This is a genomic window from Thiofractor thiocamini, assembly GCF_055384375.1.
In genome coordinates, this window is record NZ_AP042389.1 from 173,014 (window position 1) to 230,684 (window position 57,671).

Annotated in this window: 51 protein-coding genes (2 of these 51 only partly in view); 44 read left to right on the forward strand and 7 right to left on the reverse strand. The window is 34.9% G+C overall.

The window, feature by feature from the left end:
* The 21 genes from ACZ47B_RS00900 to ACZ47B_RS01000 all read left to right on the forward strand — a co-directional run.
* Positions 1-1,153, forward strand: the 3' portion of a protein-coding gene (locus tag ACZ47B_RS00900) for a glucose-6-phosphate isomerase (protein WP_464894799.1). It extends 116 nt beyond the left edge of the window; the window shows 1,153 of its 1,269 coding nt (coding positions 117-1,269); its start codon lies beyond the left edge, outside the window; it ends in the stop codon at positions 1,151-1,153.
* A gap of 2 nt (positions 1,154-1,155) precedes the next feature.
* Positions 1,156-2,805, forward strand: coding sequence for an alpha-glucan family phosphorylase (gene glgP, locus ACZ47B_RS00905; protein WP_464894800.1), 1,650 nt, complete (start codon positions 1,156-1,158; stop codon positions 2,803-2,805).
* Positions 2,805-3,092 carry an early set domain-containing protein gene (locus ACZ47B_RS00910; RefSeq protein ID WP_464894801.1) on the forward strand — a complete coding sequence of 96 codons (288 nt, stop codon included), beginning with the start codon at positions 2,805-2,807 and terminating at the stop codon, positions 3,090-3,092. Before glgP ends, ACZ47B_RS00910 begins: the two co-directional genes overlap by 1 nt.
* A 169-nt stretch (positions 3,093-3,261) precedes the next feature.
* On the forward strand, positions 3,262-5,787 hold the full coding sequence (locus ACZ47B_RS00915) for a sugar phosphate nucleotidyltransferase (protein ID WP_464894802.1): 2,526 nt from the start codon (positions 3,262-3,264) through the stop codon (positions 5,785-5,787).
* Positions 5,769-7,790 carry a glycoside hydrolase family 57 protein gene (locus ACZ47B_RS00920; protein WP_464894803.1) on the forward strand — a complete coding sequence of 674 codons (2,022 nt, stop codon included), beginning with the start codon at positions 5,769-5,771 and terminating at the stop codon, positions 7,788-7,790. The genes ACZ47B_RS00915 and ACZ47B_RS00920 overlap by 19 nt, the downstream gene beginning before the upstream one ends.
* Before the next feature lie 153 nt (positions 7,791-7,943).
* Positions 7,944-9,974, forward strand: a complete 2,031-nt coding sequence (locus ACZ47B_RS00925) for an alpha-amylase/4-alpha-glucanotransferase domain-containing protein (protein ID WP_464894804.1) — start codon at positions 7,944-7,946, stop codon at positions 9,972-9,974.
* A complete protein-coding gene (gene galT, locus ACZ47B_RS00930; protein WP_464894805.1) occupies positions 9,967-10,977 on the forward strand; it encodes a galactose-1-phosphate uridylyltransferase in 1,011 nt (336 codons plus the stop codon). The genes ACZ47B_RS00925 and galT overlap by 8 nt, the downstream gene beginning before the upstream one ends.
* On the forward strand, positions 10,974-12,320 hold the full coding sequence (locus tag ACZ47B_RS00935) for a glycogen synthase (protein WP_464894806.1): 1,347 nt from the start codon (positions 10,974-10,976) through the stop codon (positions 12,318-12,320). The genes galT and ACZ47B_RS00935 overlap by 4 nt, the downstream gene beginning before the upstream one ends.
* The gene (locus tag ACZ47B_RS00940) at positions 12,313-13,125 is read left to right on the forward strand and encodes an ROK family protein (RefSeq protein WP_464894807.1); all 813 of its coding nucleotides are present in this window, start codon (positions 12,313-12,315) and stop codon (positions 13,123-13,125) included. Before ACZ47B_RS00935 ends, ACZ47B_RS00940 begins: the two co-directional genes overlap by 8 nt.
* The gene (glgA, locus tag ACZ47B_RS00945; protein WP_464894808.1) at positions 13,122-14,576 is read left to right on the forward strand and encodes a glycogen synthase GlgA; all 1,455 of its coding nucleotides are present in this window, start codon (positions 13,122-13,124) and stop codon (positions 14,574-14,576) included. Before ACZ47B_RS00940 ends, glgA begins: the two co-directional genes overlap by 4 nt.
* Before the next feature lie 70 nt (positions 14,577-14,646).
* Positions 14,647-16,560 (forward strand): 1,4-alpha-glucan branching protein GlgB, encoded by a 1,914-nt coding sequence (gene glgB / locus ACZ47B_RS00950; RefSeq protein ID WP_464894809.1) that lies wholly within the window; start codon positions 14,647-14,649, stop codon positions 16,558-16,560.
* Positions 16,551-17,639, forward strand: coding sequence for a BaiN/RdsA family NAD(P)/FAD-dependent oxidoreductase (locus tag ACZ47B_RS00955; protein WP_464894810.1), 1,089 nt, complete (start codon positions 16,551-16,553; stop codon positions 17,637-17,639). The genes glgB and ACZ47B_RS00955 overlap by 10 nt, the downstream gene beginning before the upstream one ends.
* Positions 17,640-17,711: 72 nt before the next feature.
* A complete protein-coding gene (locus ACZ47B_RS00960; protein ID WP_464894811.1) occupies positions 17,712-19,562 on the forward strand; it encodes an EAL domain-containing protein in 1,851 nt (616 codons plus the stop codon).
* A 160-nt stretch (positions 19,563-19,722) separates the two neighbouring features.
* On the forward strand, positions 19,723-20,070 hold the full coding sequence (locus ACZ47B_RS00965) for a carboxymuconolactone decarboxylase family protein (RefSeq protein WP_464894812.1): 348 nt from the start codon (positions 19,723-19,725) through the stop codon (positions 20,068-20,070).
* 177 nt (positions 20,071-20,247) lie between these two features.
* Positions 20,248-21,219, forward strand: a complete 972-nt coding sequence (locus ACZ47B_RS00970) for a thiamine pyrophosphate-dependent dehydrogenase E1 component subunit alpha (protein WP_464894813.1) — start codon at positions 20,248-20,250, stop codon at positions 21,217-21,219.
* A complete protein-coding gene (locus ACZ47B_RS00975) occupies positions 21,206-22,183 on the forward strand; it encodes an alpha-ketoacid dehydrogenase subunit beta (RefSeq protein WP_464894814.1) in 978 nt (325 codons plus the stop codon). The genes ACZ47B_RS00970 and ACZ47B_RS00975 overlap by 14 nt, the downstream gene beginning before the upstream one ends.
* Positions 22,173-23,420 carry a 2-oxo acid dehydrogenase subunit E2 gene (locus ACZ47B_RS00980; protein WP_464894815.1) on the forward strand — a complete coding sequence of 416 codons (1,248 nt, stop codon included), beginning with the start codon at positions 22,173-22,175 and terminating at the stop codon, positions 23,418-23,420. Before ACZ47B_RS00975 ends, ACZ47B_RS00980 begins: the two co-directional genes overlap by 11 nt.
* A gap of 9 nt (positions 23,421-23,429) precedes the next feature.
* Entirely contained in the window at positions 23,430-24,725 is a 1,296-nt protein-coding gene (locus ACZ47B_RS00985; RefSeq protein ID WP_464894816.1) for a dihydrolipoyl dehydrogenase family protein, read from the forward strand.
* On the forward strand, positions 24,722-25,669 hold the full coding sequence (locus ACZ47B_RS00990; protein ID WP_464894817.1) for a ribonuclease Z: 948 nt from the start codon (positions 24,722-24,724) through the stop codon (positions 25,667-25,669). The genes ACZ47B_RS00985 and ACZ47B_RS00990 overlap by 4 nt, the downstream gene beginning before the upstream one ends.
* Before the next feature lie 133 nt (positions 25,670-25,802).
* Positions 25,803-26,159, forward strand: a complete 357-nt coding sequence (locus tag ACZ47B_RS00995) for a hypothetical protein (RefSeq protein ID WP_464894818.1) — start codon at positions 25,803-25,805, stop codon at positions 26,157-26,159.
* Between the two features lie 245 nt (positions 26,160-26,404).
* Entirely contained in the window at positions 26,405-27,649 is a 1,245-nt protein-coding gene (locus ACZ47B_RS01000) for an NRAMP family divalent metal transporter (RefSeq protein WP_464894819.1), read from the forward strand.
* On the opposite strand, the gene ACZ47B_RS01005 is transcribed toward ACZ47B_RS01000, so the two are convergent.
* A complete protein-coding gene (locus tag ACZ47B_RS01005) occupies positions 27,627-29,378 on the reverse strand; it encodes a mechanosensitive ion channel family protein (RefSeq protein WP_464894820.1) in 1,752 nt (583 codons plus the stop codon). The two genes, ACZ47B_RS01000 and ACZ47B_RS01005, sit on opposite strands and share 23 nt — an antisense overlap.
* Before the next feature lie 7 nt (positions 29,379-29,385).
* Entirely contained in the window at positions 29,386-30,639 is a 1,254-nt protein-coding gene (locus ACZ47B_RS01010; protein ID WP_464894821.1) for a trans-sulfuration enzyme family protein, read from the reverse strand.
* Positions 30,640-30,778: 139 nt separating this feature from the next.
* Here ACZ47B_RS01010 and ACZ47B_RS01015 point away from each other — a divergent pair, with 139 nt between their 5' ends.
* From ACZ47B_RS01015 to ACZ47B_RS01045, 7 genes are all read left to right on the forward strand, one after another.
* Positions 30,779-31,441 carry a lipid-binding SYLF domain-containing protein gene (locus ACZ47B_RS01015; RefSeq protein ID WP_464894822.1) on the forward strand — a complete coding sequence of 221 codons (663 nt, stop codon included), beginning with the start codon at positions 30,779-30,781 and terminating at the stop codon, positions 31,439-31,441.
* 88 nt (positions 31,442-31,529) lie between these two features.
* Positions 31,530-32,492, forward strand: a complete 963-nt coding sequence (gene trpS / locus ACZ47B_RS01020; protein ID WP_464894823.1) for a tryptophan--tRNA ligase — start codon at positions 31,530-31,532, stop codon at positions 32,490-32,492.
* A complete protein-coding gene (gene serS, locus ACZ47B_RS01025; RefSeq protein ID WP_464894824.1) occupies positions 32,492-33,736 on the forward strand; it encodes a serine--tRNA ligase in 1,245 nt (414 codons plus the stop codon). Before trpS ends, serS begins: the two co-directional genes overlap by 1 nt.
* Positions 33,737-33,743: 7 nt before the next feature.
* Positions 33,744-36,044: a tetratricopeptide repeat protein gene (locus tag ACZ47B_RS01030; RefSeq protein ID WP_464894825.1), complete on the forward strand. Its 2,301-nt coding sequence runs from the start codon at positions 33,744-33,746 to the stop codon at positions 36,042-36,044.
* A gap of 2 nt (positions 36,045-36,046) precedes the next feature.
* A complete protein-coding gene (locus tag ACZ47B_RS01035; RefSeq protein WP_464894826.1) occupies positions 36,047-37,285 on the forward strand; it encodes a BaiN/RdsA family NAD(P)/FAD-dependent oxidoreductase in 1,239 nt (412 codons plus the stop codon).
* Positions 37,286-37,288: 3 nt separating this feature from the next.
* On the forward strand, positions 37,289-37,792 hold the full coding sequence (locus ACZ47B_RS01040; RefSeq protein WP_464894827.1) for a SixA phosphatase family protein: 504 nt from the start codon (positions 37,289-37,291) through the stop codon (positions 37,790-37,792).
* Positions 37,789-39,495, forward strand: coding sequence for an ABC transporter ATP-binding protein (locus ACZ47B_RS01045; protein ID WP_464894828.1), 1,707 nt, complete (start codon positions 37,789-37,791; stop codon positions 39,493-39,495). The genes ACZ47B_RS01040 and ACZ47B_RS01045 overlap by 4 nt, the downstream gene beginning before the upstream one ends.
* Here the strand turns inward: ACZ47B_RS01045 and ACZ47B_RS01050 are convergent.
* The 4 genes from ACZ47B_RS01050 to ACZ47B_RS01065 all read right to left on the reverse strand — a co-directional run bounded on the left by ACZ47B_RS01050 (position 39,467) and on the right by ACZ47B_RS01065 (position 43,331).
* Positions 39,467-39,943: a phosphatidylglycerophosphatase A family protein gene (locus ACZ47B_RS01050; protein ID WP_464894829.1), complete on the reverse strand. Its 477-nt coding sequence runs from the start codon at positions 39,941-39,943 to the stop codon at positions 39,467-39,469. The two genes, ACZ47B_RS01045 and ACZ47B_RS01050, sit on opposite strands and share 29 nt — an antisense overlap.
* Before the next feature lie 8 nt (positions 39,944-39,951).
* Positions 39,952-41,151 (reverse strand): sulfate adenylyltransferase, encoded by a 1,200-nt coding sequence (locus ACZ47B_RS01055; RefSeq protein WP_464894830.1) that lies wholly within the window; start codon positions 41,149-41,151, stop codon positions 39,952-39,954.
* A complete protein-coding gene (locus ACZ47B_RS01060) occupies positions 41,129-42,025 on the reverse strand; it encodes a response regulator (protein ID WP_464894831.1) in 897 nt (298 codons plus the stop codon). Before ACZ47B_RS01060 ends, ACZ47B_RS01055 begins: the two co-directional genes overlap by 23 nt.
* A gap of 166 nt (positions 42,026-42,191) precedes the next feature.
* Positions 42,192-43,331, reverse strand: coding sequence for a bifunctional 2-C-methyl-D-erythritol 4-phosphate cytidylyltransferase/2-C-methyl-D-erythritol 2,4-cyclodiphosphate synthase (locus ACZ47B_RS01065; protein WP_464894832.1), 1,140 nt, complete (start codon positions 43,329-43,331; stop codon positions 42,192-42,194).
* Between the two features lie 107 nt (positions 43,332-43,438).
* Here ACZ47B_RS01065 and ACZ47B_RS01070 point away from each other — a divergent pair, with 107 nt between their 5' ends.
* Complete coding sequence (locus tag ACZ47B_RS01070; protein WP_464894833.1) at positions 43,439-44,566, forward strand: Mrp/NBP35 family ATP-binding protein; 1,128 nt, start codon at positions 43,439-43,441, stop codon at positions 44,564-44,566.
* Between the two features lie 53 nt (positions 44,567-44,619).
* On the opposite strand, the gene ACZ47B_RS01075 is transcribed toward ACZ47B_RS01070, so the two are convergent.
* Positions 44,620-45,312, reverse strand: coding sequence for a nitrous oxide reductase accessory protein NosL (locus ACZ47B_RS01075; protein ID WP_464894834.1), 693 nt, complete (start codon positions 45,310-45,312; stop codon positions 44,620-44,622).
* Positions 45,313-45,411: 99 nt separating this feature from the next.
* On the opposite strand from ACZ47B_RS01075, the gene ACZ47B_RS01080 reads away from it, so the two are divergent.
* From ACZ47B_RS01080 to ACZ47B_RS01150, 15 genes are all read left to right on the forward strand, one after another.
* A complete protein-coding gene (locus tag ACZ47B_RS01080; RefSeq protein WP_464894835.1) occupies positions 45,412-46,047 on the forward strand; it encodes a response regulator transcription factor in 636 nt (211 codons plus the stop codon).
* Positions 46,034-47,071, forward strand: coding sequence for a sensor histidine kinase (locus ACZ47B_RS01085; RefSeq protein ID WP_464894836.1), 1,038 nt, complete (start codon positions 46,034-46,036; stop codon positions 47,069-47,071). Before ACZ47B_RS01080 ends, ACZ47B_RS01085 begins: the two co-directional genes overlap by 14 nt.
* A gap of 47 nt (positions 47,072-47,118) precedes the next feature.
* Positions 47,119-47,712 (forward strand): hypothetical protein, encoded by a 594-nt coding sequence (locus ACZ47B_RS01090; RefSeq protein WP_464894837.1) that lies wholly within the window; start codon positions 47,119-47,121, stop codon positions 47,710-47,712.
* A gap of 20 nt (positions 47,713-47,732) precedes the next feature.
* Positions 47,733-48,014 carry a thrombospondin type 3 repeat-containing protein gene (locus tag ACZ47B_RS01095; RefSeq protein WP_464894838.1) on the forward strand — a complete coding sequence of 94 codons (282 nt, stop codon included), beginning with the start codon at positions 47,733-47,735 and terminating at the stop codon, positions 48,012-48,014.
* 60 nt (positions 48,015-48,074) lie between these two features.
* Complete coding sequence (locus tag ACZ47B_RS01100) at positions 48,075-48,713, forward strand: Hsp20/alpha crystallin family protein (protein WP_464894839.1); 639 nt, start codon at positions 48,075-48,077, stop codon at positions 48,711-48,713.
* A 108-nt stretch (positions 48,714-48,821) separates the two neighbouring features.
* Positions 48,822-49,775, forward strand: a complete 954-nt coding sequence (locus ACZ47B_RS01105; protein WP_464894840.1) for a magnesium transporter CorA family protein — start codon at positions 48,822-48,824, stop codon at positions 49,773-49,775.
* Positions 49,776-49,787: 12 nt separating this feature from the next.
* Positions 49,788-49,973 (forward strand): hypothetical protein, encoded by a 186-nt coding sequence (locus tag ACZ47B_RS01110; RefSeq protein ID WP_464894841.1) that lies wholly within the window; start codon positions 49,788-49,790, stop codon positions 49,971-49,973.
* Positions 49,974-50,045: 72 nt separating this feature from the next.
* Positions 50,046-51,230 carry an NAD(P)/FAD-dependent oxidoreductase gene (locus tag ACZ47B_RS01115; RefSeq protein ID WP_464894842.1) on the forward strand — a complete coding sequence of 395 codons (1,185 nt, stop codon included), beginning with the start codon at positions 50,046-50,048 and terminating at the stop codon, positions 51,228-51,230.
* Positions 51,231-51,299: 69 nt separating this feature from the next.
* Complete coding sequence (locus ACZ47B_RS01120) at positions 51,300-52,502, forward strand: tetrahydrodipicolinate N-succinyltransferase N-terminal domain-containing protein (protein ID WP_464894843.1); 1,203 nt, start codon at positions 51,300-51,302, stop codon at positions 52,500-52,502.
* Positions 52,502-54,094: an ABC-F family ATP-binding cassette domain-containing protein gene (locus ACZ47B_RS01125; protein ID WP_464894844.1), complete on the forward strand. Its 1,593-nt coding sequence runs from the start codon at positions 52,502-52,504 to the stop codon at positions 54,092-54,094. The genes ACZ47B_RS01120 and ACZ47B_RS01125 overlap by 1 nt, the downstream gene beginning before the upstream one ends.
* A complete protein-coding gene (locus tag ACZ47B_RS01130; protein WP_464894845.1) occupies positions 54,094-54,759 on the forward strand; it encodes a Crp/Fnr family transcriptional regulator in 666 nt (221 codons plus the stop codon). Before ACZ47B_RS01125 ends, ACZ47B_RS01130 begins: the two co-directional genes overlap by 1 nt.
* Positions 54,760-54,774: 15 nt before the next feature.
* Complete coding sequence (locus tag ACZ47B_RS01135; RefSeq protein ID WP_464894846.1) at positions 54,775-55,662, forward strand: patatin-like phospholipase family protein; 888 nt, start codon at positions 54,775-54,777, stop codon at positions 55,660-55,662.
* 86 nt (positions 55,663-55,748) lie between these two features.
* Positions 55,749-56,324, forward strand: a complete 576-nt coding sequence (locus ACZ47B_RS01140; RefSeq protein WP_464894847.1) for an HdeD family acid-resistance protein — start codon at positions 55,749-55,751, stop codon at positions 56,322-56,324.
* 355 nt (positions 56,325-56,679) lie between these two features.
* Positions 56,680-57,045: a DUF1931 family protein gene (locus ACZ47B_RS01145; RefSeq protein ID WP_464894848.1), complete on the forward strand. Its 366-nt coding sequence runs from the start codon at positions 56,680-56,682 to the stop codon at positions 57,043-57,045.
* A gap of 111 nt (positions 57,046-57,156) precedes the next feature.
* Positions 57,157-57,671: the 5' portion of a thioredoxin domain-containing protein gene (locus ACZ47B_RS01150; RefSeq protein WP_464894849.1), read on the forward strand. 304 nt of this gene lie beyond the right edge of the window; the window shows 515 of its 819 coding nt (coding positions 1-515); its start codon is at positions 57,157-57,159; the stop codon falls past the right edge of the window.

Below are 57,671 nucleotides of genomic sequence, written 5' to 3' on the forward strand. Positions count from 1 at the left end.
CAATCTTCCTTATGATTCTATCAATCTTTTAAAAGAAGTCGAGAATTTCATGGTCAACGAAGACGGGGTCTATAAAAGTGCAAAAAATATAGTGGTTATAGGTATAGGTGGCTCATCCTTGGGAACAAAAGCGATCCACTCAATGCTAAGACACAAATACAAAAATATAAAAAATATGCTATTTTTAGAAAATCCTGACCCCATTACCATATCAAATGGTTTATCAGGTATAAAAAAGGAAGATTCGATATTTGTTGTCGTTTCAAAATCAGGTGGAACGGTTGAGACTATGTCTATATTTAAAACCGTGATATCTTTTTTTGATATTGATTTGATGACAGTAGATAAAAAAAGAGTTATAGCCATAAGTGATGAAGGCTCCCCTCTTTGCAGGTTTGCAGACAGCTATGAACTAAAGGCTTTTACGATTCCAAGTAATGTCGGAGGGAGATTTTCCGTATTGAGTGCCGTTGGCGTCGTTCCTTTGGCATTGGCAGGATATGATGTAAAAGATATACTTGAAGGTGCAAAAAAATTTATGGAGAGTTTTTTTGATACAAATGAAGAGCATATAGCCTTAAAAGCTTTTTTTCAAGTTGAAAATTACAAAAGATATCCTATAAATATACTTTTTTCATATGCTGATTTTATGGAGGATTTTACCAAATGGTTTGTGCAGCTTTGGGCTGAATCACTTGGAAAGATAGATAAGAGCGGCAAACATGTCGGACTTACACCCGTAGGACATATAGGCTCGGTCGATCAGCACTCTTTTTTGCAACTTATCATGCAAGGTCCCAAAGACAAGACAGTCACTTTTATAAAGATAAAGGATTTTGAAAATGATTTGATGATACCTAATATATCGCTTGGTAATTTGGAGAAAACAGACTTCGTCAACGCTCACAGTTTCAATGAGTTGATCAATGCAGAATGTGATGCTACAAAAGAGAGTATAATCGCCCAGAATATCCCGGTTGATTTGATAACTCTTGATAAGTTAAGCGAAACAAATATCGGTGCACTTATAATGTACTTTGAACTTTTAACTTCATATGCCGGCGCACTTTTTGATATAAACACTTACGATCAGCCCGGAGTGGAGTTTGGTAAAAAGATACTTGTAAAAAAATTTGAAGGAAATGATAAATAAACATGAAGTTGGTAACATACAATATAAACGAAAAATATCAAACAAAAGTAGCATACTTTTCTATGGAATTCGCCATAGATCAGGCATTTAAAAATTATAGCGGCGGTTTGGGATTTTTGGCGGGATCTCATCTAAGAAGTGCCAATGACTTGGGACAAAATACCATAGGTGTAGGAATTTTGTGGAGCTATGGATATTATGATCAGCACAGGCATGAGGATAGAACTTTAAAGGTTGATTTTTTAAGGAAGTTTTACTACTTTATAGAGGATTTGGATATCAAGGTTACTGTTCATATAAATTCAGTACCTATAACCGTAAAAGCTTATTTACTGCCGGCTAAATGCTTTGATACAGCCCCTTTGATACTTCTTTCTACGGATGTTTTTGAAAATGATTATCTTGCAAGGACAATAACCCACAAACTATATGATGCAAATGAAAAGACAAGGATAGCTCAAGAGATAGTACTTGGAATCGGTGGAGTAAAAGTACTTGAAGCCTTGGGCAAGAAGATAGATGTATATCATTTAAATGAAGGACATGCCCTGCCTTTGGCTTTTGAACTTTTGAAGAAGTACCAAAGTTTAGAGGAAGTTAAAAAAAGAGTTGTCTTTACCACCCATACCCCGGAGATGGCAGGGAATGAGGAGCATGATGTAAAGCTACTACAGGAGATGGGATTTTTCAATGGGTTTGGTGTCGATGAGGTTAAAGAGACACTTGATTATCATGATGATAGTTTTTCACTTACCGTTGGAGCGTTAAAAGTTTCAAAAAGAGCGAATGCCGTATCGAAGATACATGAAAAAGTTGCCAATGATATGTGGAAAGATGTCAAAGGAAAATGTGAGATAATCGGCATAACAAATGCACAAAATATGATATATTGGGCTGATAAGCAGTTGGTTAGCTGGTTTCAAGAGCATGAGGATTACCAGCTCACAGGAAGAAAAAAACACTTAAAAAGGATACTTTTTGAAGAAGTTGCCGACCAAACGGGAAAACTTTTTGATCCGGATATATTGACTATCGTTTGGGCAAGGAGATTTGCCGAGTATAAAAGGCCATGGCTTTTGACTTATGATCTAGACAGATTTAGAAAATTGATAAACGATACAAAAAGACCCGTTCAAATCATATGGGCAGGAAAACCTTATCCGCTTGATTACAGGGCGGTCAATATGTTTAACGATTTGGTGAATATTTCAAAAGAGTTTAAAAATGTTGCAGTTCTTATAGGGTATGAATTGAGACTGTCAAAGCTTTTGAAACAGGGTAGTGATATATGGCTAAATACTCCAAGATACTCAAGAGAAGCAAGTGGGACAAGCGGGATGAGCGCAGTTGCAAATGCAAGTGTTCATTTTTCCGTTGATGACGGGTGGCACGATGAATTTTACAAAGACGGAGTAAATTCATTTACCATACATCATGCAGATCCAAGCTTGAGTATAGAGGAGCAAGACAGGCAAGATTATGAAAATATGATGAAAATCTTAGAAAATGAGATACTACCGACTTACTATGAAAACCCTAAAAAGTGGATAGAGATAGTAAAGAACGGTATGAGTGACATAAGGTACTTTGACTCATCTAGGATGGTGAGAGAGTATTATGAAAAACTATATAATTACAAAGGAGAGGAATAATGATAAAGATCAAGAAAAATAACAACAAAGCATGGGTTACATTTACCTATGTGCCAAATGGTGGGGAAGATAGTGTGTCTTTAGTAGGTTCTTGGAACGAGTGGAAAGAAGAGAAGATGAAAAAGAAAAAAAACGGTGATTTTTATCTGACCAAAATCCTGCCCGTTGGTGTGATTTATGAGTTTAGATATTTTGTGGACGGAAAAAAATGGGTAAACGATGAAGATGCCATAGAAGTTCATAACAATTTTGGAGGAACAAATTCGGCGATAGATTTGAGTGTATGATATTGGATTTTAAATTTCATTTCAGCATTTACCTCATTCTCAATATTGCATCCGTGCAATATTTCCGAGGCTTCGGGCTATTTGTGCATCATGCACAAATGGACGCCCTCAGAATCGGTAAAAGCCGAAATGAAACTTAAAACCGGCTTTATATAAAAAAGGATGGAAAATGAGCAAAAAGATAAAAGCGGTTATGATGGCCGGTGGTTTTGGTACAAGGATACAGCCCCTTACCAACTCTATGCCAAAGCCTATGCTTCCGATATTTAACCTTCCCATGATGGAGCATACATTAAGAAAATTAGTAGAAATTGGCATAAAAGATATAGTGATTTTACTCTACTTCAAACCTGATATCATCAAAAACCATTTTGGTGACGGAAGTTGTATCGGTGCAAACATAGAGTATGTGCTTCCTGATGAGGACTATGGAACAGCCGGAGCGGTAGGAGTCGCAAGAGAGTTCCTCGATACCACTTTTATCATAGTCAGTGGGGATTTGGTAAGTGACTTTGACTTTAAAAAGATCATAGATCATCACAACTCGATTGATTCAAGATTGACCATCACTTTGACTTCTGTTGAAAATCCTTTGCAATTTGGTGTTGTTATAGCAAATGAAGAGGGTAAGATAGAGAAATTTTTGGAAAAACCAAGCTGGGGCGAAGTTTTCAGCGATACTATAAATACAGGCATATATGTGATAGAGCCTGAGATACTGGAATATATCCCTAAAGAAGGTAGTTTTGATTTTGCCAAAGATTTGTTTCCTCTTTTGATGAAAGAGGGAGTGGATCTGATGTCTTATACTGCACATGGTTATTGGAGAGATGTTGGAAACCCTGAGAGTTACCGCGAAGTATATGATGATATTTTCAAACAAAAAGTCAACTTTCAAATACCAGGCGAGAAGATAGAGTATCCAAACGGAGTGCTGTATCTAACAGGGAACAGCCATATAGATAAAACAGTGGAGATCATCGATACTGTTGTCATAGGTGACAATGTAAAGATAGGAAAAAACGGCAGGCTGCAAAATATCGTCGTAGGCAACAATGTAGAGATAGACAAAGATGCGAATATAAGAAACAGTGTATTTTGGAGTGATATAAAAGTCGGTAAAAAATTTATACTGGATAACGGAGTCATATGCAATGACAATATGATAGATGACAATGTCAGTGCAAAAGCGGGGCTTATACTTGCTGAGGGTTGTGAAGTGGGTAAATTTGCCGTATTTGACCAGGATGTAACCGTATGGCCTTTTAAGATCATAGAACCTGCCGCGATAGTCAATAAAAATGTCATATGGGGCAGCAAATACAAAAACTCTATCTTTGAAAACGGAAGAGTGATCGGTAAGAGCAACCTTGAACTATCCTGCGAAATGTCTTGTCAACTTGCAGAAGCGTTTGCCGCACAACTTCCTGAAGGCTCTAATGTCATAGTGGCAAGAGATCACTCAAAAAGTGCCAGAATGTTGAAAAGAGCATTTCTTGGAGGACTTCTTTCAGGCGGTATCAATATAACCGATCTTAAAGCTATGCCGCCTTCGGTACTTAGATACAATTTGGGACGTGATGAAAACTTGAGTGCCGGTGTTTACTTCAGGCAAAATATGGATGATCCTACAAGTGTGGAGTTCACTTTTTTTACCGAAGAGGGGCTGCGTATAGATAGTGATATGGCAAAAAAGATAGAAAAAGCTTTTTTCCAGCAAAAATTTAGAAGAGTCGAGTATAAAAGAATAGGTCGCATATGGGAAAATTATATAAATCGCCTTGATGAATGCCACAAATACAAAGCCGCTTTGGAAACTACCATAGATCATAAGATCATCAAAAAAAATAACTTTAAAGTGGTCGTGGATTTGATGTTTGGGGGTACCAAAGATATATTTCCGGAGATCATAGCAGATATCCAAATGGACAATATCATCTTAAACGCTTATACGGATTATCATAAAATGGCAAATATAAAACAGGTTGAAAAAAAATCCAAAGAGGAAGTTTCCGCCATTGTAAAAAGTCTCGGTATCAACCTTGGTATCCTTCTTTATCCAAACGGTCAAAGACTGGCTCTTGTTACGGATGAAGGTGAGGTACTAAATAAATTAAAAGCACTTTTAGTTGTTTTGTATCTGTTTAACTATGAAGCGAAAGGAAAAAAGAAAGCGGTGTTTTTACCTACCTGGGCGCCTGATTTTATGGATAAAAAGTTTGATAATCTAATCATAGAAAGAGGTAAATATGCCAATTTCAAAGCAAAAAAACTAAAGCAATATGACCTTATAGCAACTATTGACGGTAATTTTGCTTTTACGGAGTTTTCTCTTCACAGAGATGCCATATATGCGACTTTAAAGATCATGGAAATGCTTTCAAGATGGGAACAAAAGCTCTCAAATATATCAAAAATTGTTGAAGAGTTCTACTATCATCAGTGTAAGATAAAATGCACTCAGGATATGAAGGGTAAAATCATGAGAAAATTCCTCCAAGTCGCAAAAGATAAAAAATCTTCGACAGTCGATGGAGTTAAAATATGGGAAAATGATACCGACTGGGTTTTGATGATACCTGATCAATTCGGCGATCACTTAAATCTCTACATTCAGGCAAAAGATGAGATAACGGGTGAAGAGTTGGATAGAAAATATGAAAAAATGATAAAAGAATGGATGCAAAAAAAGTAGTGCCGAGAAATCTCGTTTTTTTATGGCATATGCATCAGCCAAGCTACCTGGATAAAAACGGTATATCTCAGATGCCATGGGTGTTTTTACACTGCATAAAGGATTACTATGATATGCCCTGGATATTATCACTTTATCCATCTTTAAAAGCGACATTCAATATAACGCCTACTTTGATATCCCAGATAAAACAGTATGAAAAAGAGGGTTTTAAAAAGGATAAATTTTTATCTCTTTGGATAAAAAAACCTGAAAGTTTGAATGATAAAGAAAAAAGTTATGTTCAAAAGATATGCAAATCACCTCAGTTTGAAACTATGGTAAAAGAATTTGAGAGATTTGTAGAGTTGTATAAGTTAAATGATTTTAGTGAAAATGAGTTTGTTGATTTGGAAGTTTTATTTTTGCTTTCTTGGTGTGGGAATTACTTAAGAGAAAACAGTAAAATCATAAAAAATTTCATAAAAAAAGGCAGAGACTTTAATCAAGAAGATAAAAAAGAGCTTTTAAAGGAGCTTATGGAATTTATACCAAAAATTTTACCTTTCTATAAAAAGTTACTTGAAAACAAGCAAATATCCCTCTCAACCACTCCTTATAATCACCCTATACTACCACTTTTATTTGATATGAAAAATGCTAAGGTATCAAATCCGGAAACTGTTTTACCAAGAGAGTATATGAGTCTGGAAGAAGATGCCAAAAAACAGGTGGACAAGGCTATAGAGCTTTATGAGGAAGTATTTGATCAAAAGCCAAGTGGATTTTGGCCTGCTGAAGGGGCTGTTGATGAAAAGAGTGTAAAATTTTATAAAAAAAGAGAGATAAAATGGATAGCAACCGATGAAGCCATACTTTATGAAACCCTGGACAAAACGGATAATGAGTTAAAATACGGAAGATACAGGCATAACGGTGTTTTCATAGGGTTTAGAGATCATGCCTTAAGTGATTTGATAGGTTTTACGTACAGATATAAAGAAGCAAAAGCCGCATCTGAGGATTTTATAAAAAAGATCGAAGAGAAAAATGATGGAAACACGCTGTTTGTCATACTTGACGGCGAAAATGCGTGGGAGTTTTACAAAAATAATGCAAAAGATTTTTTTACAAATCTATATAAAGGTTTATCAACTTCAAAGTATATAAAAACTTCTACTTTCGATGAGGTAAGTACACTTAAGGCACAAGAGTTATCGTCTTTGCATCCTGGAAGCTGGATATATGGCAATTTCGATACATGGGTGGGACACAGTGAAAAAAACAGAGCGTGGGAATTGCTATATCAGACAAAAAGAGATATGAAAAGATGTAAATTGAGTGATGATATCAATGAAGTCGTTCAAGAGCATTTTTTGGCCGCAGAGTGTTCTGACTGGTACTGGTGGTACGGAGAAGATCATTTTAGTGATTTCTTGAGTGAGTTTGATATACTCTTTAGATCACATTTGATAGATATTTATAATTTATGTAACTTAAAAATTCCTTCGAACCTGCTTTTGCCAATCCAAAAGGAAAGAGATATAAGATCAAGCTTGGTTAAGCCCAAATTTGATATAGATGTAACAATAGACGGTAAAAAAAGTTCTTTTTATGAGTGGCTTGGTAGCGGAATGGTTGATGAAAACAGGATATTTTCAACTATGCAAGGTAGTGAAGTTGCTATGAAAAAGCTTTACTATGGAGAGAATGAAAAGTATCTGTATATAAGAATAGATGGAAATATTAAAAAAATATTAAATGACTGTAATGAGTTAAAAATCCACTTTAAAGAGTCGGATAAAATCATAACTATACCTATAAAAACTCATTTTAATGATAGATTTATAAATATGTCTATACAAGACTTCATAGAGATACAAATAGATAAAAAAATATGTGGATACAAAAACCAAAGCATGCAGGTAGAGCTAATCGATAAAGATAAAAATAGTGAATTTATACCAATATTCGGTGATGTCAGAGTTTGTGATAACGAATATGAAAAAAATTGGTTCGTATAGTGCTTTTAAGTTTCATTCTATCTTTTACCTCATTCTCAAAATTGCATCCTTGCAATTTCTCTGAGGCTTCAGGCTATTTATTCGTCATGCACAAATGGACGCCTTTAGAACCGGTAAAAGGTAAAATAAAACTTAAAGGCTTTTTATATAGGAGTGAAATTGAAAGATAAAATTGAATTGCTTTTTGGCGTACATATGCATCAGCCTGTTGATAATTTTTCAAAAGCCGTTGATGAAGCTGTTTTGAAATGCTACGAGCCTTTTTTTAAAACATTAAAAAACTATCCGACATTGCGTATCGCTGTTCATTCAAGCGGATGGCTTTTGGGCTATATCAAAAAAAATCATAAAAAACTTTTTAAAATCATAAAAGAGTTATCTGATAATGGAGTCATCGAGTTTTTTGGAGGAGGATTCTATGAACCGGTTTTACCTTCGATTCCTCTAAAAGACAGGAGAGCACAGATAGAAAAATTAAACAAAACGATATCTAAGGAATTTTCACAACATCCAAAAGGAGCTTGGCTTACTGAGAGGGTATGGGATGATTCGTTGGTGGATGATTTTTCTAAAGCAGGGATAGAGTATGTGATGGTTGATGACTATCACTTGATAACATCCGGATTTGATAAAAATGAACTTGACGGGTATTTTTACACTGAATTCAATGCAAAAAAAATAGGACTTTTCCCTATAAGCAAAGATCTGAGATATGCACTTCCTTTTAAAAGCGTAAAAGAAGCTCTTGAGGATATAAAAGAGCATAAAACAGCTATCATATTTGATGATCTGGAAAAGTTCGGCTTGTGGCCAAAGACTTATGAATGGGTATATGAAAAGGGATGGCTTGATGAGTTTTTTAAATCATTGATAAATGACAAAGAGATAAAAACTATGCACTTTAAGGATTATTACAACTCAAACAAGCCTCTGTCTTTAAGTTATCTTCAAAATGTTTCATACTATGAGATGGGAGAGTGGAGTTTAAAGACAAAAAATGCACTCAAGTTAAAGTATATCAGAGATATTGTAGAGAAATCATTTCCAAATATCGTCGATAAATTCGTCAAAGGTGGAACTTGGAAAAATTTCTTCATCAAGTATGAAGAGTCAAACAGACTTCATAAAAGAATGCTTGAAATCTCTCATGCAAATATCAAAACAAAAAAATATCTGGACAGTTTATACAGACTCCAAACAAATGATGTTTTTTGGCATGGGGTTTTTGGTGGGATTTATCTTCCCAACTTACGAGACAATGCCTACAAATACTTAAGTATTTGCGAAGACATAAGATACAAAGATAAAGAGATCATTTACGTATATGACAATGATTTGAATGGATATGATGAGATAAAGTGCGTTAAAAAAGATTTTATAGTTATGTTTGATAGTCACTACGGCGGACAAATGACCGAGTTATTGCTAAGAGATAAAAAGTTCAATTTTCAAAATGTCATAACAAGAAGAGAAGAAGCTTATCATGAAGAGATAAAAGAGTTAGCAAAAAAAACCGATGAAACCAATGATAAAAAAAGTGATGAGATAGAAACTATACACAATTTGAATGTAAAAGTCAGTGAAGAAACGGCATCTTCTTTGGACTATGACTGGTATATCAAAAACTCTTTCATAGATCATATAAGTAATGATAGTTTTACGCTTGAAAATTTTAAAAAATGCTCTTTTTGGGAGTACGGTGACTTTGCAAATCAGCCTTTTAAGTATGATATCAAAGACAATGTATTGCTTTTTAAAAGAGAAGGCGGTATTTATTTTGATAAAAAATATGATACGGTATTGTCTAAAGAGTATAAGATGGAAGATAACGGTTTTGACTTCATGATAGACCTTGACAGTACAAATGAAAACAGTTATAAGTATGCACTTGAGTTCAATCTTCATTTTGCAGAACTAAAAAATGTATATTTTGATGATATATGTCTTGAAGAAGAGTTTGAAAAGGAAAATGTCAAAGAATTTTCTCTGTTTGATGCTTATACTTCAAAGAAGCTGATTTTTACTCTTGATAAACCTTTTAAGCTTTTATCAACTCCTCTTTGTACGGTTTCAAAAAGTGAAAAAGGATATGATTTGATGGTACAGGGAGTTAGTTTTGCCTTTGTTGTTGACTTTTCAAAAAAATTGCATATTAGCGGCAAGTTAAGGCTTGAAAATGTCTGAGATAAGATATGATCTTTTAAGAAATGAGAATGTCATTATAGCTCCGAACAGGCTGACTAGACCAAACCTATATCCAGCCGAAGAGAAGAAAATTTCAAAAGATACTTTATGCCCTTTTTGTAAAGGTCATGAAGATATGACCCCTAAAGAGATATATGAGCTCAAAGATAAAAACGGTTGGAAGACAAGAGTAGTTCCAAATCTTTACAAAGCTTTAGAGATCGAGGCGGATTACGGTTTTAAAGAGGATGGATTGTATGAAAAGAGTGATGGATTTGGAGCACACGAGATCATCATAGACACCCCAAATCATGAACTGTTTTTTGAAAATTTGGAAATTTTACAGATAAATGACTGGATAGAAACCATAAAACAAAGAGTATGTGACCTTAGAAAGGATATAAGGCTTACGTATTTTTCGATATTTAAAAATCAGGGGAAAAACTCCGGTGCAACACTGCCTCATATACATACTCAGCTTATAGCACTGCCAAGCATCCCCAAAAATATCCTTTTTTTGATGTATCATTATCATAATTACTACAAACATCACGGAAGATCTGTTTTTGAAGATGTGATAAATTATGAAAAAGAGCAAAAAGTGCGTATAGTAGATGAAAATGAAGATTTTATAGCGTTTTGTCCTTATGGGAGCTTGAGTGCTTTTGAAGTCGTTTTGATGCCAAAAATGCAGATAAGCTCCATTTGCGAATTGCACGAGGATAGATACAAAAAACTCTCCATCATGCTTAAAAATATACTCAAAGCTTTAAAAGCACAGATAGGAGAGTTCGATTATAACTTATATCTGCAAAATCCTCCTTTTCAAAAAAGTTATGAAAGCGAAGATTTTTTTGACGATATAGCAAATTTTTACAAATTTCATATCGTTATCACTCCTCGTATTTATAAAACAGGAGGTTTCGAGTTGCAAAGTGGCATGCATATAAACCCCTTAAGTCCTGAGAGTGCCGCTGAGCTTTTAAGGGAAAGTTTAAAATGAAACCTCTATATGCTTCAAGTGAAATTTATCCCTACTCCAAGAGCGGTGGATTGGCTGATGTGGCTTACTCTTTGACGAATGAATTGAAAAATTATATAGAAGTTTATAAAATCACTCCTTTATACAGTTTTATAGATAAAAAGAGATACCATATAACTTGTTATAAAAGCTTTTATGTGGAGCTTGGAGCAAAAAAGTATAAAATCACTCTTTTTAAAAATGAAGATACTCTTTTTGTTTATCACAGAATCTTATGTGATAGAAAAAATATGTATGGATACAGAGATGATTTTCTAAGATTTGCCATATTTTCCAAAGCTATAGTAAAAACCGCAAAGTTGCTAAAAGTCGATACGGTGCATATAAATGACTGGCATACGGCACTTTGTGCTTTATGGCTAAAAGAACAAAAAACTCCTTTGAAAGTTATCTTCACTATACACAATCTTGCTTATCAAGGAGTTTTTGATAAAGATGTGATGGAAGTTGTCGGTATAGATAAAAAATACTTCAATATCGAATCTTTGGAATTTTATGGCAAAGTCAATCTTTTAAAAGCCGGCATTGCATATAGCGATATAGTAACAACCGTTAGTCCAAGTTATGCAAAAGAGATACAGACCAAAGAGTATGGATGTGGGCTTGAGGGATTTTTAAAAAAATATTCATATAAACTTCATGGGATTTTAAATGGTATAGATACGGCTTTCTTTGATCCTAAAAATGATGAATTTATCTCATTCAATTATGACAAAAACAGTTTGACAAACAAGATAAAAAATAAAAAAGAGTTTGTAAAAGATATGAATTTGCCTCTTTTTATCTTTATAGGCAGACTGGTTGAGCAAAAAGGGATATATTTGATATTGGAAAATTCAGAGGAGTTTTCCACACTAAAAGCAAGTTTTATCTTTTTGGGAGAAGGAGATAAAAAAAGTGAAGAGATACTCTTAAAACAGTGTAAAAAATATAAAAACATAACTTATATCAAAGGATATGATGAAAAACTATCCCACAGGCTTTATGCTTCGGCGGATTTTTTGCTGATGCCCTCGCTTTTTGAGCCTTGTGGATTAAATCAAATGATAGCCGCAAGATACGGAACTATTCCCATAGTCCATCGAACTGGGGGATTGAAAGATACTGTTTTTGAGGATGAAGATAAATGTGCAAAAGGATTTGTTTTTAAAGATTATGCGAAAGAAGAATTTTTTAAAGCTGTCATGAGAGCTATAGGGCTTTATAAAGATAAAAAATGTTTTGAGCAGGTTTGCAAATTTGATATGAAGTGTGACTTTTCTTTTAAAAACAGTGCAAAGGAGTATCTAAAACTTTATGAATAGGCTTTTTGTGGATATCGGCGGGACTAAACTAAGATGCGAATTAAATGGTAAAAAAGAGGAGTATCCAACCAAAGAAAAAGAGTTGGTATCTTTTTTGGAAGAGAAACTAAAGAGAGATAAAGATATAAAAACTATCAGCGTATCTTTTGCCGGACAGGTTTATAACGGTGTGATACTCTCATCTCCCAACATAAAGATAAAAGTTAAAAATATCAAAGAGTATTTTGAAAGCAAGTATCATATAACATTTAAGATAGACAATGACTTGAACTGTGCACTGTTGGCCGAAACAAAATATATCAATCAAAAAAATATAGCACTTTTATATGTCGGAAGCGGGGTAGGGGGTGCGGCTTTGGAGTCCGGTAGGATTATCAGGGGAGAAAAGAATATAGCTTGTGAGATAGGTCATATACCTTTTAAAAAGGCTCCTTTTTTATGTGGATGTGGTAAAGATAATTGTATAGAAATATTTGGTTCTGGCTCCGGACTTGAAAAGTGGTATAAGTATTATGGGTATGGCTATATGAAGTTAGATGAGTTGAAAACAAAAAAAGATAATAATTTACAAAAGATATATGAGAATTTTTTAGAAGCCATCCTAAGAGCGGCTGCTTCGATGGTAACTCTTTTCAATCCTAAAGTTTTGATACTTGGAGGTGGCGTCATAAAGTCAAATCCTTTTCTTTTGGATATAATAAAAAAAGATTTGGATAAATTTGCCTTGAAGCAGAGTTGTGAAGGGTTAGATATAGTTATAAGCAAGTTAGAAAACGCATCACTAGAGGGAGCGAAATTATTATGAATATACTTTTTGTAGCAAGCGAAGTTGCACCTTTTGCAAAGACGGGTGGATTGGCAGATGTAAGTGGAGCTTTGCCAAAAGCGCTCAAGGAATTGGGTGATGAAGTAAAAGTCGTTATGCCAAGATACTACAGTATCAACAGAGATACCCTGGAGAAACTGCCTATGGCACTTGGAGTTGATATGGGGACTCTTGGAGAAATTTGGTGCGGTGTTTACAAAGGATATCTGCCAAATAGCAGTGTTGAAATTTATTTCATAGAGCATGAGGGATTTTATGGGCGAAGCGGACTTTATGATGAAAACAACATAGCTTACCAAGATAACGACAAAAGATTTATATTTTTATCAAAAGCGGCTTTGAAACTTTCTATGGCACTGGATTTTAAGCCCGATATCGTACATGCCAATGACTGGCACAGTGCAGCTATGCCGATACTTTTAAAAACAGTTTATAAAAATGATCTATTTTTTAAAGATACAAAATCTGTTTTGACCATTCACAATCTTCAACATCAAGGAGTTTTTGATAAAAGTATCATGGATATTATGGGGGTTGACTGGAGACATTTCAATCCATATGCCATAGAAGCACTCGGTGCAGTCAATCTCTTAAAAGGAGGTATCACTTTTTGTGATGCCATCACCACAGTGAGTGAAAAGTATGCCAAAGAGATACAAACAGATGAGTATGGATTTGGTTTGCAAGAGCATATAAGAGCATACTCCTACAAGCTTTTTGGTATCTTAAACGGAGTTGATTATGATGAGTGGAGTCCCGAGAAAGATAGATATATACTGAGGAATTACTCTATAGAGACTTTGGAAGATAAGATAGAAAACAAAAGAGATTTGCAACGCATTTTTAATCTTGTGCCAAGTGACGGCGCGGCTTTGATAGGATTTGTCGGAAGATTTGCCAAACAAAAGGGTGTAGAGCTTATATCATCTTGTGTAGAAGGGCTTTTGCAGCTCAATGTTCAGATAGTGATGCTTGGAAGTGGAGAAAAGTGGGCAGAGGGCTTTTTTAGTGAAATTGCGAGCAGATATCCTGAAAGATTTGGTTGCTATATAGGATACAACAATGAGTTAGCGCACAAGATAGAAGCCGGATGCGATATGTTTTTGATGCCTTCCATTTTTGAGCCTTGCGGTCTAAACCAGATATACTCTTTAAAGTACGGAACTCTGCCAATTGTAAGAGCCACCGGCGGGCTTGATGATACGATAGTCAATTATGACAGATTTGAAGATAAAGGAAATGGGTTTAAATTTTATGAAGCAAGTACACATGCACTGTATCATACAGTTAGATGGGCGGTAGAAGTATATGAAGAAGAAAAAGAGCAATTTGAAAAAATGCAAAAAAGAGCTATGGAGGAGCATTTTAGTTGGTTGGATTCAGCCAAGAAGTATCAAAAAGTTTATAGGTGGGTGAATCGTGAATCGTGAATCGTTTTCAAGCTATAGGCTTGAAAACTTCGAAATTTCGTCTCACGACTCACGAATAAAAGGAGTTTAAGTGGTACATTATGATATAAGTAGGTTCAGTGAACTTGACATCTATCTTTTTAAAGAGGGAACCCATACAAAACTATATGACAAGTTCGGTTCTCATTTTATGCAAAGAGAGGGTAAAAAAGGGGTTTATTTTTCGGTGTGGGCTCCAAATGCAAAAGAGGTCAGTGTTGTAGCTGATTTTAACAGGTATGATCCTTTAGCTCACCCTTTAAAGCCAAGAGACGATGACTCCGGCATTTGGGAAGGATTTATAGAGGGTGTTAAAAAAAATGTTACATACAAGTATCACATAGTATCAAAGATTGAGGATAAAATTCTTTTAAAAACCGATCCTTACGCATTTTATTGTGAAAAACCTCCAAAGTCAGCTTCTGTTACTTATGATATAAACGGCTATAAGTGGATTGATAAAAAGTGGATGAAAAAAAGGAGCAAGGTAAATGCTCATGATAAACCTATCAGTATATATGAAGTTCATTTAGGCTCTTGGAGAAGAAAAGTCGAAGAGGATAACAGGTCTTTAACTTACAAAGAAGCCGCTATAGAACTGAGCAAATATGTAAAATCTTTAAATTATACCCATATAGAGCTTATGCCAATAACTGAGTATCCTTTTGAGGGTTCCTGGGGGTATCAGGTAACAGGTTACTTTGCTCCGACTGCAAGATACGGCACTCCAAAAGAGTTTATGGAGTTTGTAGATATCATGCATAGTGAGGGTATAGGTGTCATACTTGATTGGGTGCCTTCGCATTTTGTTACTGATGGTCATGGGCTGTCTACATTTGACGGAACTTGTTTGTATGAACATAAAGATCCAAGACTTGGTTATCATCCCGAATGGGGTAGTGCGATATTTAACTACGGAAGAAACGAAGTTAGGGCATTTCTCATCAGTAGTGCATCTTTTTGGTTTGAAAAGTATCATATAGACGGTATCAGGGTGGATGCGGTTGCAAGTATGCTTTATCTTAACTATGCAAGAAAAGACGGTGAATGGATACAAAACAAGTATGGCGGCAATGAAAATCTTGAAGCTATAGAATTTTTGAAGCAGTTAAACAGTTCTGTTTATAGCGAATTTGAAGGTATAGTGATGATTGCCGAAGAGTCAACCGCTTATCCAAAAGTCACAAGACCCGTAAGTGACGGGGGACTTGGTTTTGGGTTTAAGTGGAATATGGGATGGATGCATGATACTTTGAAGTACTTTTCACTTGATCCCATATACAGACAACACCATCAAGAGAGGCTTACTTTTAGCATATGGTATGCATTTGATGAAAATTTCATACTTCCTTTGAGCCATGATGAAGTAGTGCATATGAAAGGCTCACTCATCAACAAAATGGCAGGCGATGACAATCAAAAATTTGCAAACTTAAGAGCATTGTTTGCTTATATGATAGCACATCCGGGTAAAAAGCTTCTTTTTATGGGCGGAGAGTTTGCCCAGTATAAAGAGTGGAATTACAAAGAGAGTTTGGATTGGCATCTTTTAGACAGTCCAAGACACAGAGGGCTTTTAAACATGATAGCCAAATTAAATCAAATCTATAAAGAGGAAAAAGCTTTATATCGTTATGATGGTGAACATAAAGGTTTTGAATGGATTGAAAGAACGGATGCTTCACACAATACCATCTCATTTTTTAGAAAAAGTGATGATATGGATGAAACTATCATAGTAGTATGTAATTTTGCGGATCATAAAAGAGAGAACTACCGTATAGCAGTCCCAAAGGAAGGGAATTATAAAATGATATTTAATTCTCAAGACAGTAGTTATGAGGGGTGGAGCTATGAAAATGAAGGAGTTTACAAATCTCAAAAAGTTCTGGCATGGGGAAGAGAAGACTCTATAGAGTTTGATATGCCCGCTCTCGGGGTGGTTTACTTTAAAAAATGTTCATAAAAAGTTGCGATGTAGCTATACTGGGATCTGGTGCTAGCGGACTTTTTTTAGCCTCTTTTTTAGATAAGAAAGATTATATCCTTATCGATCACAATCCTTTGCCTTTAAAGATAAAAGTAAGTGGTGGAGGAAAATGTAACTTCACAAACGAGTTTGTAAGTAGTGATAACTATGTGGGAGATAAAAAGCTAATCGATGAAGTTTTAAGTTACTATACTCCAAAAGATGTACTGAATTTTTTTAGTGGTATCAAATATAAAAAGATAAAAAATAACCAATACTTTGCTCAAACTTCAAATGAAATCATAAAAAAGCTTGATAAAAAGAAATTTATAGCTGAAATTTTGGAAGTTAAAAAAGATAAAGATTTTATCATTTATACATCCAAAGGTAATATAAGAGCCAAAAAAGTGGTGATTGCAACCGGTGGTATAAGTTATAAAAAGCTTGGAGCAACTGACATAGGCTATAAAATCGCCAAAAGTTTCGGGCATACTATCGTCTCTCCAACTCCCGCTCTTGTAGGGCTTAGTTTGCAAAAAGAGCAGTTTTGGATGAAGGAGTTGAGTGGTGTTAGCTTAAAAGTAAAGGTGAAAGTAGAGGGTAAGATTTTTGAAGACGATATACTTTTTTCTCACAGAGGCATCACAGGCCCCGCTATACTAAATGCTTCACTATACTGGAAAAAAGGAAAGATAAAAGTTGATTTTCTGCCCGGTTTCAAATATAAAAAATCCAATAAAACCATATCCAATGCTTTACCGCTTCCAAAAAGATTTATCATATCATTTTTAAAAGCACATGAATTGCCGGATTTGCCCATAAATAAATCAAAAGAGACCATAAATTTACTTCAAGATTATGAGTTTGCACCGGCAGGTAATTTTGGCTTTGAAAAAGCTGAAGTGACAAAAGGCGGAGTCGATACAAGCGAGCTTAACGGATTTGAGAGTAAATTCGTAAAAAATCTCTTTTTCATAGGTGAGGTAGTAAATGTAACCGGAGAGCTTGGAGGATATAACTTCCAATGGTGCTTCAGCAGTGCAAAGTATATTGCAGATATTTTACATATATATTAATATATTAATAATTCTTAAAGCTTAATTGGATTAAAATTAAATAAAGTTTTTAATCAACGGATAAAAATGAATATGAGCGTGTTTTTTGATGATGAATATAAAAAAAGTTATTTTAAATGGATCACTATGGAAAATGAACAATTTTTAAAAGAGATGCTTTCAAACTTAATTAAAAAAGATATAGACAAAAATAAACTTGAAGAGATGGGTAAAGAGGTCTATAAAAAAACCATAAGCTTTTCAAAATTGGCTATCTTTTTGGATACTTTTTCTTATACCCTCTCCCTTGAAGAGAAAAAACAGTTACAAACAAATGAAAATATTTTAGCAAAGGGGTATCTAAAGTATAGATTGCCAAAAGAGATAAAATCACTCAAACTTGGTATCAATAATAACCCGAATTTTGTTACAAAAAAAGATCTTGCTATCATAGATGAGCTTATTGTTTGGTTGGAAAATCTTATAAATAGTTTTTTAAAAGGAGAAAAACCTCCTAAGATAAATGGTAGGATTAGTGAGTTTATAAAATTTGCTGAGGATAGAAGCGGTATATTTTTTGATGATCAAGATGTAAAAGATGATTTTTTAAGAACAAATAAAGAGCTTTATGAGTGTGCTACTGAAGCAGTAAATTTTTATGAAAGGGGTGATTTTTACTATTTTGTATTGATTTATGTAGAAATGATAGCACTCTTTTTAAAGATGGTTACACTTTTAAGCGGTATGTTTATAGAAGAGGAGTTACTTTCAGTTTATATAGACCCCATAACATTACTTCCTAACAGATTTCAATTGATAAAAGATATTAATACATTTAAAGATGTATATATCATGATCATCAATATAAAAGCATTTTCAAAACTTAATATGCTTTATGGTTACGAGATAGGGGATGGAATACTTAAAAAAGTCGCGGGCTTTTTAAAAACATCAACTTCAATAAAAAATTATAGAATATATGGGGATGAATTTGCAATTTTGGTAGATAGTGAAAAAAATGCCAGAGTTTTATTTGATGAGTTAAATTCATCCATATCTATCATGGCTAACAATGAAAAATATGATATATTTTTTTATGGTGCATATAGTAAATTTAAGGATAAAGCACTCGAGTCTTGTGAGTTTGCGCTGTTTAGGGGCGATAAAAAGGATTTGATTGCTTCAAAAGAGATAGAGCATCTTATAGAAAACATAAAACAAGAATTAACACTTGTCCAAAAATTAAAAGAGATAATGATAAGAGATGATATAATTCCTTACTATCAACCTATCTATATAACCCTTAAAGACATTAAAAAGATACTAAAATATGAAGTTTTGATGAGGTTAAAGTATGAAGATGAGATACTTGAGCCGAAAGACTTTCTAGAAACTTTAGTTGAAGCCCCTTTTTATACAGAATTTACCAAATCAATGCTTATAAAAAGTTTTGAAACTTTTAAATACAGTGATTTTACATTTAGCGTGAATTTTACTCTAAAGGATATAAAAGATAAAACTATAAGGATTTTACTTGAAACTTTAGTTTCAAAGTATCCTGATGTCGCCAAAAGGTTGACCATAGAAATAGTTGAAAACGAAGCTTTAAAAGAATTTGAACTTTTAAACGAATTTATAACTACCTTCAAAAAAAGAGGCATATCGTTTGCGCTTGATGATTTTGGTAGCGGATACTCAAACTTTGCACAATTTGCAAAATTACATGTAGATTTTATAAAAATTGATGGTACGATAATAACACAGGTTCTAGAAGATAAAAAAATGCAGCAATTGGTTGATTCGATAGTAAAATTTGCCCAAACTTTAGAATTGCAAACGATAGCAGAATTTGTATGCTCGAAAGAACTTTTTGAATATCTCCAGGATAAGGTTGATATGTTGCAAGGTTTTTATATCGGCAAACCGGAGCCGTATTTGCTGTAGCAATACAAAGTTATACTGTTATAATTGTAGCCTCAACAGGCAAAATATTTCTTCTTAAATCCCCTCAATCTCAGTTTCAGTTTATAGTCTAAAAAGTAACAGAAAAGTAAATGAAAATTGAGTTATAATTATAAAAAGATTTCACATAAGGAGTGTAAAGATGGGCAAATATACTGAGAAATTACAAGACGTCAAGAGATTGATCGGGTTTTTGCAAAAAGAGACTCCAAATCAAATCAAGGGTTTTGAAGAGTTTATGTCTGCGGTTGAAGCCGAGGATGTGCTCTCGAAAAAACAAAAAGAGCTTATCAATGTCGCTCTTGCAGTCGCAGCTCAGTGTGAATGGTGTATAGCTTTGCATGTAAAAAGTGCGCTTGATGCTGGAGCAACCAAAGAAGAGGTTATTGATGCTAGTATGCAGGCAGTATTGATGCACGGTGGCCCGGCTTTGATGTATATGACACCTGTAAAGAATGCTTTAGAGGAGTTTTTGGCAGAAGAGAATTAAATGTTGTATGGCTTAAGTTTCATTTCAGTTTTTATCTCATTCTCAAAATTGCATCCTGCAATTTTTCTGAGGCTTCAGGTTATTTGTGCGTCATGCACAAATGGACACCTTCAGAACCGGTATAAACCGAAATGAAACTTAAGCCAATCCCGCTGTATAGTAAGAGGAGGAAAGATCATGAACAAGACAACGGCTGAAGAGTTATATTATCTGATGTATCTTGGCAGAGAGTTTGAGTATGCTGCCAAAGAGTACTATCTAAAAGGAAACATATCAGGATTTTTACATCTTGATATAGGACAGGAAGGTTTTAGCGTAGCAGCTATGAAAGCTTTTAAAAAAGGTGATGTCTTTACTACTTACAGAGAGCATGTTCTATCTATTGCAAGAGGTATGGAGCCAAAAAAAGTGATGGCTGAGCTTTTTGGAAAAGAAGAGGGCATCAGCAAAGGAAGAGGCGGTTCTATGCATCTTTTTGAACCGAAGCTTGATTTTTACGGTGGTGATGCTATAGTCGGAGGACAGATCGTAAATGCGGTAGGTTGTGCATATGCAAGAAAGTATCAAGAGAGTGAAAATGCCGTAATGGTCATATTTGGTGATGGAGCAAGCAACGGCGGTGCATTTTTCGAATCACTCAATATATCTTCAGCATGGCAATTACCGCTTCTTTTTCTTTGTGAAAACAATGAGTATGCCATAGGTACCAAAATCACGCGAGTATCACACTTCCAAAAGCAAAGCAACAAAGCAAAACCATATATGAGAACCATAGAAGTTGACGGTATGGATGCCATGGCAGTTTATGAAGCCATAGAAGAGGCAAACAGATACATACTTGAGGGAAACGGTCCTTGTTTTGTGGAAGCTATGACTTGCAGGTACGAAGGTCACTCCATAGCTGATCCTAACAGTTATAGAAGCGAGGAAGAGATGAGTATATGCAAGCAAAGAGACCCGATAAAAAGACTTAAAAAAACTCTAACGGAGGAGTTCGGGCTTGATGATGAATTTATAACATCTCTTGAAAAAAGAGCAAAAGAGGAAGTAGATAGTGCTGTAGAGTTTGCGCTTAACTCAAAAGAGCCGGAAGTAGCAAGTTTGTATGATAATGTTTTTTGTAAGGAGTGTGGCAATGTTGTATCGTGAAGCACTAAACAAGGCGATAGATGAGTGTATGCAAACAGATGAAAGTGTTGTAATACTCGGTGAAGATGTGGGGATGTATGGCGGAAGTTACAGAGTAAGTGAGGGGCTTTTTGCCAAATATGGAGAGAAAAGGGCCATAGATACTCCCATAGCTGAACTTAGCATCGTAGGAAATGCCGTAGGTATGGCTATAGGAGGTCTTAGGCCCATAGCTGAAATCATGACGGCGAACTTTTCTCTTTTGGCTTTTGATCAAATCATAAATCACATGTCAAAATACAGATATATGAGTGCCGGAAAGATAACTCTTCCTATGGTGGTAAGATTTCCTCAGGGTGTCAGCAAACAGCTTGCAGCTCAGCACAGTGAAAGTTATGAGCAGATGCTGAGTGCTGTTCCCGGTATCTATGTGTTAGCTGCTTCAGATGTAAACTATGCTTATCATGCTTTAAAAAAGGCTATACTTTTGGATGATCCTGTTGTATTTATAGAGCATGAGCTTTTATATAACAAAGAAGGAGCGGTTGACTTTGAAGCAGATATAGATCCTTTTAAGGCAAGAGTGGCAAAAGAGGGAAAAGATATAACTATCATCAGCTATCTTAAGATGGTGGATGATGTTTTAAAAGCGGTTCCTGATATCGAAAAAGAGTTATCCGTTAGTTGTGAAGTGATAGATCTTTGCTCACTTAATCCCATAGACTTTGATACCATAAAAAAATCCATCTCAAAAACAAAAAGAGTAGTAGTTGTAGAAGAGGATCACAAGATGGGAGGGTATGGAGCACAAGTGATAAGTAAGGTAGTTGAAGAGCTTTTTTTCGCACTTGATGCAGCACCTCTTAGGATAGCCGGCGAAGATGTGCCTATACCTTACAACAGAGCTTTGGAGCTTGCAAGTATCCCGACACCAAAAAGTATAACCGACAAGATAGTAAAGTGGGGGAGAGACAATGGATTATAATATAACGATGCCTCAACTCTCGGACTCTATGAGCGAGGGAAAGTTGGTAGAGTGGAAAGTGAAAGAGGGGCAAAAAGTAAAATCAGGAGATGTTATAGCGGATATAGAATCTGATAAAGCGGTTATAGAAGTTCAAACTTTTAAAGACGGGATTGTCAAAAAACTTTTGCTAAAAGAGGGAGATGAAGCAAAAGTGGGTGCAACCATAGCAGTTATAGATACCGATATGAAAGCGCCAAAAAGTGAGATAAAACAAGAGGTTAAGCCAAAGCAAGAAGATGCCAAAAAGAAAGAAATAGAGCAAAAAGATAGTAAGCCTAAAAAAGAAAAACCCCAAAAAGAAGTAGTAAAAAAAGAGGAAGATATAGTTGATTTTCTTTTTGGTGGTGAAAAAGAGCAAAAACCGTTGCCAAAAGGTACGTCAACTCCTGTTGCCAAGCAAAAGGCTTTGAAATATGATATGGATATAGAAAAATTACAAAATGATGGAAAGCTTCCTGTTCCTGCTTTTGAAAAAGATATAGACAAAGCCCTTGCAAATAAGTACTTCACTCCAAAAGCAAAAAAACTTTTTGATGGATACGGTTTGGAATTGTCTTCTTTTAAACTTGATCACAAGATAGATGAGAGTGAAGTAAAAAAGTATATAAAAGATAACAATATCCCGCAAATCAAAAAACTGTCCGCAAACCAAAAATCAGTTATAAATACTGTAACAAGCAGTTGGCAAAGACCTGTTTATCATATATATGAAGAAGTTACCCTAAAGAAAAAAGAGGGTATCAAGCTAACGGCAAACATACTGAAGGCTTTAGCAAATGTTATGCAAAAGTATGATTTTTCAAGGTCGGTTTTGCAAAATGATACTTTGAAAGTTTACCCTTCTTCGGATATCTCCGTAGCACTCAGCAGAGGTACGGACTTGTATATGGTCGTACTTAAAAATGTAGAGGATAAGAGTTTAAAAGAGATAAACGAGTGGCTAAAAGAGATAAAAATCAAAAAATTGAGTAGTGATGATTTAAGCGGCTCTACATTTGGTATAAGTAACTTAGGGATGTTTGAGATAGATGCTTTTGACGCATTGATAAATGCAAATGACAGTGCTATAGCAGCATTTGGAGCCTTGGAAAATGGAAAGATAAAAGCAACTTTTACTTTTGATCACAGGATAGTAAACGGAGTAAGCGCGGCACAGTTTGTGATGGATTTTAAAAAAGAACTTGAAAATACATAAGGATATGAAATGTATGATGCTGTTTTTATAGGCGGAGGATTGAACTATGCAGGAGCTATAGTTTTGGCAAAAAAAGGGAAAAAAGTAGCATTGGTTGAAAAAGATATGAAAGAACTAGGCGGAGTTTGTTTGCATCATGGGTGCATACCTTCTAAAAACCTGCTTCATAGAGCAAAAACGGCATATGAAATAAAAGAGGATGTTTTCTCCATGCATAAAGATACTTTGAAGTTCGATCTTTTGCAAAACAAGATCCAAAAGCATTTGAAAAAATCCACCGATTCCATAACTCTTCAATGCAAAAGTGCGGGTGTCGAGCTCATTGAAGCTGAAGGCTTTGTAGGTGATAAAGGAGTCTATGTTGATGATAAAACAGTACCTTCTAACTACATCGTCATAGGTACAGGCTCTAGTGCATTCGTGCCAAAAGAGATACAAATAGACCATGAAAATATTATCACAAGCAAAGAAGCATTGACATTAAAAAGTTTGCCAAAAGAGATAGTGATATATGGAAGCGGTGCCATAGGACTTGAATTTGCCACTTTCTTTGCCATAAACGGGGTTGAAACAACTTTGGTTTACAGACATGATAAAATTTCAAGAAAGATTCATCCGAGATTGGTTGACAAGATAGAAGAACAATTGAAAAATATAGGCGTTATTTTGATGCCAAATAGTACAATCTCAAAAGCAAAAAACATAAATGACAAGGTAGAAGTATCTTTTGATGACGGTAAAAAAATCACAACGAAAAAGCTTCTTGTGGCTACCGGAAGGATGCCAAACACAAGTGTTGTAAAAAATGATATCATCGAAGTGGATAGAGGGATAGTAACAGATGAATATTTTGAGACTTCTATGCAAAATGTATTTGCCGTGGGTGATTGTAACGGTAAGTTACAACTAGCCCATGCCGCAAGAGCGGAAGTTTTGAATGTTGTAAAAAATATCCTGGGTAAAAAAAGTATATTGGATCTTTCAAATATACCTAGGTTTATCTTTACTTTACCTCTTTCTTATGCTTTTATAGGAAATAAAGGAGTAAAAGAGGCAAGTTTTCCTCTCTCTTATCTTGGGATAAGCAGTGCAGTAACCGGGGCAAATCTTGGGGAAGTTATACTATATGCGGATAAAGAAGATTTCGTATGCGGTGCGGAAATGTTTACTCCTAATGCTGAAGAGTTGATAGGTGTATTTTCTACGGCACTTGCGGCAGAGTTGGATGTGAATACTTTTAAAAAAGCCGTTTTCCCTCATCCGACATTTAGTGAAAGTATAGATAGAGTACTAAGAAGAGTATGAACTTTTTATTTCTTGGAACTAGCGCCGGAAGACCTACAAAAGAGAGAAATGTATCTGCACTGGCATTTACCATGGAAAATGAGCATGGGTGGTATCTTTTTGATTGCGGGGAAGCTACGCAACATCAGATACTAAAAAGCCCTCTAAAAAGCGGAGGTTTGAAAGATATATTCATCACTCATCTTCATGGTGATCACTACTATGGACTTTTGGGACTTATTGATAGTTTTAAGATGGATAACAGAAAAGAGTCTCTTAGTATCTATGCTCCTAAAGGATTGAAAGATTTTTTAAACTGCGCTATGGATATATCTTTTGAAAAACTGGGATTTAAACTTCAAGTTATAGAGTTTAAAGAGTATGACGATTTCGAGTTTGAAAAATTCAGCATTCAAATCCTGCCTCTTTATCACTCAGTTGATAGTTTTGCATTTTTTATCAAAGAGTATGACAAAAGCAACTCCTTAGATGAAGAAAAATTAAAAAAAGATGGTCTTATGCCCTCACCTTTGTATGGGGAGCTAAAAAAAGGAAAAGAGGTTTTTCAAAACGGCAAATGCTATAAACCAAAAGATTACTTTTTAGATCCCATAAAAGGAAGGAAGGTTGTGATATGTGGTGATAATGCAAAGCCTGAGATATTGAAAGATCATATCAAAGATATAGATCTATTGATCCATGAAGCTACATATACAAAAGAAGTTTATGAAAATCTTCCTGTTAAAGTTTTGCATTCAACAGCTTATGATGTGGGTAAAATAGCCAAAGAATCAAATGTAAAAAATCTTATCGTTACTCATATAAGCCCAAGATACCATAATGCAGGGAAATATCCACTCAAGCTTTTAGAAGATGAAATCAGGCAAAATTACAAAGGAAAGTTTTTTATCGCGGAGGATTTGCAGAGTTATCGGTTTGATGGTCAAGCTATTTTAAGAGTTTAAAGTTATGTCTATCTGAACTATATTTACTGTATAAATCTATTTCATAGATAATGGGTTGTTTGGATTTTTGTATCGGGGATATTTTTTATTTTAAGTGGAATATAATACCGCAAAATTATTTTTGAGGTATGAAATGACTATAAAAGATATAGAGTATGAGATGCGTGCCAACGGTGTTTATCAAGAAGATATAAAGATCATATTGGAAAACTCAAAAAAATATAAAATGAATCCCCAATACATAGATAATGAACTTGTAAAACTTGGTTATGATAAAATTTTTACTATAGATTATGATGATATCAAAAGTGATGATGAGTATGACGAGTGTGTAAATTATCAAAAAATTTATCATAAAAAAATAGTGAATTTTGATATTTTAGCCCCAAAGTCCTTTAACACCGGAAATAATAAATTATGCTGCAATGGCACCTACGACAAGCCCCATTATTCTAGAGAGTATTTTCATGCTATTGGTCGTACTGAATAGAGGGTCGCTTCATTCCCTATCAAAGATATCATGATACTTGCCGCGGCAAGTGGATTTAATATGGTGATGAGTGCTACTGTATCGTGTATAAATAAGTAAGGAAAGATAATGTGTTATCGCTTTGTACCTTCTAAAATTTTATTTTATCACTATACTATAAATTTGATATAAAACTAAGTAAGGATGATGACAAATACACTTTAGTTTTTTTGGTATAATTTTGCCTGAAAAAGGATGAAATCAATATGAAACTAAAAGAAAAAATTCGTTTAGATGTGTCAAAAAACAGAGAGCGTATCAAAAAACTAGGACCAGGCATCATAACCGGTGGGGCAGGAGATGATCCTGCCGGTATCGTTACATATACTCTTGTGGGTGCAACGACAGGTTTTACCCAGTTGTGGCTTTTGCTTCTTTCTACCCCAATGATGATAGCTATACAAAATATGGTAGCGCGTATCGCTATAGTAACAGGAAAAAGTTTACCTGAAATTACAAAAGCTTACTACTCTAAAAAGATAACAGTTATCATGATAATGACATTATCACTGGCAAATATATTAACTATAGGAGCCGATTTGAATGCCATAGCAACGATACTGCATATGATAAGCGGATATAAAACAGTACATTTTCTTATACCCATAACGGCTCTTATAGCATATCTTATAACTTTTGGACAATATAAGAAGATTAAGCAGATACTTATCTGGCTAACTGTTGCTTTGGTTGTATATATTATCTCTGCAATTATGGCAAAACCATCTTTGGTGCTGATCTTAAAAAATACTTTTATACCGCACATAGAGTTCAGTCAGGTATGGGTTATAGCGGCACTGGGAATGCTTGGCACTACCATTTCCCCATATCTTATGTTTTGGCAAGCTTCAGAAGAGAAAGAGGAGAAGAAAAGTATCGTACAAGCTGATGAAGTCGGATATGATACTATTGTCGGTATGGTATACTCCAATCTCCTTGCACTTGCTATGATTGTAACAGGTGCGGTTATGCTTTATGGGACAAAAAACAGTATAGAGGATGTCGGAACTTTAGCAAAAGCTCTTCATCCGGTTGCCGGTGATTATGCTTTTGCACTATTTTCAATAGGCATTATAGTTTCCGGTTTATTGGCCATCCCTGTACTTGCCGGCTCAACTGCATATGCAGTGGCCGATACATTTGGCTGGAGAGAAGGTATGGATTATAAAGTTAGTGATGCCAAAGGGTTTTATATAGTATTCATAGGTGCATTACTAACAGGGGATATGATAGATGTGATACCTACTATTACGGTAGTAGACGCTCTTTATTATTCGCAGGTTTTAGATGGGATTCTCATACCGGTTCTTATAGGGTTTGCATTGATGATCGCAAACAATAAAAATATAATGGGACAATACACTTCTACTCGCTTTCAAAATATATTTTCTATTTTTGCAATGATAGTTACAATTATATTGACGGTAGTTATGATTTGGCAGTGGATGTGATCTGCTTACTGCCGGCTTGATCATTTTGGAGTTTTAAAGAGGGAAGTTCTTTGATATAAATATCCTGCTGAGGGAACGGTATGTTGATACCCGCATCATTTAACGCTTTATATATCATCTTTAAAAACTCGCTTGTAGTATATCTAGGCCTTAGGGTCAGTTCATCTTTTACCCATACAAAAAGTTCAAAATTTATGCTGCTGTCTCCCATGGATGTAAAAGTAATGAGTGGTTTTTTATCTCCGATTTTGTAATGGGGTAATTCCATTTTTAATAAAGCATCCAATATAACTTTTTCTACTGTTTCAACTTCCGTGCCGTAAGCTACACCAAAAGGTATGCGAAACCTTCTTGAACTGTCGTTAAGAGTCCAGTTCGTTACTATATTTTGGATAAAGTTTTGATTTGGAACTATGAGGTCTATGTTGTCATTTGTTCTTATGGTAAGTGATCTCATCCTTATATCGGTTACCGTTCCTCTTGTATCTTCATCAAGTTGTATATAGTCACCTATCTTTATACTCTTTTCAAACATCAAAATGATACCTGAGACAAAGTTGGATACGACATTTTGCAAACCAAAACCGATACCGACCGATAATGCTCCGGCTATGACAGTCAATGAGCTAAGGTTTAATCCTATGGATTTTAGAGATGATAAAAAAACGATGGTCAGTATAAGATAGTATCCTATGTTTGCCAAAAGAGTTGCCGTTGAATTGTTTATGCCATATTTTTGTTTTAGACCATATATACTTTTTTTATAATACTTGCCTATATATAGTCCCGCAAGTATTAAAATGGTAAATATAAAAAAGTTTATAAGGGATATATTTTTGCTATCAATGTTAAACAGAGGATAGTTAAGTACTCCCCATGTTTTTTCAAAAAATAGTTTTACTTCAGCTATGGTATTATTCAATATAAGCTCTGCATTGCCAAAACTCATTTTTTCAAAATAACTAAATAATGCAATATATGCTTTTTTGTCTTTTGATAACAATGTATCTATCTTTTTCTCCACCGAGAAAGCTTTTTTATCTTTTATTTTAATGTAATATAAGAATTCTACTATGTAATTGTCTATAACTTTACGTTTTAAATCAGTTTTGATATCCAAATTTTCTTTTATCAAATTTTGAATAAGATTTATATTTTTTTTATCTTCTGCTATTTTCCATTTTTCCAGATCTATCTTCAGACTCTCAAGTTTTTTATCGATTTTTTCTATTTTTTGCTGATATATATCTATATTTTCCTCGGCGGTTTTTTTTGAAAAATTTATAGTAAAAAGCTTATCATATAATCTTTTTCTCCATTCTTTTATATGTTCTTTTATATATTTTTCTTTTTCTTGACCAATTTGTATAAGTTTTTTATAATATATGTACTCCAGTTTTTGGGTAGGGGTCTTTGAGGATGAAAGTATATTTAATTTTTTATTCAGATCCGCAAAATAATCATCAGATGAGAGTATAAACTCTTGAAGAGCCAATACTTTTTTAAAGAGAATAAGATAGTCTAAATAATTCTTAACATTTGAAGCGGATATATCCTCTTTTTTGAACTTAAGGGTTTTTATCTTTTTTGCATATAAAAGATCCAAAGAGTATTCGGGTGAATTTTTCGGTATGTTTTTTAGTATATCATCTATATTCGAACTATTTATATCGCTAGATGCGGCATAAAGCAAAAGTGCAGAGAAGATAAATATGACTATTTTTTTCATACTGATATTATACCAAATTTATCGCTTTGGTAAAATCGTTTATAATGTCTTGCGGATTTTCAAGTCCTACCGATACTCTGACAAGTCCGTCGGTTATGCCCATGGATTTTTTTACTTTATCGTCAAAGTCCCTGTAGATAGTACTGTTCATATGAAGTGCCAAAGTTCTGTTGTCACCTATATTTGCCGTGAGTGTTATCAGTTTTAATCTGTTCAAAACTTCAAAAGATTTTTGTTTGCTTCCAAAATCTATGGTAAATAAAGGACCACATCCGTTTGAAAAATATCTCTTGTATACTTCATGGTCGATATGTTCTTTCATGGAGGGATGGTTTATCTTGGCAGATTTTCCTATATTTTTACTTAATGCTTTCACTATGGTATCAACGTTTTCATTTACCCTTTGTATCCTCAAGGAGAGAGTTTCGAGACCCAAAAGAGTTAAAAACGAACCAAAAGCATTTGCACTCATTCCCATATCCCTCAAAGCTCTTTTTTTACATATGGCTATGAAAGATTTTTCTTTGTATTTTTCTATCATGGGATGGATATCGCTGTATTTTTTATTTAAAAGTTTATCATTTTTCATATCTACTTTTCTAAAAACCGCAATTCCTCCCAAAGCCGCACTGTGACCACTCATATTTTTGGTGGTAGAATGAACAACTATATCTACTCCTAATTCAAGAGGTCTTAGCAAAAGCGGTGTAGCGGTATTGTCAACTATCAAAAGAGTATCATACCTTTTGCATAAAGATGCTATAAAGTCAATGTCGGGAAGTCTAAGAGTCGGGTTTGAAACACTCTCAAGCAATACGACCTTTACGCCGTTTTCAAGTTTGTTTTCGATAAATTTTATATCATCGCTTTTAGAGAAACTGCTTTTGATACCAAATCTTTTTAGCGTCTCGTTTGCCAAAGTATAGGTACCTCCAAAAAATCCTCCCACACAAAGTATCTCGTCCCCGCTTTTTAAAAATGAACTAGCCGCCAAATGCAATGCCCCCATGCCTGAAGATGTGGCTATGGCTCCAAAACCGCCCTCTATCTTGGAAACGACGGATTCGAGTTTCGCATTTGTCGGATTTCCCACTCTTGCATATAAAGGCAGATTTAACTCCCCGGCAAATATCTCTTCGGCCTGATACGAATCTTTGTACCCAAAAGATGCGGAAGGGGTTATGGTTGGAGCCGTAGGGCCTACTTTGTTTGCGACACCTTGAACCAGCAGTGTGTTGTAATATTCAAAATCTTTATACATGATGTTTCCTGAGTAAATATATATTTATTGTAACTTATTGTCTTTAAGTGCAAATAAATTTTTTTATAATGAGATAAAATTTGTTAAATTTTAAAAAAAACAGTATAATATGTGTCCAATAAATGATAAAGGAATAGTTATGTCAAAGAGATTGTCAAAGTTAGTTATGATTGTTTCATTTTGTATAGTTAGTTTATATGCGGGTTTTAAAGAAAACAGAATGATTTCAACTACAATGGATATTATACAAAATTCTCATATAAAAATTCCTCAAAAAGTTCTGCAAAACGCAAAAGCGATAGTCGTTATACCAAACTTGAAACACGGTAGCTTTCTTTTTGGAGGAAGTTACGGACACGGTATATTGACCATTAAAAACGATAACGGTTGGAGCGATCCTTCTTTTGTAACTTTTAGAAATTTTAGTTTTGGCTTCCAGGCAGGACTACGATCAACTGATGCTATTATGATATTTGAAAATATCAGAGGACTTGACGGCATAACTGACGGAAAGGCTACTATAAGTTTGACCGCCGGGGCAGTTTTCGGTAAAAAAGGAGTATATGTCAGCAGAAAAACAGATGGAGAGTTATCTGCAGATATATATCTGTTTGGAAGAAGTAGTGGCTTTGAGTTAAATGCCGGCTCATTGTCAGGCGGCAATCTCTATATAGATGATGAAACTAATGACAAGTACTACAACAGCGTCGTAAACACCGATATACTTTTATCAGGTGATAGACGCAGCACAAAACCTCAGGTTTTGAAATTTAAAAAGTTGATCATGGATATTACACGATAATTTGTGATTTGCCTTTGTTTGACGGTATGATTAAAAATCTTTTATGACTCTTTTTGATATAATCTGTAAATTTTTTTAGAGGATTATTATGAGAGTTTTAACAGGCATTCAGCCTTCGGGTGTTTTGCATCTTGGGAACTATTTTGGCTCCATCAAACAAATGCTTGAATACCAGGGCAAAAGCGATCTTTTTATATTTATAGCAAACTACCATGCACTTACTTCGCTAAAAGACGGAAACGCTTTAAGAGAAAATACCATAGATGCCGCTATCAGTTTTTTATCACTTGGTATAGACCCCCAAAAGGCTACTTTTTGGGTGCAATCCGATGTAAAAGAGGTACTGGAGCTTTACTGGGTACTTTCTTCATATACTCCTATGGGGCTTCTTGAGAGAGCTCATAGCTATAAAGACAAAGTTGCCAAAGGTATAGTGGCAAATCACGGACTTTTTTCATATCCGGTTTTGATGGCTGCAGATATACTTCTTTATGATTCAAACATAGTTCCGGTTGGCAAAGATCAAGTTCAGCATGTGGAGATCACAAGAGATATAGCTTTAAAATTCAACAATACTCACGGAGATATATTGACTCTTCCAAAATTCAAGATAGATGAAAATGTCGCTACGGTTCCAGGTATCGACGGGGCTAAAATGAGTAAAAGTTACGGTAATACGATAAATATCTTTACAACACAAAAAGAGCTCAAAAAACAAACAGGCAAGATCGTAACGGATTCAACTCCTCTTGAAGAGCCAAAAGAGTGGGAAAATTGCAATGTCTATAAACTGTGCAAACTTTTTATGGACAACGACGAACTTTTAGAACTTCAAGCAAGATATAAAAGCGGAAAAGAGGGATACGGTCACTTCAAAGCAACTTTGAAAGATAAGATTTGGGAATATTTTAGTGATGCGCGTGAAAAAAGAGAGTATTATCTATCTCATAAAGATGAGGTAAGAGATATCTTAAATGACGGAGCTAAAAAAGCAAGAAAGATAGCCAGTGATAAAATGCAAATCATAAGAGAAAAAGTAGGGATATTGTAATGTTGGATTTAAAATCAGTACAAAACAGTTTTGATGAGATATCACAAAAACTCAGAAAAAAAAATATAAAAGAAGAAGTACTTAAAGAATTGAAAAGACTCTTTGTGGTTTTAAAAGAACAAAGAGCAAAATTAGAGAGTTTGCAGGCGCAAAAAAATGAAAAGAGCAAGCTGTTTCCTATATATAAAAAAGAGGGAAAAGATGTCGCTTTGCTAAAAAGTGAACTTGATAAAATCAAAGAATCTATAAATTTTGAACAAAAGATAGTGAATGATTTGGAGAGTGAACTGGAAATTTACGCTTTAAACATACCAAATATCCCCGATGATGACGTACCTGTCGGTGAAAATGAAGATGACAATGTAGAGATAAAAAAAGTTTTAACTCCAAGAGAGTTTGATTTCAAACCAAAAGAGCATTGGGAATTGGCTGAAGATCTTGACTGGATCGACTTTAAAAGAGGTGTCAAGCTGGCTAAAAGCAGGTTTTCCGTTTTGAAAAACGGTGCAGCTAAGATAGAAAGAGCCTTGATAAATTATATGCTTGATTTCAATGCAAAAAGAGGCTTTGATGAGGTATGTGTGCCATATATAGTCAACAAAGAGTCCATGAAAGCAACCGGTCAGCTTCCAAAGTTTGAAGATGACTTGTTTAAGATCGAAGGTGAAGAGTTGTATCTTATACCTACGGCTGAAGTTCCTCTAACCAATCTCTATAGAGATGAGATCATAGGTAGTGACGAATTGCCTCTTTTGATGACGGGATATACAGCATGTTTTAGAAAAGAAGCCGGAAGTGCGGGAAGAGATACAAGAGGTATCATCAGACAGCATCAGTTTGATAAAGTAGAGTTGGTAAGTATAACAAAACCGGAACAAAGCGACAAGGTCTTTGATAAGATGGTTGAGTGCGCGAGTGACCTTCTTACATCCTTGGGACTTCCTCACAGGCTTGTAATGCTTTGTGGCGGTGATCTTGGATTTAGTGCGGCAAAAACCATAGATCTTGAAGTTTGGCTTCCCGGACAAGGTAGATACAGAGAGATAAGTTCCGTTTCAAACACAAGGGATTTTCAAGCAAGACGAGCCAAGATAAGATATAAAGATGGCAAAAAGAACAGACTAGTTCATACTTTAAACGGCTCATCTTTGGCAGTCGGGCGAACCCTGATAGCTATCATGGAGAATTATCAGCAAAAAGACGGTACTATACAGATACCCGAAGTTTTAAAAGAGTATTTATAGAGGTAATATGGCTGAAGAGCAAGATGATATAATAATCCTTGAAGAGGGTGATGAAACAAAATCTGAAGAGAATAAACCCCTAGAAGAGGAACAGCCCAAAAAAAGTAAAAAAAATATCATCATCATCGCATCTCTGGCATTGCTTCTTGTAGTGGTGGTCATAGTTTTGATCATTGCTCTTAAGGCAACTACCAAAAAAGACGAAAACGGCAATATCGCAAATCTTACTCAAAAAATCATAAAAAAAGAGAACTCTTTAAAATTTCCCTCAATTAAACTTGACAAATTGATACAAAAGGCAAATATTTTATATAAAAAAGGTGATAAAAAAGAGGCTTTGAAACTTTATGAAGAGATAGCATCATATAATGAATCCATTTCAAACTACAATATCGGTGTAGCTAAAATGAAAGAGAAAAAGTATCTTGAAGCTATAAAATTCTTCAAAAAAGCGATAGCCAACAAACAAAATAGATGCGTAAGTGCCATCAACAGTGCGGTGTGTGCGTTAAAACTCAAGAATGAAAAGCTTTTTAAATATTATATATCTTTAGCTGAGGTTTATCTTCCTTATGAAGCGAACGCACCTCTTTATACATACTATATGGCACTTATAAAGTACTATAAAAATGAGTATTTTGAAGCACTTGTGCCTATGAAGCATCCATCTTCTAAGTACTACAAAGAGGAGCAAAATTACCTTTCTGCTAAAATCGATACATTTTTTGGTGATGATTTGGCTGCTATAAACTTTCTTGAAAAAAATAAAAACCTCCAGGATGACTTTACCCTTGGACTTTTATATGCAAGAATCGGCGAATACCCTTTGTCCTTAAAACATTTCATAAAATCATATCAAATGCGCATAAAGCCCGTCAAATCAAAAATGGCCATGGTTTTATCATATATCAATATGGGACTTTTGGGCAGTGCCGCTACAAATCTAAAAGATGCAAAAAGGCTTTCCAAAAAGAATGTTTTAGAGATTTACCCTGTAAATATAGAGATAAAACCAAGTTTGAGAAATGTAAAATTGTCCCAAAAAGAGTTTGAAAAAAGAGTTTTGCAAAGAAAAGAAAATATGTACGGATTGCTGTTTTATTTTGCTCCGTATAAAGTTTTCAATGCAAATCAAACCATCGAATTTATAAGAAAAGGCGGAGTCGATCTCTCTTTAAATCAAACTAAAAATGCACTTATGCTTCTTTCTCAAAGCTCTAACATATCAAAAATAAACAAAAAAATCTCCATAGGCATCAAGAAAGCACTTGATTATAAGATAAATGAAGCCAATGCCATATTTGAATCCATCAAAGACAAATATCCTAACCATTCCATTTTGTTTTATGATTTGGGACTTTCTTATGCACAAATGGGCGATTATACGAATGCCTATAAAAATTTTGTAAAAAGTTATCACTTAAACAGTAGAAATTATCTAAGCGGTATATTTGCCATAATGACAAAAGAGTTGATACATCAGGACAATTCAAAACTAAGTGAAGAAGTTTTAAATGACTTGGAAAACGATCATAGGACAAAAGATAAAAAATTTTACTACGCTTTAATCGATTTTTCCAAAAATAACTATATATCTGCAGCAGATTTTGCAGGAAGTGACAGATCAAACAAGCCGCTAAATCTTATATTCGATGCAATCGTCGCAAAAAATACAAAGATAAGAAAACTGTTTTTGCAAAAATCACTTTCACTGAAAACCATACTACCAAAAGATATGATAGCGGAGCTTTTGTATGACAGTGCGAAAACATACGGCAAAAGTATAGAAAATTTTGCTAAAGAAGTTCAAAAAAGTTTTTTGAAAAGAGATGTGGAACTTAGATCACTTTTTTACGGTCCTGTTGTTGCAAGAGAGATTTATATAGATGCTTTGCAAATTTCAGGAATGCTATACTATGTGCGAGACATACTAGAAAGACAACTTCAAGATGAAAACGATGATGTGGTAGGCATTATGCAGGCTTTGGGATATGTCGATATATTTACAGGCAATTACGAAGAAGCGTATGCTCTGTATAATGAACTAATCGATACTTATAAACAAAAAGATACGAACACACTCTTTTTGGCTTCAGTCGCTTCCATCGGAGCAGATCATGATGCCAACGCGATAGCACTTTTGGAACTTGCTAAACTTACCGATCCAAACAACTTCGAGAGTAGACTTGCTTTGGGTCTTTTGTATATGGAAGTAAAGAATATCGCAGCTGCAGGGATACAGTTTGCCAAGATAGGGGATAGTAACTTTATATCAAAATATTTTACTTTTTCCATAAAAAAAGAGTAGTTATGACAAAGATTGCTATCATAGGTGGCGGTGCTAGCGGCATGATGGCTGCATTGACAGCTAAAAACAGTAACAATCATATAGACCTGTACGAAAAAAACCAAACACTTGGAAAAAAGATAACGGTTTCAGGCAACGGAAGATGCAATATCACAAATGCAAATATCACAAAATATGACTATTTCGGTAATGATCTTGACTTTTTAGATACTCCTTTAAAAGAGTTCGGCTATGAAAAATTCGAAAAATTTTGTAATGATATGGGGCTTTATCTTTCTATCAACAGTGACGGCAAAGTTTACCCCAGATCTTACGAAGCCTCATCTGTTTTAAACCTGTTTCAAGAGAATTTGAAGCTAAAAAAAGTGGGCATAAAACTTGCACATGAAATTGAAAGTATAAAAAAAAGTGACGGTAAATTCATTATTCATGTAAAAGATAAAAAACCTCAGATTTATGATAGAGTACTTGTTTCATCAGGCAGCAAAGCGGCAGGCAAACTTGGCGGTACAACATTTTCTCAAAAGATTGCTAAAAGTTTTGGGCATAATGTCTATGAAAATTTCCCGGCTCTTGTTCAGCTTGAAACAAAAAAAATAGAAAATTCATTTTTATCCGGTACAAAAATTGAAGCAAAAGTATCACTTCTTGGTAAAGAGTTCGGCAATATATCCGTTTTTGGGGATGTTTTGTTTACAAAGTACGGACTTTCCGGATTTGCCATACTTGATATATCCTTTTATGTTTCAAAAATGCTGATTGAAAAAAAAGAGGTGGAGTTGAGCATGGATATGATGCCTGCATTTGACAAGAATGAACTTTACTCCAAGCTTATACACAGTTGTAAAAAAAACCCTTACTATGATTTTGAAATGGCTCTTCACGGTCTTTTGCCGTTTAAAATAGCCAAAGTGCTGGCTGAGAGATTGGGCTATGTGCATAAAAAGGTAAATGATTTAAATACAAAAGATATCAAAAAAGCAGTTCATATGATCAAGGATTTTAGGTGGTCGGTTTTGGATACTCACGGGTTTGATTATGCTGAAGTATGTGGCGGTGGCATAGATACGCTTGAGATAGATCCGTATACTATGGAATCGAAGCTTATCAAAGATTTATATTTTTCAGGGGAAACTTTGGATATAGTCGGTAAAAGAGGCGGGTATAACTTTGCATTTGCCTGGATGAGCGGCTATCTTGCCGGAAAAAGTTTGGGACAAATCAGAAGGAATAGCAAATAAATTATGAAGAAAGTTTATATAATTAGACACGCAAAATCAAGTTGGAGTGATTTATCGCTCGATGATTTTGACAGACCTTTGAAAAAAAGAGGTAAAGAGGATATAAAAGTCATATCCAAATGGTTAAAAAAGAGAGGCATCAAGCCTGATATCGTTATATCATCTCCGGCAAAAAGAGCTAAAAAAACACTAAAAACCTTGGAAGAAATTTTAAATATCGATAAAGATGTCATAAAGTTTGACAAAGGCATATACGAAGCACATGTTCAGTATCTTGTTGATATGCTATCAAAACTTGATGATAGATACGGCAGTGTGTTTATCATAGGTCACAATCCTTCATTAAACGAACTAGCCGAACATCTTAGTGATACCATCATCACGAATATCCCTACTTCCGGAGTAGTTGCTATAGAGCTCGATATAGACAAATGGAATGAAATAAAAAATAAAAAAGGTAAGATATTGTTTTTTATATATCCAAAAAAATTAAAGGGTGAAGAGTGATAGAATTTTTTAAAGAGTATCTGCCATATCTAAAAAATTACAAAGGCAAACTGGCTTTGGCGATATTTGGAATGATTTTGGTTTCTGTTTCAACAGCAGCCGTAGCATACTTGGTAAAACCTGTAATGGACAAGATATTTGTTGAGCAAAATATTCAAATGCTCTACATTCTTCCTCTTTTTGTTATACTTGCTTTCATCGGGAAGGGTGTAGGGGCATTTTTATCATCATATTATTTGACTTATATCGGCGAAGATGTCGTGCGCATAATGAAGAACAAAATGCTTAAGTACATCGTAAGCCTGGATTTGGATTTTCATCTAAACAAGCATAGCGGTGAACTCATAAGCAGGATTACAAATGATATATCGAAAATTCAAAGCGCTATAGCGTCCGATGCTATAAATTTTCTAAAGGGTTCTTTTACGGTTGTGGGTTTGTTGGTGGTTGTCGTCTACCAAAGTCCAAAACTGGCAGTTTTTTCACTTATTATTATACCGGTTGCGATATACCCGATAAAGATCATCTCCAAAAAGATAAAGATATTGTCAAAAAAATCTCAGGAGCAAAATTCAAAATTGACTTCTAGACTTAGTGAAATATTTAACAATTATGAAATGGTAAAAGCATACAATGCCGGTGACTATGAACAGGAGAGATTTGAAAAGCAAAATTTGGAATACTTCAAGATAAATATGAAAAGCATAAAGCAACAGCAGCTGCTTGCTCCCATCTTCGAGATAGTAGGTGCTATATCCATAGTTTCAGTCATCATTGTGGGTGGAAGGGAAGTTTTGATAACTCACGAATTAACCACAGGTGGATTTTTCTCGTTTTTGACCGCACTTTCACTTCTTTTGGACCCTCTAAAAAGGATATCCAACTCTTACAGCAAGTTTCAGATAGCCGTAGCGGCAAATGAAAGGATAAAAGAGATAATGTCCCATCCTGTTATGATAACTTCAGGAAAAAAGAGAGTAAAATCGATAGAACGGGTTGAGGCAAAAAATGTAGAATTGTATTATGGAGACAAGCAAGCATTGAAAGATATAAGTTTTATTGCAAAAAAAGGCGAAGTGATAGGGCTTGTAGGAGATAGCGGAGGAGGAAAAAGCTCTGTGGTAAATCTTTTGCTTAGATTTTACGACCCGTCTCGCGGTTTGATAAGTATAAACGGTGAAGATTTGAAAAATTTTGATATAACTAATTTAAGAGAGCACATAAGTGTTGTAAGCCAGAGGATATATATTGTAAACGATACGATAGCGGCAAATATCGCGTATGGCAAAAAAAGAGATGATAGCAAGATAATTGATACACTCAAAAGGGCCAATCTTTGGGAGTATGTAAAAACATTCAAAGACGGTATCGATACTGTTTTGGATGAGTCCGGGACAAATCTGAGCGGTGGTCAAAGACAGCGTATCGCGATAGCAAGAGCTCTCTATACAAATCCTGATATTCTCATACTTGACGAAGCTACCAGTGCATTAGATAACAAAAGTGAAGCCTCTATTATACAAACCATCTATAATTTGAAAAAAGATTTGATAGTATTTGTAGTTGCCCACAGGTTAACAACAGTAGAAAAATCAGACAGGATACTTGTATTTGAAGATGGAAAAATCGCTTGTCAAGGTAAAATATCCGATCTAAAAGTTGACTGTGAAGCATTTAGAAAGTTATATAACCTTGGGAAATAAGATAGTTGTAGAACTGATATACAAGAGCCGATGAGATACCCGCCAAGATACCGGCAACTATATCATCTCCCATGACCCCGATACCGCCTTCGTAGTTTTTATCTATTCTTCCGATGATCGAAGGTTTCCATATATCGTAGAGTCTGAAAAAAAGAAGACTGAGTATCATTTGAAGAAGAGTTGTGCCACTAAGAGCAAATGCAAGCCAAACTCCAACTACTTCATCTATGACTATCTCTTTTGGATCATGCTTGCCGGAATTTTTTTCATACTTGTCTATCTCTTTTACGGCGATAAGAGTGATGAGAATACACAGAAGTACCAGTGTTGAAACCGGAAAATACAATAATATGATGTATCCTGCTATAGCAGCCGCTATACTACCGACAGTTCCAGGAGCATAAGGGGAAAGTCCGGTATAAAAAAAAGTCAAAAAAAGTTTTCTCATGTGCTACCTTAAGTCAAAGAAGTTGTTTGATACAATTCCAAAAGCTTTATGTAAAAGTCTTTTTCATTGTGTTCTTCCAGTAGACCATTGCCCGGCATTACAGAGTCGTAAATTTTACTCAAATCCTTAAATCTATTCTTGAAAAGTTCACTGAGTATGATAGCTGATATCTCTTTTCTAACCAAAACCGCAGGCGGAAGCAATCCTGCTTTTAAAATTTCAAGAATGGAAGGGGAGTGATATGATATATGATGATGTTTCCCATGCGGACAAGTTTTTGTACTTACCAAAGTTTTGCACTGGTTACAGTATACAAATTCGCTGACTATCTGGACATTGATACCGCTTTTTTCGACTTTATTCATTATGGAATTTATCCTGTCATGGTCATAAAATATACCAATGCCCGAGTGATTTTGTCCAAGTATGATATCTGTACATCCAAAGTTTTTAGCCGCCAATGAGTCAAGAACCGCATTGTTATACCCGGCAAATATATAAGTATTTTCAAATGGAACTACTATAACTCTGTTTTTCGGTAAAAAATTATCTACAAAATATTCCAAAGTCTTGTATCTTATCTCATATGAGAGTATATCTTTTTTGTAAGGTTTTAAAAGAAATATGACTAAAAGATCAGTGTTTTCCAGTGTCAGTCTCAAAAGTCTCTCATGGGCTCTATGCAAAGGTTTGGCAGCCATCATGATAGCAGTCGTCTTTTGGGCATCTATATGTTTTTTTGCTTCATTGATTTGTTGTTTGACTTTTTTTATATCATCAAATTCTATATCGTATTTTCCGCTTATTGCATATTCGCCAAGTCTTTTTAAAGTATCTTCAACTCCCGGATGTGTTTTGTCATCGGTTCCAAATATAGCTTTGATCCTTCTGTTTATATCGATCCTGTATACAGTACCTACTTCTATATAGCCTTTTATTTTATCGTTCGATACTATTTTTAGAATTTCACCTTTTTTGGCACTTTTCAGTACCTCTTTATTTCTTTTGCCAGATGGTGCCAATATAAAAGGAAAAGGCAAAAATTGACCCTTGTATGAGTGAGTTTTATATATCTCTTCGGATTCGTTTTTATCCATCAGTTTATCTATAGGTTTTAGTATACCCTCTTTTGCAAGAGACAGTGTCGCTATGGCTTCCCTGTCTAAGTGTAACTCTTTAAGTGTGTTATTTTTTCTTATTGATTCCATATTTCTTTCTTTTTTCCCATAAGCTTTTTCTTGAGATTCCCAACTTTTTGCTAAGTTCGGTATCGGTGAATTTGTTTTGAAAACTTTGTATTATGTATTTGACATAATCATCAATAGATAATATATCACCATTTTCATATATTTTATTGTAATTGTCAAGAGAAAGTACATTAAAGTTGTTATCTAATTCTTCATTTGAGTCAGTTGTACACAAAATCACTCTTTTTTTGTCTATGACTGAAAGAAGTTTCACCTTTTCGCTTTTTCTGAGATTTTGAAAATTTACCAGGTACAATAATGTATGGTTATCATACTCTTCTATCTTGCTTATGGCATTCGGAGAATCAACCGTTATGAAAACCGGTGTGACTTTTATGCTTTTACTGTATTCGTAAACAAGTTTGTCTATAAGTTTTTGATAACTGCTTTTTATAAGAACAGGAGGGATTATCTTTTTGGCATCCATCTGTTTTAACGAACTATTTTTGAAAGAGTTTTCTATGTAGTTTTTTAAAAATTTATTCTCTTTTTTGATTTTTTTGTATTCGAAAAGATGATCAATTTTTCTTATCAGCTCCTCTATCATAAAAGGCTTTAGCATATAGTCGTCAACCCCCATCTTTAAAGGTTTTGATACCGTATCATTACTGATATAGGATATAAGCAGTATGATGATGGAGTTTTTGTATTTTTCAATTGCGGGATAAAAATTTTGTCCGGAGATATTGGCTGAAAGCAAAACGATATCGTAATGTCCCTCATTGAGAGCTTCTTTGATAGTCGCTACAATCTTGCAGTTATAACCAACTTCCGATAGTTTAGAAGATATACTTTGTGCAAGATAAATCTCATTTTCAACAATTAGTACTTTCATCTATACATCTCCTTTCCACTAAAGCAAGCTTCAGCAATTGTCCTCACTTCGTTGCGGAATTCCGCTTCACTACATCCCCTCACTAAAGCTTTGCCCTTTCGGGCAAGAATGAAATACTCTAGATTTTTATACTTGTTTAAAATTTTGCCTAAAAATTGAGAGCATTTCATATTTTTACCTCCTTAAGGAGAACTGTCCAGTCAAAATACTTCACATTCGTTATAGCTTGTACCGCGACTCCTTCACCTCTTCCGATAAAGCCTAATTTTTCGGTTGTCGTGGCTTTTATGTTGACTTTATGATTTGGGATTTTCAGTATGTTTGCTAGAGTGGATTTTATGTGGTTTTTATATGGGGTTATTTTTGGTTTTTGTGCCATTATGGTTATATCCGTATTTATGATATCAAATCCTAAACTTTTTATAAACTTGACAACATTTTCCAACAGCACTTTAGAGTCGGCATCTTTGTATCTGTCGTCATTGTCCGGGTAGAGTTCACCTATATCGCCGTATCCTATGGCTCCAAGGAGAGCATCTATGAGAGCATGTATGAGTACATCCCCGTCCGAATGGGCTTTAAAGCCGTAAGAAACATCAAGTAAAACCCCTCCAAGATGCATCTTTTTGCCGTCTTCAAACGGATGTACATCATACCCGATACCGCTAAATATATCTTTTGATGGAGGTTTTAAACATTCAAGTTTTCTCAAATCTTCCATATAGGTCAATTTTGTAGCTTTTTTTGATCCCTTCACATATGTTACATTTCCACTCATATCCAGTATAGCACTACTGTCATCGGTAAAAAGTTTTTCACTCTTTAAAGCTTTCTTTAAAATCTCTGTTTTTGATAGTTGTGGTGTTTGAATGATCTTTATATCATCTCTGTTTATAGATCTGTTTTGATAATGGATGGTATCTGCCGCTTTTAGATATGGAACTACGATATCGCTTTCACCCATTTTTTGCAAAAGTCTTTTTATAAGGTCTTCATCCAGGCACACTCTGGCTATATCGCTCACCATTACATATTTGCTTTCAACATATTCCAGAGCATTCTTAAGAGAATTCTGTCTCTCTTTACCTCCTTCTATGAAAGTGAAGTCCGCAAAATTTTTCATATAATCGATATCTTGTTTATTGGCAACTATTATAATATTGTTTATATTTAGTAATTTTTTAAATCCATTTGCCAAAAAGAGCCAAAGTGGTTCGTTTTCTATCCAGAGCCACTGCTTTTTTGCCTCCACCCCAAATCTGGTGGAATTTCCTGCTCCTAACAATACAAGAGTTAAATCAGGCAAATTTTGTCCTTTTTATCTAAAAGTGTTACGATATTATACACTTTCAAAGCTTTTTTTTATCTTTTTTATGATAAATTCCAATCTCAAATAGAATAAAAAGGAGTCATATGATAACAAATGATATGATTACTGAAGCTTTGAAAAAAGTTACATATCCGGGATTTACAAAAAGTATTGTGGATTTTGGATTTGTAAAAAATATTGAAGTGGATGGGGACAAAGTTAAAGTTAGTATCGAGATCACTTCATCTGCACCTGAAGTTGAAGAGCAGATAAGAGGTGATATAAAAGATGCTTTGGAAAGCATTGGTGTTAAGGAGTATGAATTAGACCTTAAAAAGCCTAAAATGCCAAGAGAGTCAAGCTCCAAGGGTAAAAATATAGCACCGCATATCAAGAATTTCGTAATGGTAAGTAGCGGTAAGGGCGGAGTCGGTAAGTCAACTACCACAGTAAACCTGGCTATATCTTTGGCAAAACAGGGTAAAAAAGTAGGTCTTTTGGATGCCGATATCTACGGACCGAATATCCCTAGAATGATGGGGATAGTTGGTGAGACTCCGGAAATCATAGGAAACAAAGTAAAACCTATAGTCGCACACGGCGTTGAAGTTATGAGTATGGGAAGTTTGATGGAAGAGGGACAGTCTCTTATATGGAGAGGTGCGATGGTTATGAAAGCCATACAGCAACTTCTTCAAGATATATTGTGGGGAGATTTGGATGTATTGGTTATAGATATGCCTCCTGGAACCGGTGACGCACAGCTTACTCTAGCTCAAAGTGTTCCTGTAACTGCAGGTATTTGTGTAACAACTCCTCAAAAAGTAGCACTCGATGATACCGCAAGAAGTTTGGATATGTTTAAAAAATTACATATCCCGATAGCAGGAATAGTAGAAAATATGAGTGGATTTATCTGTCCTGAGACAAACAAAGAGTATGATATATTCGGCAAAGGAACAACCGAACCTTTGGCAAAAGAGTTTGATACGGTTGTTTTGGGAGAAATACCGATAGAGCCCGCTATTAGAGAAGGCGGAGATGCAGGTAAACCTATAACCAGTGAATTTCCTGATACCGTAACGGCAAAAAGATATAATGAAGCTGCTGAAAAACTTTGGGAAATGATAGAGAAGATAAATGAAGAGGGTGGTGTTGACAATGAAGCGATCCAGCCCACTATCGGAGTTCCCGGAACTGATACAGCCGGAAAAAGTGCTTGTTCAGTATAATATAGCTTTAGGTTAAAGCAATACAATCAAGAGGGTCGCAAGACCCTCTTTTTCTAGTGACCTGACAGATAAAGTCCAATAGCTTGCAAAGGTTTACCCATAATTTTCCCACAAATTCCACTCTTTTTTATATAAGCTTTAGCTTTGGCCGTTGAATCAAACTTTGGCATAGTACCTTCTAAATGGCATTTTTTCTTAAACATCATCTTGCCTTTCATCGCCATCATATGCTGCTTTTTGCTTATCATTATAGCTTCTTTTTTATAAGCTTTTTTTGCCATAGCGAACGCTTCGTTGAAGCTCATAACTTTTCCGCCGAATTTTTCGGCAAATTTTAAAGCGGCTTTTTTAGTGCCAAATGCATATTTGCTGACTTTGCTCATTGTAGCAGGTTTGTTGCTGCCCACAACATAGTAAGCTTTGTTTGCAGGGATAAATTTTAGTGTTGTATTGTCAACAACTTTGATATCTTTGGGATTTAATCCTTTGACGGCATCTTCAGCCAGACAGTGCATAGAGCAGTATTGTCTTACTTTTCCATTGACCGTTGCGGAGTGATTTGTTTTGTAAAACATTCTCAAAGTCATACCGCAGTTGGGACAGTATGCTTTGTCTTTGCCGCTTTGAAGTATAGTTGCTTTACTCACAGGTACCGCCTGATACATCATATGCTTGCTTTTTGCAAAAATATTGCTGCCAAGCAATGCTCCTAAAACCAATACACCAAGAAATAATCTTCTTATCATCTTTTCCATCCTTTTAAAAAATTTTTGTAATTATATATTTAGAATGTTAAATGAGTGTTAACTTTTTGATATGTTATAATTCGATTTACGGAGGTAAAAATGTACAAAATATTGCTTTTGGAAGATGATGAAATGTTATCTCAAACATTAAAATCTCTTTTGCATGAAAAAAATTATAAAGTAACTATTGCAAAAAATATCAATGAAGCACTCGATAAAACATATGAAAAAAGATATGATCTGTATCTTTTTGATATTAATGTACCCTTTGGAAACGGTATTGATCTATTGAAGGATTTAAGAGAGGCAGGCGATAAAACACCTGCATTTTTCATAACCGCACTTAGGGATATAAAAGATATCTCAAAAGGATTTGATGCAGGGTGTGATGATTATATAAAAAAACCTTTTGATTTTGATGAATTAACAGTGAGGATAGAAGCGATTATTAAAAGGAACAATCCTTTTGTCGTTTATGGTGATATAAGTCTTGACCCAAACGAAGAGAGGATATATTATAAAGGAAAAGAGCTTGATTTTGGCGAAGTATCTTTAAATATCCTTTTGATGCTACTGAAGAATATCGGTAAAACAGTCCATAAAGATAGATTTTACGAAGTTATGAAAAAGCCAAGCGATGTAGCACTTAGAGTGCAGATAAACAAGATAAAATCAGAACTTGATCTAAATATAACAAATATAAGAGGCGTGGGGTACAGACTTGAAGAGATATGAAAAAGAGTCATTTTTAAAGATATTTGTTATATTTTTTGGCATTTTATTTGTCATGAGCGGGGTTATTGCATATTTGTACTATAAAGAAGAGGTATCATCTCTACACAGCAAATTGCTTTATGAGATGAGAGAATATAATTTTAATTTCAAGGGCAAAAAATTTGATGCCACTATCGTTAACGGCACAGACAATGACAAAATCGATATACTGCAAACCGGAAACAAAGAAGTATTTACACTTTTTAGAATACCACAGGTAAAGGAAAGATTTTTAAAAGTGATTTATCCCATAAAAAAGTATAAAAAAGATATAAATCATATAAGATACAGGGTATTTGCGATATTTTCAGTAGTAATCCTGGCTTTATTGATACTTTCCGTATTTTTTGCTTTGTATGCACTTGCTCCGATGAAAAGAGCAATCAACTTAATAGAAAATTTCCTAAAAGATATCATACATGATATAAATACCCCGATAACAACGATATTGTTAAATGTAAAATTTTTAAAAAACAGGTACGAACTTGAAGAGCTGCAAAGGATAGAGACAAGTGCTAAAAATATACTGTCTCTTTATAAAAATTTTGAAATGGATGCGAAAGAATTTCATCCGGAATTCAAAGATGTAAACCTGTGCGATCTCATAAAGAAAAGAGTGGAATATTTTGAAGAACTTTATCCGCATATTGATATCAATCTTTACGGTAAAGAGAGTTATCATAAGACGGATGAAGATGCCTTTGTGAGAATTGCGGACAATCTCATATCAAATGCCTGCAAGTATTCATCCGATACAAATCCAAAAATCGATATCCATATAGAAGAAAACCATATAATAATAGAAGATAACGGTGTAGGTATACAGGATACTTCGAAGATATTCAGCAGGTTTTACAAAGAACATGAAAACGGTATCGGTATAGGATTGAACATAGTAAAAAATTTTTGTGATGCATTGAACATAGATATCCAAATCAATAGTAAAAGATATGAAGGCACAATAGTAAAACTAACACTTAACTAACGATTATATTTTATACTTTCACTACAAAAACACAACAAGGAGTAGAAATGAAAGTAAAAAATATACTTTTATCACTGGTCGTTTTAGGTTACATTGGTGCCAACGCGGCTGATACAACAACAAACAACAGCAACAGCGCAACCGGTTCTGCAACTTCAGATGATACGTCATCTGATACAACTTCAGCCGGCTCTTCAAGCACAGAGCTATCCGCGCAAAGTATCGATGAGTTGATCGGTAAAATGCAACAGGTAAAAGCAGAAGAAAGATATAAATATATGAATGCAATCAAAGCAAAATTAAGCAAAATGAATGAAAAAAGCAGAGCAGCCAAAATCGGTTTACTTGAAAAACGCATAGAAAACAAAAAAGAGCAAATGCAGTCAAAAATGGAAGAAAAATCAAAAAATGAACAGCATGATATGGCTCACAATATGAATGGTTCTTTCAGCGGTATGACAGAACACTCAAATGCTATGGGTTCAGGAGGTGGTTTTGGCGGTATGGGCGAAGCAGGAATGGGTGGAGGCTTCGGAGGTGATAACGATGGCGGCATGGGCGGCATGGGCGGCGGTGCCGGAGGCGGAGGGTCCGCAGGAGGATCTGGCGGTGGAGCAGGCGGTGGTGCCGGTGGCTGGTAAGAATCGTTAAGGTGAAAAAGATGAAAAAAATGTTTATAGCAGTATTTCCTGTCATATCTTTGGTGATTGTTTTAGCCGGCTGTGCAACCCCCGGTAACAGTTCTATAGACAGTGACAAAGACGGTGTTGCAAACTATATGGATGTATGCCCAAATACCCCGACTTTGGCATTGGTAGACAAATACGGATGTGCTCTGGACAGTGACAAGGACGGCGTGATAGATTTGTATGACAAATGCCCGAATACGCCCATAACAGACCTGGTCAACAAAAACGGATGCAGTGTTAAAACCATTAGATAAGTTTACTTTTGATTTACCTCCCTGTTTTATAATTCCATAAAAAAAACAGGGAGGATTCACATGAGAGATAAGATACTTATCATATTATCATCTATATTGGTTATAGCCGTTGCGATAGAAGGATACTATCTATATGAAATGAACCATAAGTTAAACTCAAAAGAAGCGTATTATAAACCCGTTAGTATAAAAAATACTCAAAAAATCAACAAACCTAATACGCAAAACAGCCAGGCCAACCAGCCACAAAGTATAGATCCGTTCAAACAGTTTGCATTGAGCAATAATTTAAACTTAAACCCTTTCAAAGAATTTCAAAAGATGCAAGAGGAGATGAACAAAGTATTTGGTTCATTTAATGCCAAGTTTCAAAACGACCCGAATTTTGATAAATTTTTCAAAGATTTTACAGTATCGCCAACACTGGATATGAAAGATATGGGGGATAAATATGTCATAAATGTCAATATTCCCGGATCAAAAGAAAACAATATAAAAGTCAGTATCAACAATCATATACTGAAAGTGGAAGCAAAAACTTCAAATAAAATAGATAAAAAAGATTCACATTTTATTCAGCAAGAGAGATATATAGGAAATTTTGAAAGAGAGATAACTCTTCCAAGTGATGCTGATGAAAATTCCCTAAAGACAAAATATTTAAATGGTGTTTTAATTATCACACTAAAGAAAAAATAAGCTTTTAAGCAACAATGAAGTAAAATACTCCTTTAAAGTACCTTTTTGGTGCTTATGTTAGCCAAAAACTAACATAGGGTTTTTAGAGATGCCCTTAAGGAGTATTTTATGAAAATGTTTAATGTTCAAAACGGGTATCTGGTCGAAGAAAAAGTTGATGTGTTGGATTTGGATAAACCTATACATCAAGTTTTTTTTACCCACGTATCCAATCTCGAGTTGAAAACATGGCTCTTTGAAAATGACTTTCCGGAACAAATCATAGAAGACATAATGAGTGAGGATCAAACTCCGGTATTTGACATCATTCCAAACGGTGATGTGACCATACTTAAGCATTTGAGTTTTTCAGGGGATGAGTATCTGGACTTCGATACCGCAAATATAGCAATCATTAAGATAAAAAATAAACTCATCATAGCATGCGACGAGGATGAAGCCGTTGTTGAGATAGCCAAAAAATTTGAAAGAAGGATGAAACTTCACAAGGCGGATATAATTTTCGAGATATATACCGTTATCGATATTATCATGGATAACTCTATCTTTATGTCTGATATCATCGATACAAGTCTAGAAGAACTAGAAGATCAAATCATGAATGAAAGTATAGATGAAAAATTGGTTCAGGAAAAGATATATTATGCAAGAAGAACACTGAACAGGCTTGTAAAACTGTTTGTTCAGGAAAGTGACGTAGTAAACAAAGCTTTTAACACGGTCTCTATAGCAAAAAAGAAGAAGTTGAAGTATGAGATATCGGATCTAAAAGAGCATATTTTGTTCCTTGTGAAAGAGAACAGAACTTTGCTTGATAGAACAGGTTATCTTTTGAACTTTCATATGGGTATAATGTCAAACAGGATGAATGCGGCAATGCAAAGACTAACGGCGATCACTATCATATTTTTGCCTCTTACATTTATAGTGGGTAACTACGGTATGAATTTTGAGTATATGCCTGAGCTTCACTGGAAATATGGATATCTCTTTGCTACACTTCTAAATGTAGGTGTCGCTATCGGGATATACAGTTGGCTAAAAAAGAAAAAATGGTTATAAAAGGACTAGATAATGGATATGGAACATAAAGAGATAAATTCACTTAAAGACGAGATAAAAAAAGAGTTAAAACTCATATATAATGCCAATATGGAAGCAAGCGGTTTGGATATACCTGAGCGAGATGACAAGGAGATGTCCAAACTTGTACTTGAAGCTATGCAAAATGCTTTAAATGAGCTTAAAAAAGAAGTATAGTATAAAGTAGCAAATTGATAATTAGTATCATTATTGTATAATCACATCTAATTTTTATTATAAGGTGTGATGATGAGAAAAGTTTTGATACTTGGCGGTGGGTTTGCAGGGGTAGAATCTGCTATCTATTTAAGAAAATATGGTTTTGATGTTACGCTTGTAAGCAATCGAGACTATTTTTATATATTTCCTATATCTATCTGGATACCTACTTCAGAGATAAGTTTTGATGACGCAAAAATATCACTCAAAGAACTCCAAAAAGTTCATGGATTCAAACTTGTGATAGATGAAGTCCTTTCTATAAAATCACTTGAAAAAAAAGTTTATTGTAAAGAAAATGAATTTCGTTATGAATATCTTGTTATAGCTCTTGGAAATCAAAAGATAAAACATAAAGGCTTGGAGCATACCCTATCCATCTGTGGAAACCCGGAAGACAGTGTAAAATTGAAAAACAGGTTGGATGAACTTATTGAAAAAGGTGGTGGTACTATATCCATGGGGTTTGGAGGTAATCCTAAAGATGCTTCAAACGTTAGAGGAGGACCTGCATACGAACTTCTTTTTAATGTGCACAACAAGCTTAAGAAGCTGGGGATCAGGGATAAATTTGAGTTAAATTTTTTCGCACCTATGGCCAAACCGGGCATTAGAATGGGACCTAATGCATTAAAGGCAATGAATATATTTTTTAAAAAGCTCCAAATAAATTCATATACAGGCAAAAAGATAAAAGAGTTTACACAAGAGGGGGTGTTGTTTGAAGATGACTCTCTTTTAAAAAGTGACTTAACCATGTTCATACCTGCAGGTAACGGGCATGAAGTTTTTAAAAATTCAGATTTGCCGTTAAATCAAGCAGGCTTAGTAAATATCAATAACTATTGTGAAGTAAAACATGATTATTATGATACACCGGATGAGTATAAAGTTTTTGCCATAGGTGACAGCGCTGCTTTACAAGGACCTGACTGGAGAGCCAAACAAGGCCATATAGCTGAAGTTATGGCAAGAAATGTAGCTTACAATATAAATGCCATGGAGAACAAAAAGATAAGTAGAAAAAGCTATTCTTGTCATATAAATATATTATGTATTATGGATAGTGGTGACGGTGCCTCTTTTGTTTACAGAAATGATGAAAAGGCTATTATGTTTCCAATGCCTGTATTTGGCCACTGGATCAAAAAAGGATGGGGCTGGTACTGCAAAAATTCAAAACTCGCTAAAATACCAAGAATACCAGGTCTTTAGAGGATTTATCATTTTTGAACTATACTTTTGATATAATAAATCCTTTACATATAACTTAAAAGGAAAAAAATGACACTTGAACAAATCAAAACAAAAGATGATTTTGCAAAATTTGTTAAGGATTTTCAAAAAGAGAACGGATACAGAGACCCCATCGGTTTTGGTATCGCTGTTGTCAACAGAGGACAATTAAACGAAGATAAGATATTGCAAGCTACTTATCCGGTTGTAAACTGGAAAGAAAACTTTGGAAGTGCGGCGATACTTTTGGCAGCCCTTAAAGAGTGTGGAGAAGATGTGGATTTTTCTCAAAATGAGCTTCTGTTTAATGTTACCGAAGCTTTTGTTGAAGCAGCTATGGGGGGATTTGCTCCCTATGAGGATGAAGCCGAGGGTGAAAAGCATAAAAATGTACAAGTTATCAAATATCTTGACTATCTGCTAAGTGATGAAGATATAGATGCAGATGATTATAGAGTTGTTTTTATATTTGATGATGATGCGCCAAAAAGTGTAGAAAGCGTATATCTTAAGCTTTATGCTTTATCTTTGGGAAAAGCAAAACTAAGAAGCGTAAATTTAGCAGGAGCTTTCGGAGTTCTTCATAATGTCGCTTGGAGCGGTAACACTCCTATAGAACTTGATTGGCTTAGAGAAAATGAGATAGCTTTAAAACTTGAGGGTGAATACCCCGTCATAGATAGTGTCGATAAATTTCCTAGATACTTACAACACATCATTCCCACTGACAATACAAGGATACTTGATAGCTCCAAAGTTAGGATGGGAGCACAATTGGCAGCCGGAACTACCGTTATGCCGGGAGCTAGTTATATCAACTTCAATGCCGGTACTTTGGGTCCTGTTATGGTAGAAGGTAGGATAAGCTCAAGTGCGGTTGTAGGAAGTGGCAGTGATGTTGGTGGTGGAGCTAGCATCCTTGGAGTTCTTAGCGGAACCAATGGAAACCCCGTAAGCATAGGGGAAAATACACTTCTTGGAGCAAACTCGGTAACGGGTATACCTTTAGGGGACGGATGTATAGTGGATGCAGGTATCGCAGTGCTTGAAGGTACAAAAGTATCGATAGACGATAAAAATGTGGAAAAAATAAATGAAATAAATAGTAAAAAACTGGACAAGAAGAGTGTCTTTAAAGGTGTGGAATTGGCTGGTCTGAATGGACTTCATTTTAGACAAGACAGCACCAACGGTAAGATAAAAGCTTTCAAAAGTAACCGTGAAGTCAAACTGAATGAAGAGCTTCATTAATGCTTAGAGCCATAAACATCACCCAAAGATATGGAAGTAGGGTTCTTTTTGAAAATGTATCTTTGGAACTTGCAAAAGGTAAAAGATACGGACTTATTGGTGCAAACGGTGCCGGGAAAACAACATTTTTGAAAATCCTTTCAGGAGAAATAGAGCCTACAAGCGGAGAGATAGCCATAGATAACGGGCTAAAAGTGGGAGTTTTGGGACAAAATCAGTTTGCATTTGAGGATTTTACTCTAAAAGATGCCGTTCTTTACGGCAACAAAAGACTGTATGATGCGACAAAAGAGAAAGAAAAACTCTACAATGAGGGAAATTTTGAAGATGAAAAGGTAAACGAGAGGCTAAGCGAACTTGAGATTATTTGCGCCGAAGAAGATCCAATGTATGAGTGTGATATAGTCATACAAAAGATACTTGAAGAGCTTGGTTTTGATGAGTCAACTCATGAAAACAAAGTAAGCACTCTAAAAGGCGGAGATAGGTTCAAGATACTTTTGGCTCAAGTCCTTTTCCCAAATCCTGACATCCTCTTTCTTGATGAGCCTACCAATAACCTGGACTTACCGGCAATAGCCTGGCTTGAGGAGAAGTTAAAAAGACATGAGGGAACTTTGGTGGTTATCTCACACGATAGGCATTTTCTAAACAGTGTAGTAACTCATATACTTGATGTTGATTATAAAAAGATAAGAGAGTTTAGCGGAAACTACAATGACTGGTACATGGCATCTGAGCTTTTACAAAAACAAGCTGAAATTGAAAGAAATAAAAAATTAAAAGAAAAAGAAGAGCTTGAAAATTTTATCAGAAGATTTTCAGCAAATGCTTCAAAAGCGAAGCAGGCGACCAGTAGGCAAAAACAGCTTGAAAAGTTAAACATAGAGGATCTTCAAACTAGCTCTAGAAGAGAGCCGAGTATTGTTTTCAAGCAAAGAAGAGAGATAGGAAACGAAGCTTTGGAGATAGAAAATATCTCAAAATCTTATGGAGATTTGCAAGTTTTAAAAGATTTGTCCTTGAAGTTTGAAAAGGGTGAGAAGGTTGCTATCATAGGGCGAAACGGTATAGGAAAAACAACGCTTTGCAAGATACTTACAGGTGAACTTGAACCTGATAACGGCAAAGTAAAATGGGGTGCAACGGTAGAATACAGCTACTTCCCTCAAGATACTACAGATAGGATAAAAGGTGAAGAGAGCCTTTATGAGTGGCTTGAAAATTTTGATAGAAAAAGAGACAGAGGTGAGATAAGAAGCTGCCTAGGTAGGATGCTTTTTAGTGGTGAAGAGCAGCAAAAAAGTATAAAAGATATAAGCGGTGGTGAAAAGCACAGGATGATGATAAGCAAAATTATGCTTGATGAGGGTAACTTTTTGATATTTGACGAGCCGACAAATCACCTTGACCTTGAGGCGATTATAGCTCTTGGTGAAGCTTTTAGAAGATTTGAGGGAACTGTTATATGTGTCAGTCACGACAGAGAACTAATTGACGCTTATGCAAACAGGATCATAGAGTTAAAGCCAAATAACGAAGTAGTTGACTTTAAAGGAAGTTACGAAGAGTACATCGAAAAAGAGACGTAATGTTGCATTTAAAAACCATAGAAGGATTTGAGGACTTAGGCAGTAGCTTGATCGATGAGATAAACAGTATAGGAAATATAAGAATTTATCCTCAAAATACACCGGCTATGGATAGCGATGATACCATGGAACACTTTTATATCGTTTTGGAAGGATGCATAAAAGTGTTCCAATACAATCCCGATAACAATAAAGAACAAACACTTTATATGCTTGAAAAAAAGGATTTTTTTGATGTATTGACAGTTTTGGATGAAAAACCTCATGAAGTGTATACTTTGGTATTGGAGACCTCTCAGGTTTTGGAACTTCCCATCAAAAAAGTAAGAGAGTGGATATACACCAATCCCGTGTTTAACAAAGCTTTTTTTCCTTATCTCTCAAGGCAGTTTCGTCAAGTTGAAGAATTGGCAACCGATCTTTCACTCTACGATACTTCTACAAGACTTATAAAACTTCTTATGAAAAATCTAAATGACTCGAGCAAAAATATGCCTCTTTTGCACAAACTTTCTCATGAGGAGATAGCCTCCTTGATAGGAACGGCAAGACAAGTTGTGAACAGACAACTTCAGGAGTTGAAAAAAGAGGGTATTATAAATATAAAAAGAAAAAAGATAACCCTTGAAAATATCAATAAACTCATAGATAAGATTAAACAGTAAAGAAGGGATATATAAATGAAAAAAACCAGGATATCTTTAGTCTTAAGTAGTGGCGGAGCAAGAGGATATGCTCATATCGCAGCCATAGAAGAGTTGACAAAGGCAGGTTATGAGATAAAGTCTATCAGCGGCTCATCCATGGGAGCTTTGATAGGAGGTCTTTACGCTTGCGGTAAAATGGATGAGTATAAAAAATGGGTTATGACACTTAAGTTTTTAGATGTTGCAAAACTACTTGATTTTTCACTTAAAGGAGATGGTTTTATAGGCGGCAGCAAAGTATTTGAAGTGATTGAAAAAATGATTTCCGATACGAAGATAGAGGATTTGCCTATCTCTTATACCGCTGTTGCTACTGATATCATAGATCAAAAAGAGGTATGGTTTCAAAAAGGAAAACTTCTTGATGCCATAAGAGCTTCCATAGCGATTCCAACTATCTTTACTCCCAAAAAGATAGAGAATAGATATTTTGTAGATGGGTCTGTTTTAAATCCACTTCCTATAGCTCCAACGATTTCAGACGATACGGAGTTGAGTATAGCAGTCAATGTAAATGCTAGAAGCAAACATAATCATATAGTAGATATAAAAACTTCTCACAAAAAGATAGAAAAACAAGATAAAAATCTTTTAAGTAAGTTTGAAAATAAGATAAATAACCTTATAGAAAAGAAAAAAACTACCTCTTCGCAGGATATGGGGATACTAAATATCATGACAAGAAGTATAGATGCTATGCAAAAAATACTTACCGAGTACAAGATAGCAGGATACTCACCGGATATAGTTATAAATATTCCCGGAAATTCCTTTGAATTTTACGAATTTCACAGAGCGAAAGATATCATGGATTATGCCAGGATAATCATAAAAGATGAAATATCAAAAATAAACAAATAAACTACAAAAAAATGTCACTTTAGTTGCAGAACTATTTAGTAAAATTGACTAAAATTCCTTTACAATTTTAAGATAAAGGATTTGAGATGGCATTTGTAAAATTTCAATTTGATCAAGAAACCCTAAAAAAGTTTAGCAAATACGGTATCATTGCCGGTATACTTATGATGCTTACAGGATTGGCAGGTATTTTCTTGCCTCCGATTATGTCTGTAGCCGTTGTTACCTTTATGTCGTGGATGTTCATATTTAGTGCATTGGTGCAAGGTTACAATACATGGAAAAACTATAGGAAATCATTCGTTGCATGGCTTAAGCCTGTTCTATCACTAGCGGTAGGTATACTGTTCTTGCTTTTTCCTATACAAGGAATCGCAGTAGTGGGTATACTTTTAGCTACATACCTGTTGATTGATGCATACAGCTCTATAGCTTTTGGTTTTGAATACAAGCCAAACCGTGGATGGTGGATGATGATATTAAACGGCATCTTCTCGATTATCTTGGCTATCATTCTTTTGATGGGTTGGCCTTTTAGCTCTATAGTGCTAGTCGGTCTTTTTGTGGGATTAAGCCTCTTTTTTGACGGCGTAGCTCTTTTGACCTTTGCCATAGGGGCTAAAAAGATAAACAATGATTCTAATGAAGAGAATAAGGAGTAAAAATGGCAGTAATAGGTGTACATAAAATAGAAAAACTTTTCAAAGAAGTATCATCTTTGAGATTGGATAAGAGTAAAGGGCATCTCTAAAAACCCTATGCACCAATAGCTTTATGAGGTTTTTCGTAGGCGAGGCAGACTTTTGCAGGCTTAACTAGTTAAGTCAAAAAAGTCTAACGAAGCATACGGGAAACCTCATAAAGCCCAAAGGGAAGTCAAATAAAGGACAATCTTTCACAAGATAAATTTTCGAATTAGCTACGGGCTAGTACTTCAAATTTCTCTTGCAAAATCTTATCCTTTCTTTGACTTCTATTGGTGTATAGGGTTTTTAGAGATGCCCTATAGTAAAAGAAGTGAGTGATTTGGTAGATGAGAAGCTTTATGATTTGCTGGAAGTGGCGCAGGAAAATGCAAAGTATAACAACAGGGATGTGATATGGTATAGCGATGTGCCGTTAACCAAAGCTTTTAAAGAGTCTATGCTCAAATTTGAGGAGCTTGACGAAGAGTTGGAGTTGCAACAGATACTCGAACATTTATCCGGTTTGCCAAGCTTAAGATATGATCTTGAAGTTCAGCTTGAGCAGAGATTGCCATTGATGGCAGGAACTTTGCTTTATATAACAGCCCTCATAGCAAAAGAGTTTTCCCAAAAAGACAAATCTCTCTCTTCGGAAGATTTGAAAAAAACTACTGATATACTCAATCTTATGATATAAGGCTATCGATAGATAGCCTTATATCGCTTATTCCTTCCCTTCATCTTGTTAACCCCTTGTTTACCAAAAATACATATAATATATAAAAATTTATAATAAAAAGGAATCAATATGAAACAAAAGATAACAGTTGTATTGGCCTCGTTGTTGAGTGCTTCTTTATATCTACAGGCGGCTTCTCAAACGGATCTAAAAAAGGATATCAGCAAATTTTTTACAAGAGGCAGAGCAGATGTAAAATCTATCAAGATTTTAGCTGATGATAAAACCGGTGATTTAAAAGATCTTCATATGGCTATAGGTACCATAGAAGGAAGCCCTAAACCTTTCTTACTGATATACAACAAAGATACCATCATTATGGGTAGTCTGATAGATAGAAAAACAGGCCAGAGTATATTTAAAAATTTTATCAATAAAAACAGAGCGGTTATATCCAAAGAGTTGTCAAAACTAAGACAAAACGAGCAAAAGCAAGAGATAAAAAACAATAAAAAATTACTTTCTTTGTTTGATAAAGAGTATAAAGATATGGTTTTAACTATAAAAGGCGGTAATCCAAAAGGAAAAACGGTATATCTTATAACTGATCCTATGTGTCCATATTGTCAACAGTATGAAAAAAA

Excerpts from the sequence above, each read along its gene's own strand:
- glgP (WP_464894800.1), top strand. The coding sequence starts at position 1,156 with ATGAAGTTGGTAACATACAATATAAACGAAAAATATCAAACAAAAGTA.
- ACZ47B_RS00910 (WP_464894801.1), top strand. The coding sequence starts at position 2,805 with ATGATAAAGATCAAGAAAAATAACAACAAAGCATGGGTTACATTTACC.
- ACZ47B_RS00915 (WP_464894802.1), top strand. The coding sequence starts at position 3,262 with ATGAGCAAAAAGATAAAAGCGGTTATGATGGCCGGTGGTTTTGGTACA.
- ACZ47B_RS00920 (WP_464894803.1), top strand. The coding sequence starts at position 5,769 with ATGGATGCAAAAAAAGTAGTGCCGAGAAATCTCGTTTTTTTATGGCAT.
- galT (WP_464894805.1), top strand. The coding sequence starts at position 9,967 with ATGTCTGAGATAAGATATGATCTTTTAAGAAATGAGAATGTCATTATA.
- ACZ47B_RS00935 (WP_464894806.1), top strand. The coding sequence starts at position 10,974 with ATGAAACCTCTATATGCTTCAAGTGAAATTTATCCCTACTCCAAGAGC.
- ACZ47B_RS00940 (WP_464894807.1), top strand. The coding sequence starts at position 12,313 with ATGAATAGGCTTTTTGTGGATATCGGCGGGACTAAACTAAGATGCGAA.
- glgA (WP_464894808.1), top strand. The coding sequence starts at position 13,122 with ATGAATATACTTTTTGTAGCAAGCGAAGTTGCACCTTTTGCAAAGACG.
- ACZ47B_RS00955 (WP_464894810.1), top strand. The coding sequence starts at position 16,551 with ATGTTCATAAAAAGTTGCGATGTAGCTATACTGGGATCTGGTGCTAGC.
- ACZ47B_RS00960 (WP_464894811.1), top strand. The coding sequence starts at position 17,712 with ATGAGCGTGTTTTTTGATGATGAATATAAAAAAAGTTATTTTAAATGG.
- ACZ47B_RS00965 (WP_464894812.1), top strand. The coding sequence starts at position 19,723 with ATGGGCAAATATACTGAGAAATTACAAGACGTCAAGAGATTGATCGGG.
- ACZ47B_RS00970 (WP_464894813.1), top strand. The coding sequence starts at position 20,248 with ATGAACAAGACAACGGCTGAAGAGTTATATTATCTGATGTATCTTGGC.
- ACZ47B_RS00975 (WP_464894814.1), top strand. The coding sequence starts at position 21,206 with ATGTTGTATCGTGAAGCACTAAACAAGGCGATAGATGAGTGTATGCAA.
- ACZ47B_RS00980 (WP_464894815.1), top strand. The coding sequence starts at position 22,173 with ATGGATTATAATATAACGATGCCTCAACTCTCGGACTCTATGAGCGAG.
- ACZ47B_RS00985 (WP_464894816.1), top strand. The coding sequence starts at position 23,430 with ATGTATGATGCTGTTTTTATAGGCGGAGGATTGAACTATGCAGGAGCT.
- ACZ47B_RS00990 (WP_464894817.1), top strand. The coding sequence starts at position 24,722 with ATGAACTTTTTATTTCTTGGAACTAGCGCCGGAAGACCTACAAAAGAG.
- ACZ47B_RS00995 (WP_464894818.1), top strand. The coding sequence starts at position 25,803 with ATGACTATAAAAGATATAGAGTATGAGATGCGTGCCAACGGTGTTTAT.
- ACZ47B_RS01000 (WP_464894819.1), top strand. The coding sequence starts at position 26,405 with ATGAAACTAAAAGAAAAAATTCGTTTAGATGTGTCAAAAAACAGAGAG.
- ACZ47B_RS01005 (WP_464894820.1), bottom strand. The coding sequence starts at position 29,378 with ATGAAAAAAATAGTCATATTTATCTTCTCTGCACTTTTGCTTTATGCC.
- ACZ47B_RS01010 (WP_464894821.1), bottom strand. The coding sequence starts at position 30,639 with ATGTATAAAGATTTTGAATATTACAACACACTGCTGGTTCAAGGTGTC.
- ACZ47B_RS01015 (WP_464894822.1), top strand. The coding sequence starts at position 30,779 with ATGTCAAAGAGATTGTCAAAGTTAGTTATGATTGTTTCATTTTGTATA.
- trpS (WP_464894823.1), top strand. The coding sequence starts at position 31,530 with ATGAGAGTTTTAACAGGCATTCAGCCTTCGGGTGTTTTGCATCTTGGG.
- serS (WP_464894824.1), top strand. The coding sequence starts at position 32,492 with ATGTTGGATTTAAAATCAGTACAAAACAGTTTTGATGAGATATCACAA.
- ACZ47B_RS01030 (WP_464894825.1), top strand. The coding sequence starts at position 33,744 with ATGGCTGAAGAGCAAGATGATATAATAATCCTTGAAGAGGGTGATGAA.
- ACZ47B_RS01035 (WP_464894826.1), top strand. The coding sequence starts at position 36,047 with ATGACAAAGATTGCTATCATAGGTGGCGGTGCTAGCGGCATGATGGCT.
- ACZ47B_RS01040 (WP_464894827.1), top strand. The coding sequence starts at position 37,289 with ATGAAGAAAGTTTATATAATTAGACACGCAAAATCAAGTTGGAGTGAT.
- ACZ47B_RS01050 (WP_464894829.1), bottom strand. The coding sequence starts at position 39,943 with ATGAGAAAACTTTTTTTGACTTTTTTTTATACCGGACTTTCCCCTTAT.
- ACZ47B_RS01055 (WP_464894830.1), bottom strand. The coding sequence starts at position 41,151 with ATGGAATCAATAAGAAAAAATAACACACTTAAAGAGTTACACTTAGAC.
- ACZ47B_RS01060 (WP_464894831.1), bottom strand. The coding sequence starts at position 42,025 with ATGAAAGTACTAATTGTTGAAAATGAGATTTATCTTGCACAAAGTATA.
- ACZ47B_RS01070 (WP_464894833.1), top strand. The coding sequence starts at position 43,439 with ATGATAACAAATGATATGATTACTGAAGCTTTGAAAAAAGTTACATAT.
- ACZ47B_RS01075 (WP_464894834.1), bottom strand. The coding sequence starts at position 45,312 with ATGATAAGAAGATTATTTCTTGGTGTATTGGTTTTAGGAGCATTGCTT.
- ACZ47B_RS01080 (WP_464894835.1), top strand. The coding sequence starts at position 45,412 with ATGTACAAAATATTGCTTTTGGAAGATGATGAAATGTTATCTCAAACA.
- ACZ47B_RS01090 (WP_464894837.1), top strand. The coding sequence starts at position 47,119 with ATGAAAGTAAAAAATATACTTTTATCACTGGTCGTTTTAGGTTACATT.
- ACZ47B_RS01095 (WP_464894838.1), top strand. The coding sequence starts at position 47,733 with ATGAAAAAAATGTTTATAGCAGTATTTCCTGTCATATCTTTGGTGATT.
- ACZ47B_RS01100 (WP_464894839.1), top strand. The coding sequence starts at position 48,075 with ATGAGAGATAAGATACTTATCATATTATCATCTATATTGGTTATAGCC.
- ACZ47B_RS01105 (WP_464894840.1), top strand. The coding sequence starts at position 48,822 with ATGAAAATGTTTAATGTTCAAAACGGGTATCTGGTCGAAGAAAAAGTT.
- ACZ47B_RS01110 (WP_464894841.1), top strand. The coding sequence starts at position 49,788 with ATGGATATGGAACATAAAGAGATAAATTCACTTAAAGACGAGATAAAA.
- ACZ47B_RS01115 (WP_464894842.1), top strand. The coding sequence starts at position 50,046 with ATGAGAAAAGTTTTGATACTTGGCGGTGGGTTTGCAGGGGTAGAATCT.
- ACZ47B_RS01120 (WP_464894843.1), top strand. The coding sequence starts at position 51,300 with ATGACACTTGAACAAATCAAAACAAAAGATGATTTTGCAAAATTTGTT.
- ACZ47B_RS01125 (WP_464894844.1), top strand. The coding sequence starts at position 52,502 with ATGCTTAGAGCCATAAACATCACCCAAAGATATGGAAGTAGGGTTCTT.
- ACZ47B_RS01130 (WP_464894845.1), top strand. The coding sequence starts at position 54,094 with ATGTTGCATTTAAAAACCATAGAAGGATTTGAGGACTTAGGCAGTAGC.
- ACZ47B_RS01135 (WP_464894846.1), top strand. The coding sequence starts at position 54,775 with ATGAAAAAAACCAGGATATCTTTAGTCTTAAGTAGTGGCGGAGCAAGA.
- ACZ47B_RS01140 (WP_464894847.1), top strand. The coding sequence starts at position 55,749 with ATGGCATTTGTAAAATTTCAATTTGATCAAGAAACCCTAAAAAAGTTT.